The 57296-nt window shown below is 66.9% G+C and carries 49 protein-coding genes and 1 pseudogene (1 of these 50 running past the window's edge); 28 read left to right on the top strand and 22 right to left on the bottom strand.

The features are described 5' to 3' along the window. The 3 genes in view from OK351_RS16465 to OK351_RS16455 are tightly spaced (at most 49 nt apart) and all read right to left on the bottom strand, a layout consistent with a single transcriptional unit that may run on beyond the window. On the bottom strand, nt 1-1460 hold the 5' portion of the coding sequence (locus OK351_RS16465; RefSeq protein ID WP_265161208.1) for an FMN-binding glutamate synthase family protein. It extends 304 nt beyond the left edge of the window; 1460 of the gene's 1764 nt are visible here — the first part of the coding sequence; the start codon lies at nt 1458-1460; its stop codon lies off the left edge, out of view. A 49-nt stretch (nt 1461-1509) separates the two neighbouring features. Beyond that, nucleotides 1510-3291 carry an ATP-binding cassette domain-containing protein gene (locus tag OK351_RS16460; RefSeq protein WP_265161207.1) on the bottom strand — a complete coding sequence of 594 codons (1782 nt, stop codon included), beginning with the start codon at nt 3289-3291 and terminating at the stop codon, nt 1510-1512. Further along, complete coding sequence (locus tag OK351_RS16455; protein ID WP_265161205.1) at nt 3288-5003, bottom strand: ATP-binding cassette domain-containing protein; 1716 nt, start codon at nt 5001-5003, stop codon at nt 3288-3290. The genes OK351_RS16460 and OK351_RS16455 overlap by 4 nt, the downstream gene beginning before the upstream one ends. An 84-nt stretch (nt 5004-5087) precedes the next feature. Between OK351_RS16455 and OK351_RS16450 the strand changes: the two genes are divergently transcribed. Beyond that, nucleotides 5088-6086 (top strand): acyl-CoA thioesterase, encoded by a 999-nt coding sequence (locus tag OK351_RS16450; protein WP_265161203.1) that lies wholly within the window; start codon nt 5088-5090, stop codon nt 6084-6086. Further along, the gene (locus OK351_RS16445) at nt 6073-6693 is read left to right on the top strand and encodes a phosphoribosylanthranilate isomerase (protein ID WP_265161202.1); all 621 of its coding nucleotides are present in this window, start codon (nt 6073-6075) and stop codon (nt 6691-6693) included. Before OK351_RS16450 ends, OK351_RS16445 begins: the two co-directional genes overlap by 14 nt. Before the next feature lie 22 nt (nt 6694-6715). Here OK351_RS16445 and OK351_RS16440 read toward each other — a convergent pair whose 3' ends face one another. Next, nucleotides 6716-7267: an acyl-CoA thioesterase gene (locus OK351_RS16440; protein ID WP_265161201.1), complete on the bottom strand. Its 552-nt coding sequence runs from the start codon at nt 7265-7267 to the stop codon at nt 6716-6718. A gap of 137 nt (nt 7268-7404) precedes the next feature. Between OK351_RS16440 and OK351_RS16435 the strand changes: the two genes are divergently transcribed. The 6 genes from OK351_RS16435 (at nt 7405) to OK351_RS16410 (ending at nt 13938) form a co-directional block, all read left to right on the top strand. Next, a complete protein-coding gene (locus OK351_RS16435; RefSeq protein WP_265161199.1) occupies nt 7405-8772 on the top strand; it encodes a sensor histidine kinase in 1368 nt (455 codons plus the stop codon). After that, complete coding sequence (locus OK351_RS16430; protein WP_265161197.1) at nt 8769-9422, top strand: response regulator; 654 nt, start codon at nt 8769-8771, stop codon at nt 9420-9422. The genes OK351_RS16435 and OK351_RS16430 overlap by 4 nt, the downstream gene beginning before the upstream one ends. Nucleotides 9423-9509: 87 nt before the next feature. Continuing rightward, on the top strand, nt 9510-10391 hold the full coding sequence (locus tag OK351_RS16425) for an ABC transporter ATP-binding protein (protein ID WP_265161195.1): 882 nt from the start codon (nt 9510-9512) through the stop codon (nt 10389-10391). Next, on the top strand, nt 10388-11554 hold the full coding sequence (locus tag OK351_RS16420) for an ABC transporter permease (protein WP_265161193.1): 1167 nt from the start codon (nt 10388-10390) through the stop codon (nt 11552-11554). Before OK351_RS16425 ends, OK351_RS16420 begins: the two co-directional genes overlap by 4 nt. A gap of 132 nt (nt 11555-11686) precedes the next feature. Continuing rightward, on the top strand, nt 11687-12316 hold the full coding sequence (locus tag OK351_RS16415) for a hypothetical protein (protein WP_265161191.1): 630 nt from the start codon (nt 11687-11689) through the stop codon (nt 12314-12316). A 29-nt stretch (nt 12317-12345) separates the two neighbouring features. Next, nucleotides 12346-13938, top strand: a complete 1593-nt coding sequence (locus OK351_RS16410) for an HNH endonuclease signature motif containing protein (protein ID WP_265161189.1) — start codon at nt 12346-12348, stop codon at nt 13936-13938. Nucleotides 13939-13970: 32 nt separating this feature from the next. Here the strand turns inward: OK351_RS16410 and OK351_RS16405 are convergent, their stop codons facing one another. The 5 genes from OK351_RS16405 to OK351_RS16385 form a co-directional block, all read right to left on the bottom strand. Beyond that, on the bottom strand, nt 13971-15437 hold the full coding sequence (locus OK351_RS16405) for an amidase (protein WP_265161187.1): 1467 nt from the start codon (nt 15435-15437) through the stop codon (nt 13971-13973). Then, nucleotides 15437-16714, bottom strand: a complete 1278-nt coding sequence (locus OK351_RS16400; RefSeq protein ID WP_265161185.1) for a M20 family metallo-hydrolase — start codon at nt 16712-16714, stop codon at nt 15437-15439. The genes OK351_RS16405 and OK351_RS16400 overlap by 1 nt, the downstream gene beginning before the upstream one ends. A gap of 51 nt (nt 16715-16765) precedes the next feature. Continuing rightward, nucleotides 16766-18127 (bottom strand): MFS transporter, encoded by a 1362-nt coding sequence (locus OK351_RS16395; protein WP_265161182.1) that lies wholly within the window; start codon nt 18125-18127, stop codon nt 16766-16768. Nucleotides 18128-18269: 142 nt separating this feature from the next. Beyond that, complete coding sequence (locus OK351_RS16390; RefSeq protein ID WP_265161180.1) at nt 18270-19184, bottom strand: LysR family transcriptional regulator; 915 nt, start codon at nt 19182-19184, stop codon at nt 18270-18272. Nucleotides 19185-19335: 151 nt separating this feature from the next. Beyond that, entirely contained in the window at nt 19336-22857 is a 3522-nt protein-coding gene (locus tag OK351_RS16385) for a proline dehydrogenase family protein (protein ID WP_371931477.1), read from the bottom strand. 261 nt (nt 22858-23118) lie between these two features. On the opposite strand from OK351_RS16385, the gene OK351_RS16380 reads away from it, so the two are divergent. From OK351_RS16380 to OK351_RS16365, 4 genes are all read left to right on the top strand, one after another. Beyond that, nucleotides 23119-24081, top strand: a complete 963-nt coding sequence (locus OK351_RS16380) for a LysR family transcriptional regulator (RefSeq protein WP_265161249.1) — start codon at nt 23119-23121, stop codon at nt 24079-24081. Nucleotides 24082-24226: 145 nt separating this feature from the next. After that, entirely contained in the window at nt 24227-25732 is a 1506-nt protein-coding gene (putP, locus tag OK351_RS16375; RefSeq protein ID WP_265161178.1) for a sodium/proline symporter PutP, read from the top strand. A gap of 137 nt (nt 25733-25869) precedes the next feature. Next, nucleotides 25870-26310 (top strand): GrpB family protein, encoded by a 441-nt coding sequence (locus OK351_RS16370; RefSeq protein WP_265161176.1) that lies wholly within the window; start codon nt 25870-25872, stop codon nt 26308-26310. Nucleotides 26311-26445: 135 nt separating this feature from the next. Next, nucleotides 26446-27936, top strand: a complete 1491-nt coding sequence (locus tag OK351_RS16365; RefSeq protein WP_265161174.1) for an NAD-dependent epimerase/dehydratase family protein — start codon at nt 26446-26448, stop codon at nt 27934-27936. Here the strand turns inward: OK351_RS16365 and OK351_RS16360 are convergent. Further along, the gene (locus tag OK351_RS16360; RefSeq protein ID WP_265161171.1) at nt 27919-28884 is read right to left on the bottom strand and encodes an Lrp/AsnC family transcriptional regulator; all 966 of its coding nucleotides are present in this window, start codon (nt 28882-28884) and stop codon (nt 27919-27921) included. The genes OK351_RS16365 and OK351_RS16360 overlap by 18 nt on opposite strands. 253 nt (nt 28885-29137) lie before the next feature. On the opposite strand from OK351_RS16360, the gene OK351_RS16355 reads away from it, so the two are divergent. The 6 genes from OK351_RS16355 to OK351_RS16330 all read left to right on the top strand — a co-directional run bounded on the left by OK351_RS16355 (nt 29138) and on the right by OK351_RS16330 (nt 35637). After that, the gene (locus OK351_RS16355) at nt 29138-29875 is read left to right on the top strand and encodes a DUF5058 family protein (protein WP_371931481.1); all 738 of its coding nucleotides are present in this window, start codon (nt 29138-29140) and stop codon (nt 29873-29875) included. Nucleotides 29876-29894: 19 nt separating this feature from the next. Continuing rightward, nucleotides 29895-30623 carry a hypothetical protein gene (locus tag OK351_RS16350; RefSeq protein ID WP_265161167.1) on the top strand — a complete coding sequence of 243 codons (729 nt, stop codon included), beginning with the start codon at nt 29895-29897 and terminating at the stop codon, nt 30621-30623. A gap of 57 nt (nt 30624-30680) precedes the next feature. Beyond that, a complete protein-coding gene (locus OK351_RS16345; protein ID WP_265161165.1) occupies nt 30681-31886 on the top strand; it encodes an amidohydrolase in 1206 nt (401 codons plus the stop codon). 336 nt (nt 31887-32222) lie between these two features. Then, the gene (locus tag OK351_RS16340; protein WP_265161163.1) at nt 32223-33803 is read left to right on the top strand and encodes a biotin carboxylase; all 1581 of its coding nucleotides are present in this window, start codon (nt 32223-32225) and stop codon (nt 33801-33803) included. Between the two features lie 83 nt (nt 33804-33886). Then, entirely contained in the window at nt 33887-35089 is a 1203-nt protein-coding gene (locus OK351_RS16335; protein WP_265161160.1) for a serine hydrolase domain-containing protein, read from the top strand. A gap of 122 nt (nt 35090-35211) precedes the next feature. Further along, nucleotides 35212-35637 (top strand): DoxX family protein, encoded by a 426-nt coding sequence (locus OK351_RS16330; protein ID WP_265161158.1) that lies wholly within the window; start codon nt 35212-35214, stop codon nt 35635-35637. Here OK351_RS16330 and OK351_RS16325 read toward each other — a convergent pair. The 3 genes from OK351_RS16325 to OK351_RS16315 all read right to left on the bottom strand — a co-directional run bounded on the left by OK351_RS16325 (nt 35634) and on the right by OK351_RS16315 (nt 38137). Continuing rightward, nucleotides 35634-36485: a Cof-type HAD-IIB family hydrolase gene (locus OK351_RS16325; protein ID WP_265161156.1), complete on the bottom strand. Its 852-nt coding sequence runs from the start codon at nt 36483-36485 to the stop codon at nt 35634-35636. The genes OK351_RS16330 and OK351_RS16325 overlap by 4 nt on opposite strands. An 88-nt stretch (nt 36486-36573) precedes the next feature. Continuing rightward, the gene (locus tag OK351_RS16320; protein WP_265161154.1) at nt 36574-37296 is read right to left on the bottom strand and encodes a tyrosine-protein phosphatase; all 723 of its coding nucleotides are present in this window, start codon (nt 37294-37296) and stop codon (nt 36574-36576) included. Between the two features lie 61 nt (nt 37297-37357). Next, nucleotides 37358-38137, bottom strand: coding sequence for a nitrilase-related carbon-nitrogen hydrolase (locus OK351_RS16315; RefSeq protein ID WP_265161152.1), 780 nt, complete (start codon nt 38135-38137; stop codon nt 37358-37360). 160 nt (nt 38138-38297) lie between these two features. Between OK351_RS16315 and OK351_RS16310 the strand changes: the two genes are divergently transcribed. The 8 genes from OK351_RS16310 to OK351_RS16275 all read left to right on the top strand — a co-directional run bounded on the left by OK351_RS16310 (nt 38298) and on the right by OK351_RS16275 (nt 45849). Then, on the top strand, nt 38298-38861 hold the full coding sequence (locus OK351_RS16310; protein ID WP_265161150.1) for a GNAT family N-acetyltransferase: 564 nt from the start codon (nt 38298-38300) through the stop codon (nt 38859-38861). Continuing rightward, nucleotides 38858-40147 (top strand): sensor histidine kinase, encoded by a 1290-nt coding sequence (locus OK351_RS16305; RefSeq protein WP_265161148.1) that lies wholly within the window; start codon nt 38858-38860, stop codon nt 40145-40147. Before OK351_RS16310 ends, OK351_RS16305 begins: the two co-directional genes overlap by 4 nt. Before the next feature lie 5 nt (nt 40148-40152). Beyond that, nucleotides 40153-40770, top strand: a complete 618-nt coding sequence (locus OK351_RS16300) for a response regulator (protein WP_265161247.1) — start codon at nt 40153-40155, stop codon at nt 40768-40770. Between the two features lie 113 nt (nt 40771-40883). Then, a complete protein-coding gene (locus OK351_RS16295) occupies nt 40884-42983 on the top strand; it encodes an MMPL family transporter (RefSeq protein WP_265161146.1) in 2100 nt (699 codons plus the stop codon). A gap of 37 nt (nt 42984-43020) precedes the next feature. Further along, entirely contained in the window at nt 43021-43473 is a 453-nt protein-coding gene (locus tag OK351_RS16290; protein WP_265161143.1) for a DUF2871 domain-containing protein, read from the top strand. A 39-nt stretch (nt 43474-43512) separates the two neighbouring features. Further along, nucleotides 43513-44544: an alcohol dehydrogenase catalytic domain-containing protein gene (locus OK351_RS16285; protein WP_265161141.1), complete on the top strand. Its 1032-nt coding sequence runs from the start codon at nt 43513-43515 to the stop codon at nt 44542-44544. Between the two features lie 38 nt (nt 44545-44582). After that, entirely contained in the window at nt 44583-45401 is an 819-nt protein-coding gene (locus OK351_RS16280; protein WP_265161139.1) for a DUF4184 family protein, read from the top strand. 43 nt (nt 45402-45444) lie between these two features. Beyond that, entirely contained in the window at nt 45445-45849 is a 405-nt protein-coding gene (locus OK351_RS16275; RefSeq protein WP_265161137.1) for a CHY zinc finger protein, read from the top strand. A 2-nt stretch (nt 45850-45851) separates the two neighbouring features. Here OK351_RS16275 and OK351_RS16270 read toward each other — a convergent pair whose 3' ends face one another. Then, complete coding sequence (locus OK351_RS16270) at nt 45852-46361, bottom strand: universal stress protein (protein WP_265161135.1); 510 nt, start codon at nt 46359-46361, stop codon at nt 45852-45854. Nucleotides 46362-46557: 196 nt separating this feature from the next. Between OK351_RS16270 and OK351_RS16265 the strand changes: the two genes are divergently transcribed. Next, nucleotides 46558-47733, top strand: a complete 1176-nt coding sequence (locus OK351_RS16265) for an AAA family ATPase (protein ID WP_265161133.1) — start codon at nt 46558-46560, stop codon at nt 47731-47733. Here OK351_RS16265 and OK351_RS16260 read toward each other — a convergent pair. Continuing rightward, nucleotides 47730-49139: a mycothione reductase gene (locus tag OK351_RS16260; protein WP_265161131.1), complete on the bottom strand. Its 1410-nt coding sequence runs from the start codon at nt 49137-49139 to the stop codon at nt 47730-47732. The two genes, OK351_RS16265 and OK351_RS16260, sit on opposite strands and share 4 nt — an antisense overlap. A gap of 102 nt (nt 49140-49241) precedes the next feature. Here OK351_RS16260 and OK351_RS16255 point away from each other — a divergent pair, with 102 nt between their 5' ends. Then, the gene (locus tag OK351_RS16255) at nt 49242-49628 is read left to right on the top strand and encodes a hypothetical protein (protein WP_265161128.1); all 387 of its coding nucleotides are present in this window, start codon (nt 49242-49244) and stop codon (nt 49626-49628) included. 19 nt (nt 49629-49647) lie between these two features. Here the strand turns inward: OK351_RS16255 and OK351_RS16250 are convergent, their stop codons facing one another. From OK351_RS16250 to OK351_RS16220, 7 genes and pseudogenes are all read right to left on the bottom strand, one after another. Next, entirely contained in the window at nt 49648-50865 is a 1218-nt protein-coding gene (locus OK351_RS16250) for an NAD(P)/FAD-dependent oxidoreductase (RefSeq protein WP_265161126.1), read from the bottom strand. A 126-nt stretch (nt 50866-50991) separates the two neighbouring features. Continuing rightward, nucleotides 50992-51852, bottom strand: a complete 861-nt coding sequence (gene purU, locus OK351_RS16245) for a formyltetrahydrofolate deformylase (protein WP_265161124.1) — start codon at nt 51850-51852, stop codon at nt 50992-50994. Nucleotides 51853-52034: 182 nt separating this feature from the next. After that, the gene (gene soxG / locus OK351_RS16240; protein WP_265161122.1) at nt 52035-52652 is read right to left on the bottom strand and encodes a sarcosine oxidase subunit gamma family protein; all 618 of its coding nucleotides are present in this window, start codon (nt 52650-52652) and stop codon (nt 52035-52037) included. Beyond that, nucleotides 52645-55548: a sarcosine oxidase subunit alpha family protein gene (locus tag OK351_RS16235; protein ID WP_265161120.1), complete on the bottom strand. Its 2904-nt coding sequence runs from the start codon at nt 55546-55548 to the stop codon at nt 52645-52647. The genes soxG and OK351_RS16235 overlap by 8 nt, the downstream gene beginning before the upstream one ends. Continuing rightward, complete coding sequence (locus tag OK351_RS16230) at nt 55545-55844, bottom strand: sarcosine oxidase subunit delta (RefSeq protein ID WP_265161117.1); 300 nt, start codon at nt 55842-55844, stop codon at nt 55545-55547. Before OK351_RS16230 ends, OK351_RS16235 begins: the two co-directional genes overlap by 4 nt. Before the next feature lie 11 nt (nt 55845-55855). Next, a complete protein-coding gene (locus tag OK351_RS16225; protein ID WP_265161115.1) occupies nt 55856-57073 on the bottom strand; it encodes a sarcosine oxidase subunit beta family protein in 1218 nt (405 codons plus the stop codon). A 2-nt stretch (nt 57074-57075) separates the two neighbouring features. Then, nucleotides 57076-57296 (bottom strand): annotated as a pseudogene (locus OK351_RS16220) (serine hydroxymethyltransferase); the annotation flags it as partial.

The following is a 57296-nucleotide window of genomic DNA, read 5'->3' as shown; positions in this document are numbered from 1 at the left end:
CGGCGCAGCATCCGGGTGGTGAGCTGGTCCGGGCCCTCAAGCCCCATCGAGGCCATGATCTGGGCGGCCTCGGTCACCGTCAACCGGTGGTAGTTGTACACCCGGTTGCCCTTGTCCTCGACGTTCAGCGCCATGACCAGCCGCTTGTCCTGGGTGGCCACCCCCACGGGGCAGCGGTTGGTATGGCATTTCTGGGCCTGGATGCAACCGGTGGCCATCATCATCGGGCGGGCCGCGAAACAGAAGTCCGCCCCCTGGATCAGCCGTTTGACGATATCGCTGCCGGTGGCGATCTTGCCCGCGGCCCCGATCCGCACCTCGTCGCGCAGTCCGGTGCCCACCAACGCGTTGTGCACCAGCATCAGCCCGTCGGTCAACGGGGTACCGACATGGTCCTCGTACTCCAGTGGGGCGGCCCCGGTGCCGCCCTCGGCGCCGTCCACGGTGATGAAATCCACCAGGATGCCGGTGGCGATCATCGCCTTGCAGATCGCCAGCACATCGGTGCGCGAACCGACGCAGAACTTGATACCCACCGGTTTGCCGCCGCTGAGTTCACGCAACCGGGCCACGAAGTCCATCAGCTGCCGGGGTGTGGAGAATTCCGGGTGGCTGGCCGGGGAGATGCAGTCCTGGCCCAACGGCACCCCGCGGGCCTTGGCGATCTGCGCCGAGACCTTGGCGGCCGGCAGTACCCCGCCCAGTCCGGGCTTGGCTCCCTGGGACAGCTTGATGGTGATGCCCTTGACCGACTCGTGGGCGGCTTTCCGGGCGAAAGCCTCGGGGTTGAATCGCCCGTTCTCGGTGCGGCAACCGAAGTAGCCGGACCCGATTTCCCAGAACACATCCGCCCCGTAGCGCAGGTGGAAGTCGGTCAGCCCGCCTTCCCCGGTTTCGTGGATGAATTCGCCCATGGCCGCGCCCTTGTTCATCGCCAGCACGGCGTTCCTGGACAGCGCCCCGAAGCTCATCGAGGAGATGTTCAGCAACGAGACGCGGGCCGGGTGCCGGCACTGGCTGGAGCCGATCAGCACACTGTGCTGGTCCTGCGGCGGGGAGGTCGGCGCGGTGGAATGCAGCAGGTATTCGTAACCGGTGCGGTTCACGTCGCGTTCGGTGCCAAAGGCCTTGTGACTGTCGGCCCCCTTGGCCCGGGCGTAGATCAGCGAGCGGGTGTCCCGGTCGAAGGGCTTGCCGTCGGTATTGCGTTCGATGAAGTACTGCTGGATCTCGGGTCGGATGAACTCGAAGAAGAACCGGGTATGGCCCAGCACCGGGAAGTTGCGCAGAATCGCGTGCTTGGTCTGCACCACATCGTGGATCGCCAGGATCAGCAGCAGTGCGCAGACCGCCACCAGCACCCACCAGGCATGGCTGCCCAGTGCGATGGCGAAGATCGCGGCGAACACCGCCGCGGCACACAGCAGGATCAGGAACACCAGAACAAAAAACCGTGCCATGCCCCGAGCCTAGCCCCGCGGCGGGTGCCGGCGGTAGGGTCCGCCGGTATCAGCGACCGGATTCGGCGTCGATGCTCTCCAGCTCACGTCGGCGCATCAGGTGGAACAGCGAGCCCGAATCGGCCAGCAACTGCCGGGCGCTGCCGCGTTCGCGCACCTGCCCGTCCTCCAGGACCAGCACCGTCTCGAATTCCTCCAGCACCGCCAGCCGGTGGCTGATCATGACCAGTCCCATCCCTTGGGCCACCCGGCGTTGCAGGGCATCGAGCACTTGCGCCTCGGTATGCGTATCCAGGGCGCTGGTGGCCTCATCCAGCAGCAGGATCCTCGGCGAACGCAGCAAGGCCCGCACCAGCACCAGCCGCTGGCGCTGCCCGCCGGAGATGCGCGCACCGCGCTCCCCCAGCCGGGTGTCCAGCCCGGCACGCTGGGTCTTGAACCACGGACCCAGCCCGACTTCCTCCAGCGTGCTCACCAGCAGTGCATCGTCCAGGTCCTCCCGGCCCAGCGCCAGGTTCTCGCGCAGCGTGCCGCGGATCAGCGAATCGTCCTGGGCCACCAGCACCAGCCGCTCGCGCAACTGCTGCTGGGCCAGGTGCGCGGTGTCCACCGAATCCAGGGTGACCCGACCGGTGCAGGGCAGGGCGCGGACCAGGGCCGCGGCCACCGAGGACTTGCCCGAGCCCGAGGACCCGACCATGCCCACCCGGCTGCCCGGGGCCACGTGGAAGTCCAGGTGGCGCACCACGGTGTTCCGATCCCGCACCACCTGCAGGTCCCGGACCACCAGCCCGGTGTGCGAGGTGCCGGGCGGCAGCGGGTGCCGCGGTTCGGCAACCGGCGGGGGCATCTGGTGGTTCGCGTACAGCCGTTCGATGCTGTGCAGGGATTCCTGCAGCGAGCCGACGAACCCGTCCACCGCCCGCACCGCCTCGAAGGAGGGTACGGCGAGCACCAGCAGCACCAGCAGCGGGCCGGGCTCCACATTCCGGGCCCCTGCCAGCAGGATCAACAGCGCGCTGATCCACGGGACCAGGCCCACCAGGGCCGAGCGCAACCCCAGCGTCCAGGAGGCACGTCCGGCGCCCGGCGACGGGTGCGCATCGGGTTCCAGCCGGGCTGCCATGGCCCGCTGGGCGTCCAGGCTGAAGACCACCCCGGCCCCGGAGAGCGTGTCGGCGATCCGGGCACTGGTCAGCCGGCGGGCCGCCGTCTCCTCGGCCGCCGCGCGGCCGATCGTGCCCAACCCGAGCAGCGGCACCAGCGCTCCGAGCAGCAGGTAGCCGGCCAGCAGGATCAGCCCGCCAGCCAGCTGCACCGTCGCCATGGCCCACACCGCCACCAGGGTGCTCAGTACCAGCGCGGCGACGGCCGGGGGCAGGGTGTGCGCGAAGAACACCTCCACCCGGTCGATATCGCGCACCGCCCGTTGCAGCATCGCCCCGCTGTGTGCCCCGGCCGGAAACGGGGCCTGGCGTTCGTAGTCGGCATAGATCCGGGTGCGCAGCCGGGCCAACGCCAGGAAGGCCACCTTGTGGCCCGTGAACTGCTCGGCGTACCGCAGCCCGCCCTTGGCCAGGGCCAGCGCAACCAGCCATCCGGCGAGCGCCGGGTAGCCGAGCCCGGCTCCGGGCAGCGTCACCGGCAGCCCCGCGGCCTGCGCCAGCCCCAGGGCGGCCACATAGTAGATGCCCAACGCGGCCAGCCGGGTGCAACAGGCCAGCACGCTGGCCAGCAGCAGCGGGGCGACCAGGTCCCGGGTGCTGTGAAGGATCCAGCGCACTGCCGGTCGCAGGTTGCCTTGTATGCTGCCGGTTGACGGGCGGTTCACCGGTGGCCCCCGATGCGTTCGCTGCGCCGGGTGTAGGCGGCCATGGCGCGGGCCAGGTAGCCATCCTGGGCCAGCACCGCCTGGGTCCGTCCAGCCTGGATGACCTTGCCCGCCTCCATCACCACCACCCGGTCGTAATCAGCCAGCATCGACAGCCGGTGGGTCACGGTGATGGTGATGCGGCCCTGCCCGACGGTACCCAACAGCTGCAACACCTGTGCTTCGGTATGCACATCCAGTGCGCTGGTCGGCTCGTCCAGCAGCAGCACCGGCCGGTCGGCCAGCACCGCCCGGGCGATGGCCAGGCGTTGGCCCTGCCCGCCCGAGAGCCGGGCCCCGCCTTCTCCCAGCGGCAAATCAAGCCCCTGCTCCAGGGCCTCGAACCAGTCCCCCAGCCCCACCCGGTGCAACAGCCCGATCATCTCCTGGTCGGTGGCCTGGGGATCGGCCAGGGCCAGGTTCTCGCGCAGGCTCATCGCAAACAGGGTCGAGTTCTGCTCCACCACCGCGGTATTCCAGCGCAGGGTGGCGGTACCCAGTGCCTGCCGGGTGTCGTGGACCAGCCCGGCACTGGTTTCCAGCTGCCCGGACAGCAGCCGCAGCAATGTGCTCTTCCCGCTGCCCGAGGCGCCGATGACCGCGGTGCGCGAGCCCGCCGGGAAGCTGAGGTTGATCCCGCTGATCGCATCCGCACCGTCCTCGTAGCCGGCGGCCACCGATTCCAGGTGCAGGCCGGTGGCCCGCAGGTCCACCTTCAGCGCGGTCAGCATCCCCGGATGCGGTTCCTCGGTCAGCACCTGGGTGATCCGCTCCTGGGCGGTCCTGCCGGTCATCCCGATGTAGAAGAAGCTGCCAACATAGTTCACCGGGGCCAGCATCAGGAAGCTGAGCGCCAGCAGGGACAACCCGCCACCGACCCCCAGCACCCCGGTGTCCACCTTCCACCAGGCCAGTAGCGCTGCGGTGGAAAGCAGCAGCAGGGCGAAAGTGGCGTCGATGACCAGCAGCACCAGCTGGTTGCGGGCCAGCAGTTTCATCACCTGCACCCGCACGTTCTGCGCTGCGGCAGCCACCTTGGTTCCCATCCAGCCCGAGGCGTTGTTCAGCTTGAGCATGCCCAGGTTGCGCAGCGCGTCCATGAATACCGCGGCCAGGGTTCCCTGGGCGCGCCGGTAGGCACCGGAGGAGGAACGGAACAGCCGTTGGAAACCCAGTACGATCACCGGCACCAGCAGCAGCAGGATCCCCAGGATTGCGGCGGCGGAGGCGTCCAGGAACACCGCCACGAATCCGAGCACGATGAACGGGGTGATCACCGCGGCCAGCGCCGGACCGGTGAATCCGGCCCGGTAGCGCACCATCCGGTCCACCGCATCCATCGCGGTGTTCACCCGTTGGCCGTGCCCGCCGCGGGCCAGGGCCAGGGGGCCGATGGCCAGGTAGTGCTCCAGCAGCCGGGCACGCACCCCGGCCTGCATCCGCCCCGAGGCCCGCTGGATCACCACCGGGATCAGCACCAGCCCGGTCCCGGCGGCCAGCAACGCCAGGGCCACCTGCAGGTACCAGGCCGCAGCCGGGGGCCTGTCCGCAAGCACCGCGTCCAGCCCGGCACCCAAGAGCACCGCCAGCCAGGCGGTCGCGGCGCTGACGATTACCGCAAGCCCCACCACCGGTACGGTGGGCGAAGAACCGGGCACAATAACCTTACTCACCCCTCCATGGTAGGCCGGGTGGCCGCGGCCCGGGGCGATGTCATGCAATTGCGTGGGCACATACCGGTACTGGACACTGGTGCAATGGATAACGCACGCCCGCATGAGATCACGCTCCGGTTCCTGGCCGCCCCGATGGATGTGGGCCTGTCCGGCACCGTGGAGGCCGGCACGGTACTTGAATGGGTGGACAAGGCCGCCTACGCCGCCGCGGTGGGTTGGGCCTCCAGCTACTGCGTCACCGCGTATGTGGGCAACATCCACTTTGCCGCCCCGGTGCGTTCCGGGGACCTGGTGGAGGTCACCGCCGGCATCGTGTACACCGGCACCTCCTCCATGCACGTGTACACCGAGGTTTCCTTCCGCGACCTGCGCGGCACCGGGACCCGCACCTCCACCACCTGCCTGGTGATCTTCGTGGCCGTGGATGAGGCGGGCAAATCCCGCCCGGTGCCCGCCTTCACCCCGGCAACCGCCCTGCAGGCCGAACGCCGGGAGCAGGCGCTGGCCCGCATCGGCATCCGCGACGCGATCGTGGCGGAGATGAAGGGCCAGCAGTACACCGGCGACGGAACCGCCGAACGGATCATCCTGCGATTCCTGGCCGAGCCCAACGACGTGAACTGGGGCGGGAAGGTGCACGGCGGGATCGTGATGAAATGGATCGACCAGGCCGCTTCCCTGTGCGCCGCCCGGTACTGCGGGCTGGATGCGGTGGCGGTCTTCTCCGGCGGCATCCGCTTCTACCGCCCGCTGCTGATCGGGGACCTGGTGGAGGTCGAGGCGCGACTGGTCTACACCGGCACCAAGGGCATGCACATTGCGGTGCATGTGCGCTCGGGCGACCCCAAGACCCGGGACATGCAGCTGACCACCTATTGCCTGACGGTGATGGTGGCCCGCGACGAGACCGGCACGGCGGTGGCGGTTCCGCGCTGGGAACCGGTCAGCACCGAGGACCGGGCGTTATGGGATCATGCCCGGGCCCTGGTGGCGATCCGCGCCAATGCGCCGGGCGGCTACACCCCCACCCACCTGGCCGATGCCGGCTCCCCGGCCCCTACCGCCAATGAGGTCATCTAGATTGGGCAGCAGCGCCTTGGTGAAGATCTGCGGGTTGTCAACCGCCGCGGATGTGGACACCGCACTGGAACACGGTGCCGACGCGTTGGGTTTTGTGCTCACCGCCTCGCCGCGGGAAGTCACCCCGGCGCAGGCCGCCGGGCTGGTGGGCCCGGTACCCGATACGGTGGCCACCGTCGGGGTCTTCCGCTCCGAACCGGTGCAGCGGGCCATCGAACTGGCCGGCGCGGCCCGGCTGGGCTGGATCCAGCTGCATGGGGCCCGCACCCCGGAGGATATCGCCGCGGTGCAGGCCGCCGGGTTCAGGGCCATCCGCGCGGTGCGCATGGATGCGGCGGCCGCGGATTTCACCGATTGGGGTGAGGACCTGTTGCTGATCGACGCCGCGGTGCCCGGCAGCGGGGAAAGCTGGGACTATGCGGCCGTGCGCCCGCTGGCAGCGGGCCGTAGCTGGCTGGTGGCCGGCGGGCTCACCCACGCCAATGTGGCCCGCGCCCTGCAGCTGTCCGGGGCCACCGGGGCCGATGTCTCCTCCGGCGTCGAATCCTCCCGCGGGGTCAAGGACCGGACCCTGATCGCCCGGTTCATCGCGGCTGCCAAGGCCTAGAGCCGCCCGCAACCTGGCCGGGTCAGCCCAGCCAGCGGTGCGGCGCCGGTTTGCGGGCCCCGGGCAGGGAGCTGTTCTCCCGCCAGGTGGTGATCCATTCGGGCACCTGCCGGTCCGCCGGCAGACTCACCCCGGCGGCGGCCAGGATCTTCTCATTGGGCACCGGGCCGGACTTCGAGACCATCCGGGTGGCGATGTAGCCCCGGGCGTAGATCTCCCCGTCCACCACGATCCGCTGTTCGAAGTAGACGCACTTCTCGTCGAGGCCCAGCAGCCGGGTCTCCTGGCTGAAGCGGGTGCCGAGCTTCACCGATTTGCGGAAGGTGATCATCTCCGCCTGCACCACCGGGCTCCATTTGTTCTTCCGGATCGTTGCCCACACCCCGGAGCGGAACATCAGGTCGAAACGCCCCAGGTCGAAGATGGAGAAGTACATGCCGTTGTTGATGTGCCCGGCGAAGTCGATGTCTGTCAGCGTCGCGCGCATCGGCACGCTGCCCACATCCAGCATCGAGATCCGCGGGCGTTTGCGGCCGGCCAGCAGCAGGGCGAAGATACGAAAAATCATGTGCATACCGTCACATTACCGCTCGGTAACCACTTCTTCCAGCCACCTGCCACCTTTGGCGTAATCCGCCAGGCCCATCCGCGGGCGCAGCCCGGGCGGTAAGGTGCTGTGGTAGCAGCTGCCGACCGCCCAAGGATGCCACCATGTCCCGACTTGCCGATCTGGTGCACCGGCGTGTGCCCTCGCTTCCACCCAGCGACTGGGAACGCCCGGCCCCCGATGCGCAGGGCCTGCGGCGCGATGTGCTGGCCGCCCTGGCCTTCCTGGCACTGGCCCTGCTGATGCAGGAACTGGTCCAGTCGCTCACCGAAGCGGATACCGCGGTCTCCCGCCCGCTGGCCTACCTGGTCACCGCCTCGCTGGTGCTGCCGCTCATGCTGCGCCGGCGCTGGCCGATACTGATCATGCTCTTCTCCTCGGCCGCGTTCATGGTCGCCGGGGTGGGTGACACCGCCATCGTGGCCATGCAGCTATGCGCCCAGCTGGGCTACTTCCTGGCGCTCTACTCCGCGATCGCCTGGGCGCGTAACCGCCGGGCCCTGTGGACGGGGTTGGGTGTGGTGCTGCTGGCCATGGGCCTGTGGCTGGTGCTCTCCTTCTTCACCTCGGACCTGCTCAGCGCCACCGGACGCCAGCTGGTCCAGGACCCGGCCGGTGCGCTGGATCCGCTGACCGCGCTGCCGCTCTACACCTTCATGGTGAACCTGCTGTACTTCGGCGGCGCCATCTTCCTCGGCCTGACCAGCTGGTCCAACGCCTACGCCAACCAGCTGGTGGCCGCGCAGGCCGAACGGATCGCCGCCCAGGCCCAGGAACTGGCCGCTCGCGCGGTCAGCGAGGAACGGCTGCGCATCGCCCGGGAGCTGCACGACGTGATCGCCCACCACATCTCCTCGGTGGGTGTCCAGGCCTCCGCCGCGCGCATGGTCCAGGAGCGCGACCCGGCCAAGGCCGCCGAGCTGATGCGCGGCATCGAGGGCTCGGCCCGCAACGCCGTGGCCGAAACCCGGGCGCTGCTCGGAGTGCTACGCGAACCCCAGGGCGGCGGCGGGCAACAGGAGCTGCATGGCACCCGGCATCCGGAACCCTCGCTGGCCCAGCTGGACCGGCTCATCGCCCACCAGGCCGGGCTGGGGCTCAGCGTCCAGCTCACCCGGGCCGAACACCGCCCGGATTTCCTCACCACCCTGCCGCAGGGCCTGTCCCTGGCGCTGTACCGGATCAGTTCCGAGGCGCTGGCCAATGTACGCACCCATTCCACCGCCCGGAGTGCCCGGTTGACCCTGCGTTCGGGCACCGACGACGCCGGTACCTGGGTGGAGGTCGAGGTCACCGACGAGGGGCGGGCCCGCCCGGGCACCGGGGGATCCGGATTCGGGTTGCGCGGCATCCGCGAACGGGCCAAGCTGCATCACGGCGAGGTGGAGATCGGGCCACGCGCCGAACGCGGTTGGCGCACCCGCGCCCGGTTGCGCGTGACTTCCGAGCCTGCCACTAGGCTGGAAGCATGAACACCATCCGCGTCGTGATCGCCGACGACCAGCCGCTGATCGTTTCCAGCCTCAAACTTGTGCTGGAAACCGACCCGCTGATTCGCGTGGTGGGCACCGCGAACACCGGGTACGAGGCGATCAGCACGGTCACCGAACTGCGGCCCGAGGTGGTGCTGATGGACATCCAGATGCCCGAGCTGGACGGGATCGCGGCCACCGGACAGCTGGTGCGCGACACCGCCGCCAAGATCATCGTGCTGACCACTTTCAACCGCGACGACTACCTGTTCGACGCGCTGGACGCCGGGGCCAGCGGATTCCTGCTGAAGAACACCGAACCCGAAACGCTGATCCATGCGGTGCACCAGGTCGCGGCCGGGCACGGGCTGCTGGCCCCGGAGGTCACCCTCAAGCTCATCCGGCGCCGCACCGCCGGCCGACCGGCCGAACCGGGGCCGGAGAGCCAGCTGCTGCAGAGCCTGACCGAGCGGGAGCGGCAGGTGCTGGCCCTGCTGGCCACCGGGGGCAACAACCAGGAGATCGCCGCCCAGCTGGGGTTGAGCGAGGCAACGGTCAAGACCCACCTGTCCAACCTGCTGGCCAAAACCAACCTGCGCGACCGGGTGCAGGCGGTGCTTTTCGCCCACCGGGCCGGACTCATCCAATAGTTTCATCCTGAAGCGTGAGCCGCCCGGCCCGCCGGTTTCCTAGGCTGGAAGCCAAGGAAACGGCTACCACACCACAAGGAGCACAGCGTGCTGCAATTGGAGAGCATCACACGGTCCTTCGGGGACCGTCCGGTCCTGCGCGATGTCGGTTTCGACGTACCGCGCGGCGCGCTGACCGGATTCGTCGGCGCCAACGGGGCAGGCAAGACCACCACCATGCGTATCATCATGGGTCTGCTCACCGCCCATGGCGGCACCGTGCGGCTGGACGGCAAGGAGCTGGGCGCCACTACCCGCCCCGACTTCGGCTACATGCCCGAGGAACGCGGGCTCTACCCCCGCCAACCGGTCATCGACCAGCTCGTCTACCTGGGCTCGCTGCACGGGCTCAGCCGCCCGCTGGCCCGCCAACGCGCACTGGACCTGCTCGAACGCTTCGGCCTGGCCGACCGGTCCAAGGCCAAGCTCGAATCCCTGTCACTGGGCAACCAGCAACGCGTCCAGGTCAGCGCGGCCCTGCTGCACGATCCGGCGGTGCTGGTACTCGACGAGCCGTTTTCCGGGCTGGACCCGCTGGCGGTGGATGCGATGAGCTCGATCCTGCGCGACTACGCCACCCGCGGGGTGCCGATCCTGTTCTCCTCGCACCAACTGGACCTGCTCGAAACCCTGGTCGAGAACCTGGTGATCATCCAGGATGGCACGGTGGTGGCCAGCGGGCCGGCCGAGACGTTGCGCGAGAACCACGCGGACAAGCACCGGCTGGTGCTGGACGGCGATACCGGGTGGCTGCGCGAGGTACCCGGGGTGCAGGCGCTGGACATTTCCGGGCCCGAGGCACTGATCCGCTTCGACTCCCCGCACATCGCCCACCAGGTGCTCACCGAGTCGCTGCAGCGTGGCAGGGTCCTGGAGTTCTCCCTGCACCGCCCCACCCTGGCCGACATCTACCGGGAGGTTATCCGATGAACAGCACCCCAGCCTGGCTGACCGTCACCCTGCGCGAAGTCGAAACCAAGGTCCGCGACAAGGCCTTCATCATTTCCACCCTGATCACCGTGCTGCTGATCATCGGCTCCATCGTGGTCACTTCCTTCCTGGCCAACCGCACCGCCAACTATTCGGTGGCCGGCGGCGACGAGCTGTCCCTGGCCGTGCTCTACCAGGCCCAGCAGGACCAGCCCGATGACGTGGACCTGTCGGTGCAGAATATCGACGCCGGGCGGGCCCGAACCGACCTGGCCGACGGCAAGCTCACCGCGGTGCTCTCCGCCGGGGCCGACGGCGGGTTCGTCATCCAGGGCCGGGAGGAGGTCCCTGGAAAGCTGACCGGCCTGCTGGATGCCGCCGCGCAGCAGGTGCTCACCACCCGGATGCTGGAATCGGCCGGAATCAACCCCGAGCAGCTGCCCGGCACGGACCTGGTCTCGGTCGAACTGCTCGAGGGCGACGCCGAACGCAATTCGATGATCCAGGCCATGGCGTTCATCTTCTCCTTCCTGTTCTACATGGCCGCGCTGATCTTCGGCATGCCGATCGCGAACTCGGTGATCGAGGAGAAGCAGAACCGCGTGGTGGAGATCCTGGCCAGCGCCATCAGGTTGCGCGACCTGCTGGCCGGAAAGATCCTGGGCAACATCATCCTGGCCCTCGGCCAGCTGCTGGTCTTCCTGGGCGTGGGGCTGGGCGCCGCCTGGCTCTCCCCGGTGCAGATCCCGTTCCTGGGTGTGGTCTTCCAGGTGGCGACCTGGTTCGTCGTCTTCTTCCTGGCCGGTTTCCTGGTGCTCGCGGGTTTCTGGGCGGCCCTGGGCGCCCTGGCCGCACGCACCGAGGACCTGCAGCAGTCCTCCGGCCCGGTGGTCACCTTGCTGATCGCGATCCTGTTCGTGGGCATCTACGCCAAGGGCACGGTGCTGGTCATCGCCTCCTATGTCCCGATCGTTTCCTCGGTGGCCATGCCGATCCGCCTGTTGACCGGGACCGTGCCCTGGTGGGAGCCGGTGCTCTCGCTGCTCATCGTGCTCGGCTTCTGCTGGCTGGTGCTGGTCTTCGCCGAACGCATCTACCGCCGCGCGGTGATGCACACCGGTGGGGCACTGACCCTGCGCAAGGCGCTGAAACTCGAGGACTGACCCACCGCGGCCGGCTGGCCCGGGGTGTCACCCAGCGCGGGCACAGCCGGCCGGGTTAAGCTGGCGGACGATGAACCGGGGCCGCGTCAGCGCCGCCCCACCCCGCCCCCCGAGCACAGGAGACACCACCCAGTGAGCCCGCAGCCACAACGCCTGAACCTCTCCCCGCGAGCGATCCTGCTCTGGCTGGTCCTGCTCATCGGGTTGGTGGCCAACTCGGCGCTGGGGCTGGCCCACCTGATGCTGGCCGGCGGCAGCTTCCTGGTGGTCACGCTGTGGGCGGTGCGGGTACTGGTGCTGGCCTGCTGCTGGGCGCTGTTGCCGGGCACCGGCACCGCCAAGGGGTGGGGGCTGGGGTTGGTCCTGGCGGCACTGCTGCTCGATGCCCTGCTCAAGGCCCCGGTGCTGGGCGGCATCGAATACGGCGACTGGTTCCTGCTCCGCTCCCTGGACCTTACCGGCGCCTACTCCGGCTACCTGACCGCGTGCGGATTCCTGCTACCGCTACTGATGCTCACCGGCTGGTTCATCCTGCGTGGCCGCCGCGGCCCGGGCTGGATCGCCGGGCTGGCCATGGGACTGCTGATGTCGTTGGCCACCTTGCTGGCCAGCAACTCCGCCGAGGCCACCACGGTGCTGTTCGTGCTGCTCGGCGTCGGGCGGCTGGTGATCCCGGCCTGGACCGCAGCCATCGCCGACCAGCTGGCCAGCGTCCTGGCCCGCCGCGGGAACTTATCCACAGATTTCCCCGCCGGCCGCTGAACCGGGCGCGGCCCGGGCACACTGGGTGCATGTTAACCAGCACACCGGACACCGACCTGCGCGGGCTGCAGCAGCTGATCGAGGCGCTGCACCGCAACGGGACCCCGGTGCGCCCCGACGAGGACCCGGAACTCTGGCGGCAACTGGCTTCCGCCGCCGGGGCACTCTTCGCAGTCCTGGGCGATGCGCTGGCCGGTACCGATGACCCGCGGCTGGCCCTGGAACTGGCCGGCACCGCCCGGGGCCTGCAACACCAGGCCACCCGGATGGCCCTGACCGCCGCGGACCGGGTTGCCGCCACCAATGCGCATCAGCTGGACCCGGCCGAATACGAGCAGTTGCGCACCCGCGCCGCGGATCCCGCCCGGCCGGCCCGCCGTTGCAGCGGGCGCCCCAGCTTCAAGAACCCGGCCGAGCTGCTGGCCGCCTGGTTGCATATCCCCTTTCCGGAGGCCCGCCAGCAGGTGCTGGATGCCGGGGATCTGGTGGGGCGGCGCGACGCGGCCGGTTCCCCGCTCCCCCCGCGTTTTCCGCACCTGGCCACGCTCTTTGCCGACCCGGGGTACAACCCCGAGCAGGTCCGTGCCGCCAGCGGCCAGCTGGCCAAACACGAACCGGCGGATACCTCCTTCGACGGGATACCGTGCGCTCCCACCCTGCGCCACGCCGACGGGCGCACCGTGGAGGAACATGCCGCCGAGGTCCTGCGCCGGCGTCCCACCGCCCGCGAATCCGAACGGCTGGTCAAGACCCTGGTCAACGATGCGGCAGCGGATGCCGCAACCAGTACCCGTGCGGCGCTGCGGCTGGGCCTGCACCGGCTGCCGGTGCGCAACCCGCGTTGCCGTGAATACCTGCTGCGGGTGGGGCTGGCCGATGCCGAACGCCTTGAATCGGCCATCGCCCAAGCCAACAATCCGCGCACCGAAGCCGGACAGGCGGCCCGCAACACGTCCCCGGACGACGATGCCCCCGCCGAACCGGCCGAGCGCCCGGATTTCCTGCCCGATGACGTGGAGGACTCGGCCCGCTGGGATCCGGAACAGCCCGGGTTGGAGCCCACCCCGGCGGAACGGGCGCTCAGCGCCCTGATGGACCTCGTTGGCAGTATGCCCACCGACTCGGGGGCCCGCAAGAAAATCCGGCCACGACTGGTGGTCCACCTGCAGGTGGAGGACCTGAGGAAACTGGCCGAAGGGCACGCGCAAACCGCCCATGGCATCAACCTCCCGGCAGGGGAACTGCGCCATCTGCTCTGCGAAGCCGACATCATCTCCGCGGTGTTCAACGCCAAGGGGCAGCTGCTGGACTATGGCAGAGCGTATCGGCTGGTGCCACCGGCGATGCGCGAAATGGTGTTGGCCCGCGATCGCGGGTGCCTGGTGCCCGGCTGCTGCGCGCCGCCCGGACGGCTGCAGATCCACCACATCAAGCCGTGGTACCTGGGCGGTACCACCTCCATGGACAACCTCGGCCCGATGTGCGATTCGCACCATCATGCGGCGGACAACGGGGAGATCCAGGTGGTGGTGATCGACGGGCTGCCGTACGTGGTCATGCCCAAGCACATCGATCCCGAACAGAAACCGCGCCGCAACCGGTACTGGAACCCGGGGAACTAGCCTCCGGGCCCCATCGCCCGCCGACCGCTCTGCTATCGGGAAGCTGACCGGAGCTGGGGCATATCGGTGGCGCGGGCACTGAAGCCCAGCAGGGTTTCCAGGTGTGCTGCGGCGGAAAACACGGTCGTTTCATCCCGTGGCTGGCCCACGATCTGCATGCCGATCGGAACCCCCGCGTCGCCTACACCCACCGGGATGCTCAACACCGCACGCTGGTTGCAGATATTGAACGGACTGGTCATATGACCCTCCCAGTAGTGTTCCAGGGTTCGATCCCCTACCGTCAGCCCCTGCAGGTACTCCCCGTCGGCCTCAAGCCAATCCACCGCGTTCGTCGGGCACAACAGGATGTCGATGTCCTGCGTGCCCCGGTTCAGTTCGCGATTCATCCGTTCATCCATCTGCAGCGAGTCGATCAAGCTGTGCCGTTGCCCGGCCCGCAGCGCCTCCTGGATGAACTGGTCGGTGTACGCGGCACGTTCGGCCGTCGAATCGCCGATGACCTGCTGCATGGCGGGCGCCAGGATCTGGCCGAAATGCGCCATGAAGGTCTCGCGCACCTGGTCGGTGCTCCACGGTAGTTCCACTTCCTGCACCCGGGCCCCTGCTGCATGCAACCGGCTGACCACCGTTTCCAGGGCACGGGCGACCGGCCCGGTGACCGGAAAGTCACCTAACCGTGTGCTTACCCCGAATCGGATGCCGCGCAACTCCGGCAACTCCCGGGGTAGCGGGGACTGCCCATGATCTCCCCACGAGTTGGCATCCTCGCGATGTGCGCCGCTCATCACCGAGGCCAGTAGCGCGGTGTCGGCAACGGTACGGGCCATCGGGCCATCTCCGCGATACCAGTCCGCGGACAGGTACCCCGCTCCCGGAATACGCCCGTACGGGGCCTTGTATCCCACCGTTGCGGTGAAGGCTGCGGGGATTCGCGTTGACCCGGCAATATCCGAGGCCGTGGCCAAGGTGGTGAATCCAGCGGCTAGAGCCGCCCCGGAGCCGCCCGAGGAGCCGCCCGGGGACTTCTGCCGGTTCCACGGGTTCCGGGTGACACCCCAGATGGGTGAGTGGGTGACCGTGGCGCAGCTGAATTCGGGACTTGTAGTGCGTGTGTGGATGATCGCGCCGGCCGCCAGGAGCCTGTCCACCACCGGGTGGTTCGCCTGGGCCACAACGCCTTTCTGCGCCATTAGCCCCTGGCTGAGGCTTAACCCGGCCAGGCCGTGCTTTTCCTTGGTCGCCACCGTAATCCCCAACAGGGCCGGCAGCTCGGTGCCGTGCGCCCGGGCCCGGGCATAACGGTCGTCGGCGCTCCGTGCCTGCTTCCGGGCGGATTCCTGCAGGACCTCGGTGATCGCACCAATCCCTTCATGGCCCTGGTCATAGTCCTCGATTCGCTGCAGTTGGGCCTCCAGCACCTCGCTCGGGGCCAGTTCCCCATGGACGAAGGCTTCACGTTGCGCAACTGCATCCAGGTAGGCGATGTCCTGTTCCATCAGAGCACCAGGCTTTCCTCGTCACGGGTACCGGACTCGGCGACATCCGCTGTCAGCGCCCCGCACACCATCCGGTAACCGACCTCGCTCAGGGCGCGCAACCCGGTGAGCATGTCACGGTCCGTGCTGAACTCGCGTTCACAGTGGCTGACACCGTCGACCGACGGGATGAACATCATGACGGTGGGGGCGATGCGGTTCATGGCGACCGAATCATGGCCGGCCATAGTGCGGATCCGGCGTACGGAGACCCCCAGATCGGCCCCGACCTTTTCAACCAGTTCCAACCCGGCTTCGGGATAGTACTGGATGTCGCGCACATCAAAGTCGTTAACGAGGATGCGGATTTCATGTTCCTTGGCAATCTCCGCGATTTGCTCCAGCAATACCCGTCGGGCTTCGACCACGGTTTCCCGGTCCACGGCCCGCAAATCGGCCACCAGATGCACCCGTCGGGCCACCACGATCGGGGAATTGGGTTCCAGGGTCATCCGGCCCACCGAGGAGACGATGCTTTCCGGCTCGAATCCTGCCACCACGTCGTGGACCTTGAGGATCACCTTGCTGGCGGCCACCAGCGCATCGTGACGATCGGCCATCGCCGTCGCCCCGGTATGTGACTGCTCACCCAGGACCTCCACATCGAGCTTCTGGGTGTACCACGAGTAGTCCACCGCCCCCAGGTCGATGCCCTCGCGTTCAAGGATGCGGCCCTGTTCGATGTGTATCTCGGCGTATCCGGCCACCTCGGGCCCCGGATCGCTACCCAGATACCCGATGGCGTCCAGCGCCTGGGCCACACTGGTTCCTTCCAGATCCTGCACCTGCAGCATCCGGTCCCGTTCCATCAGGCCGGCGAATACCGAAGAGCCCATGATCGAGGGGGCAAAACGGCCGCCTTCCTCGTTGAACCAGTTCACCACGCCGATGTTGTACCGGGGCTGCACTCCGGTCTCGGTCAATTGGTGCCCGATCCGCTTGGCGGCATGGAGCCCGGCGATCACCCCGTAGGCTCCATCGAATCTTCCTCCCAGCGGCTGCGAATCCAGATGGGAGCCGAGCAGGATATATGGTGCACCGGGTACCAGCTCATTGAGCGCAAACATGTTGCCGATCGAATCGGTGCGCAGCTGCCACCCCTGCTCGCGGGTAAAGCGGGAGAACCAGTCGCGGCTGAGCTTGTCTTCGGCGGTTGCCGCCTGGCGATCCACACCATTGTTCTTGGTTGCGCCAAAGGTCGCGACGTGGTGGAAATCGGTGAGGAAGTCGTTATCCATGAGATGCCTTTCAAGCATTATGAGGGAAATCGGTCAAAGGGAGGCGTTGCCCTAGGGAAACCGGACCCGGTTCTGGGAACCCAGGATCGGGTGGGTCTCGGGGACCGGGGTGAAAACCAGCAGGCAGAAGACCACAGCGGCCGCCACGGCCATATAGACCCCCGGGATCATGGCGACACCGGTCGCGCTGACCAGCATGGTGCCGATGAACGGTGCGGTACCGCCGAACAGGGCGTAGGCAACGTTGTAGCTGATCGCAGAGGAGGTGAAGCGGGTCTTGGTCTGGAAGATTTCCACGAAGAAGGTGTAGCAGCCGCCACCATAGACGCACATCGGAACCACGAAGAGCAGCTGACCGGCGATGGCCAGTGGCAACGACCCACTGGTCACCAGCCAGAAGCACGGCATGCTGAGCAGCGCCAGCAGCGCCGAACCGGCAATCAGCATGGTCTTGCGCCCATAGCGGTCGCTGAGTTTGCCACCCAACGGCAACAGCAGTGCATAACAGGCCATCGCGACCGCATTGGCCAGCAGTGACTGTTCCCGGCTCAGGTTGCCTGACACCTCCACATAGGAGACGAAATACCCGGAAAGGAAATAGAACCCCATGGCGGTCAGCGCCATCACGAAGATCACCTGGACCATGCGCAGCTTGTTCTCGGCCAAGGCCTCTCGCAAGGGACTGTATTCCTTGTGCTCGTTCTTGCGCAGGACCTCCTTGAAGACCTCGGACTCCTCGGTCTTGGCCCGAATCCACAACCCGAAGAAGGCCATCGGCAAGGCCAGCAGGAACGGGATACGCCAGCCATAGGAGGAAAAGTCCTCGCTGCTCATCGTTGAAGAGAGCACCAGGATCAGTGTGCCGCCGAAGACCGATGGCAGAGCGGTGGCGGCCAAGGTGATATTCAACCAGAAACCGCGGCGGTCCAATGGTGCGTGCTCAAAGACGAACGCCGGAGCGCCCACCGATTCGCCTCCCGCGGAGAATCCCTGCGCCAGCCGGCAGAGCACCAGGAGCATCGGGGCGAGGGCGCCGATCTGCGCGTAGGTAGGCAACAGTCCGATGCCGAAGGTGGCGAGGCCGATGGTCATCAGGGTGATGAACAGGACCTTGCGCCGCCCGATCCGGTCACCCAGCGCACCGAAGAACACGCCTCCCAACGGGCGAATCAGGAATGCCACACCGAAGGTGGCGAAGGTCGCCAGCAATCCGGCCATGGTGCTCCCCGACGGGAAGAACAGCTGCGAGAGAGTGACAGCGGATAATCCGTACAGGGTGAAGTCGTAGAACTCAATGAATTGGCCGACACTGCCCCCGGCAAGTACCCGGCGCTGCATGCCGGTGGCTTTCGCCTTGCCCGCTGGTTGTTCCTGCCTGGTCTCTGGTTCGGAGGTGCTCTTGCTGATGGTCACGTGGTTGCCTTCTTTCGATGGCCGCCCTCACGTCTTGGGCGGGAAGCGGCCGATGCCGATGTGCTTCAGAACCAGCATGGCGTGAGCTGCACCACAGCGTCCAACGGAATTCTCCGCTCACAGTGATCGGTTTCTCCGATCATTAGCCATCGAGCCCGCTCAGTGCCCCGGCGGTAAATCGCGCAAAGGCCTGGGCTTTGCGCCCCATGGGCAGGTCACTGGGGTGCACCACGACTATGTCGATGGGTTGGACCGGATCGGCAATCGCGACACGTACCACCGGCAGGCCGGTGTAGGTCATGTCGTTGTCCAAACGCCGGTTCAGGATCGAGTAGCCCAACCCCATGGCCACATAGGACCGCACCGTTTCGTACCCGGAAACCCAGTATCTGGTGTTCGGTGTCAGCCCCAGCGAACTGAACAGGCGCAGAAAGTATTCGCGGGAGTACTCCTGGTCCAGCAGCACAAAGGGTTCGCCCTGCAATTGGGCCAGGTGCAGCGGCTTGCCGGAATCCGCCAGCGGATGATCCTGCGCGAGGATCACGTGGGCGCCGATGCGTTCCACCGGCTGCATCGAGAATTCGGCGCCGACACCGAGGTCGTACATCAGCGCGATTTCGCATTCCCCACGTTGCAGGGAGTCCAGCACTTCCCGTTGTGTCCCTTCGATGAAGGTCAGCGAGATGCCCGGATACGCTTCGGCGAACCCCTGCAGCAGCCGGGGTGCGACAAATGGCGCAATCGGCGCAAAAATCCCTACCCGCAAGCGGCCGGTGAGTCCCTGCGCCTCGCCGCTGACCCTCGAATGCAGCAGTTCGGCGTCTTCCAACAATGACCGGGCACCGGCCAGCAACCTCTTGCCGTCGTCGGTCAACCGCAGCCCACGGCTGGCAAGGCGCCGGAAAAGCACGACGGACAAGTCGTTTTCCAGCTGGCTCACCGCCGCGGACAGCGTGGACTGGGTGACGTTGAGCGACTGGGCCGCGGCCCGCATGTTCTCCAGGCGCGCCACTTCCATGAAGTACCGCAATTGGATCAGGGTAAAGGTTCGCGCCATGTCGCATATCCTATCGGTCCGCCCGCAGCCAGCTCCCCCGGCGTTAAACGCAGACGCACCCGATATGCCCCCTGCAGGGGGCATATCGGGTGCGCAGCCTATGTTCCAGCCCTCCGGCAGCCGGTTGTTCGCAGGACTGCCGGGCAGGAAGCTAGATCAGCTCGTTGCTCAACTGGTTGGGCGTACCGAAACGGTGCGCGGTGATCGACACGGCCTGCTCATGGACGAATGGCAGCAGCTCCACCCGTCCGGCACCGGTGACCGGCGAGGCGTAGATCGCCACATCCGGCTTGCCGTTGGTCGCCTCGGCCACCTCCGCAACCGAACCGCCGATCAGGCGGATCCGGGCCGAGGACTGCGGGCCGCGCTGGGCGGCCAGGCGGGCGGCACGGTTGGCGAATCCTGCGGCATCCTCCTGCACCACTGTCACCGAATGCTCCGCCAACAGGTTGCGTACCCCGCGTGGCAGTTCGGCCGCGCAGGAGAAGACCACCCGGGACCCGGCGGCGACACCGGCGGCGACCACACGCAGTCCCTCGGCGATGCCGTGGCCGCTGGTGGCGGCTTCATAACGGACGGTGACATCCACCGGCAGGTAGCGCAGGATGTTGCGTTCGGAGATCAGGCCCGAACGGTCCTTGGCCTGGTTGAACTCGGTGTTCCACCACAGCTTGTCGCTGCCCAGGGCCGCGGTGAGCCACTGCGCGTCGGTTTCAGAAAGCCCCGCGGTGTTCACCAGCCGCGTGTCGAAAGTGGACAGTGGCGCGGTGTCCCGTACCGGAGCGTCGTTCCAGGCGCCCATGCCGATCAGGTAGTTCGGGCCACCGGCCTTGGTACCTGCACCGATCGCCGACTTCTTCCAGCCGCCGAACGGCTGGCGTTGCACGATCGCCCCGGTGATCCCGCGGTTCACATAGATGTTGCCGGCCTGGATGTTCTGCAGCCAGTAATCCAGCTCGTCGGCATCCAGCGAGTGCAGGCCGCTGGTCAGCCCGTAGTCGATCTCGTTGACGATCGCGACCGCTTGTTCCAGGGTGTCGGCGGTCATCACGCCCAGGATCGGGCCGAAGTATTCGGTCAGGTGATATTCACTGCCGCGCTTGACCCCGTAGCGCACCCCCGGGGAGTACAGCTTGCCCGAGTCATCGAGCTGCTTCGGTTCCAGGGCCCAGCGTTCGCCAGCCCCCAACGTAGTCAACCCGCGGGCCAGCTTCTCGCCCGGTTCCCCGATCAACGGCCCCATCTGGGCCTCGGGGTTCCACGGGTAGCCCACGCGCAGCGACTTCACCGCGTCGATCAGCTGGCTGTTGAAGCGCCGCGACTCGGCCACGGATCCGACCAACACCACCAGCGAGGCGGCCGAGCACTTCTGCCCGGCGTGGCCGAAGGCGGAGGCCACCACATCGCGGGCCGCCAGATCGAGGTCGGCGTGCGGGGTGACGATGATGGCGTTCTTGCCGGAAGTCTCAGCCAGCAATGGCAGGTCCTTGCGGAAGGAGCGGAACAGTTCGGCGGTCTCGTAGCCGCCGGTGAGGATCAGCCGGTCCACGCGCTGGTCGGAGACCAGCTGTCGGCCCAGTTCACGCTCGCCGACAAAGACCAGCTGCAGCACGTCCTTGGGAACCCCGGCATCCCACAAGGCCTGGACCATGACCGCGCCGATGCGGGCGGCCTGCCCGGCGGGCTTGATGATGACGGCCGAGCCGGCGGCCAGGGCCGAGAGGGTGGACCCGGCCGGGATGGCCATCGGGAAGTTCCAGGGCGGGGTGACCGCGGTCAGCTTCGAGGGCACGAAGTCCGCGCCGTCCACCTGGTCCAGGGCGCGGCCCTGTTCGGCGTAGTAGTGAGCGAAGTCGATCGCCTCGGAGACTTCCACATCGCCCTGGTCGATGGTCTTGCCGCATTCGGAGCCCAGCACTTCGAGCATGGTGGCGCGGCGTTCCTCGAAAAGCAACCCGGCGGTGTGCAGGATCGTGGCGCGCTTGGCCGATCCCAGTTCCTGCCAGCCGGCCGCGGCATCCACGCCCATGGCGATGGCCTCATCCAGTTCGGCGGAGGAGGTGATGGTGTGCGAGGAGACCAGGTCCTTGCCCAGGGAGGAGTCCTGCATCTTCGCCAGGATCTCGCGGCCCCAGGCGCGGTTGGCGGCCAGGTCCGGATCGGTGTCCGGGGTGTTGAAGAACGTGGTGGATCCGTCGGCGAACCCGGCAACCGTCGCTTCCAGCCCGGGCACGGATACGTTCCGGTCCTGTACCCGGTGCGGGGCCGGTACCTGGTCGGTCAGCGCTTCGAGGGAGGCCAGGAAACGGTTGGTTTCGCGTTCGAACAGCTCCTGGTTCTTGTCCAGTTCGAAGACCGCGGACATGAAGTTCTCCTGGCTGGCGCCTTCCTCCAGTCGGCGGATCAGGTAGGCGATGGCCACATCGAACTCGTCCGGGTGCACCACCGGGGTGTAGAGCAGCAGCTCGCCCACATCGCGGCGCACCGCCTCGGCCTGGCCGGTGGCCATACCCAGCAGCATTTCGAATTCGATCCCCGATTCCACGCCGCGGGACTTGGCCAGCAGCCAGGACAGCGCGATGTCGAAGAGGTTGTGCCCGGCCACGCCGATGCGCACGTTCCGCACATGGTCCGGACGCAGCGCGTATTCCAGGACGGCCTTGTAGCTGGTGTCCGAATCCTGCTTGGTGTGCCAGGTCGCCAGGGGCCACCCGTGGATATCGGCTTCCATGGTTTCCATCGGCAGGTTCGCGCCCTTGACCACACGCACCTTGATCGGTGCTCCCCCGTCGGCCACGCGGGCGGCGGCGAATTCCTGCAACTGCATCATCGCGCCGAGGGCGTCGGGCAGGTAGGCCTGCAGCACGATGCCGGCCGGCAGGTCCTTGAACTCGTCCAGGGACAGCAGCTTGGTGAAGACCGCGATGGTCAACTCCAGGTCCTTGTACTCCTCCATGTCCAGGTTGATGAACTTCTTCTGTGGCCCCTGGTTGGCCATCGCATAGAGCGGGCGCAGCTTGGAGATGATGTTCTCCACGGCTTCATCGAACGCCCAATGGTTGTGCGGGGCGACGGTCGAGGAGACCTTGATCGAGACGTAGTCCACGTCATCGCGGGCCAGCAGCTTCTGCGTGCCGGCGATGCGCCGGGCCGCTTCACCCTCGCCGAGGATGTACTCGCCGAGCAGGTTCACGTTCAGGTTCACGCCCTCGCGCTTGACCTTGGAGATCGCGCCACCCAGTTTCGAGTCGCTGGCATCGATGATCAGGTGCCCGACCATTTCACGCAGCACCCGGCGAGCGATCGGCACCACGACACCGGGCAGAACCGGGGCCATCACACCGCCCAGGGCCACGGCCTTGCGCATGTACCACGGCAGGAAGCCGGGCACCTTCGGGGCCAGGGTCTTCAGGTTCTGCGCGGCGACCTTCAGGTCCTCGGGCCGGATGACCCCGTCGACGAAGCCGACGGTGAAGTCCAGCCCATGCGGGTCCTTGAGCACACCGGCCAGCCGGGCGGCGGAGGCGTCGGTGGGGTGTTTGGCCGCTTCGGTCAGCCAGCGGCGGACCAGGGCGATGACCTCTTGGGCCAGGTCGGCGGGCTGGACGAGCGGGGTCCCGTCGGCGGCCAAGGCCGGCGGGACGTGGGATGGGGTATGACTCGTGACTGACACGTTGCGCCTTTCCACAATGCTGGATGAGTTCAGGAGCACCAACGCATCTTTCGTTCTGGGTCCAACCGGAGTCTTCAGGTGCCAGAATCCGACGGCTTACTTCGAAAAAGCTGTGTGCACTACCGAGTATGACCCCAATTTCAGTTCAGTAAAAGTGAACAAAAGTGAATTGTTACATTCGCTTTTGCCGATGTATCGTATTCGATACCAATGCGCCGGTTCTGCCTGGCCGTTTTCCGTTCCGAGATAGGGCCCAAGACCATGCTTGAACTGCGACGACTGCGGCTTCTGCGCGAACTGAGTATCCGCGGGACCATCGCCGATGTGGCGTTCGCCCTGAGCTACTCCCCCTCCTCCGTCTCGCAGCAGCTGAGCCTGCTGGAAACCGAGGCCGGGGTCAAGCTTCTGCAACGCAACGGGCGCACCCTGGCCCTGACCCCGCAGGCCCAGGTACTGGTGGCGCACACCGAGGAACTGCTCGACTCCATGGAGCGGGCCGAGGCGGACCTGAAAGCCACCATGCCCACGGTCTCCGGCACCGTGCGGCTGGCCGCTTTCCAGACCGCGATGCTGGCGATCATGCCCGGGGTGCTGCGACGCTTGCGTGGCGAGATGCCCCACCTGCGGGTGGAGATGAGCCAACAGGAACCCGAACGCGCATTGCATGAAACCGGGTTGCGCAACTTCGACCTGGTGGTGGCCGAGCAGTACCCGGGCCATGCCGCGAAGCACTTCGAGAACCTGGACCGCCGGACGCTCACCTACGATGCGATCCGGCTCGCCCTCCCGGCCACCGACCCCACCGACGTCTCCGAATTCGACCGGGTGAACCGGATCGAGGATGCCGCGTTCCTGCCCTGGGTCATGGAGCCGGTGGGAGCGGCCAGCCGCCATTGGGCCGAGCAGGCCTGCCGGCTGGCCGGTTTCGAACCCGATGTGCGCTACGAGACCGCGGATCTGCAGGCCCATGTGCAATTGGTGGAATCGGGCAATGCCGTGGCCCTGCTGCCGGATCTGGTGTGGGCCCAGCGGCGGCGCGGCCTGCGTATCGCGGATCTGCCCGGCGCCCCGGTGCGCACGGTGTTCACGGCCATGCGGCACTCCTCGGAACGCAACCCGGCCATCGCCGCGGTGCGCGAGTGCCTGCATGAGCAGGCCAAGTTGTTGCCTTCGCCACATACCGCCGAACAGAACGCCGCTATCGTGACCTCAGCCACAGACTAGGTCACGAAATGGTAACGGCCTGCTTTTCCATGCGCGACAAATGACGGAAATGGTGCCATAGTGGTGACTCGCACCACCAGCACAGTGCGCCTCATTAGATCATGAGGGATCGACCCCGCACACTCGCGCTACCAACGAGGAAATCATGTCCGACCATACGTTCCAGATGATCGCGATAGCCTTCTATATGTGTGTCATGCTCGGTATCGGCTACTTCGCCTACCGGCGCACGAGCAATATTGACGACTACATGCTCGCCGACCGCGGGCTCAAGCCATGGGTGGCGGCGCTGTCCGCCGGCGCTTCCGACATGTCCGGCTGGCTGCTCATGGGCCTGCCCGGTGCCATCTACATCACCGGTCTGCACGAGGCCTGGATCGCCATCGGCCTGGTCATCGGTGCGTGGCTGAACTGGAAGTTCGTTGCCCCGCGCCTGCGCTCCTACACCGCGATCTCGCAGAATGCGATCACGATCCCGAGCTTCTTCGAGAAACGGCTCAAGGACCGCAAGCACCTGCTGCGCATCGCCTCGGCCCTGATCATCCTGGTGTTCTTCACCTTCTACGTTTCCTCGGGCATGGTGGCCGCCGGCAAGTTCTTCCAGGCTTCCTTCGAATGGCCCTACCTGAATGGCATGCTTTTTGTTGCCGGCATCACCCTGCTCTACACCCTGTTCGGAGGGTTCCTCGGCGCCTCGCTGACCGATGTCGCCCAGGGCCTGCTGATGTTCGCGGCGCTGATCGCCGTGCCAGTGGTCGCAGTCATCCAGATCGGCGATTTCGCCACCCTGGGCAGCAAGATCACCGATGTGAACCCGCAGGCCTTCAACCTGTTCTCCTCCTTCGACGACACCCACTGGGTGCTGGCTGTCGTGGCGATCATCTCGACCGCGGCCTGGGGACTGGGCTACTTCGGCCAGCCGCACATCATCGTGCGTTTCATGGCCCTGCGCAGCCCGGCCGAGGCCACCGTGGCCCGCCGCATCGGCATCAGCTGGATGATCCTGACCGCGGCCGGTGCCATCGGCACCGCCCTGATCGGTGTCGCCTACTTCGCCGACGAACCGCTGAGCACCGCGAACAGCGAAACCGTGTTCCTGCTGCTCTCGCAGATCTTCTTCCACCCGCTGGTTGCCGGTCTGGTGCTGGCAGCGGTGCTGGCGGCCATCATGTCCACCATGTCCTCGCAGATGATCGTGTGCTCCTCTGCCCTGGTTGAGGACCTGTACAACATCATGGGCCGCAAGAGCAGCCCGAAGACCCTGGTGGTCCTGGGCCGCACCGGCGTGCTGGTCATCGCGATCGTGGCGGCAATCCTGGCGCTGAACCCGGAGTCCTCGATCCTCGAGCTGGTCGCCTTCGCCTGGGCCGGATTCGGTGGAGCCTTCGGCCCGATCATCCTGCTCAGCCTGTACTGGCGCAAGCTGACCGCGGTCGGCGCGTTCGCCGGCATGGTGACCGGTGCGGTAACCGTCTTCATCTGGGGCAACGTCAGCGTGCTGAGCGGTGCCATGTACGAGATCGTCCCGGGCTTCCTGCTCAACCTGCTGGTGGCCTGGCTGGTCTCGCGTTCGACCTACACCGAGAACGCCGAAATCACCGACGAGTTCACCAAGATGGAGATCGAGGTCAACGCGCGCAGCGCGGTCTGATCCCGCTCCACCCGGTTCCGTTGCCCGGTCCGGCCCTGTCATGGGCGGGACCGGGCTCGGCCTTTTAACGCCGTTTCCCGGCCCGGGAATGCGACCGGAGACCTCCTTGGAGATACCCGTGGAATCGGTTCATGGACATGTCGGCAGGGAACCCGGAGCGGTCCCGGGTGCGAGCCGAAGTTGCCTACCCGCCCGCACCAGCGCTGCTGGCCTGCCTCGAGTCGGGGGATCTGGGTTTGCGGCGTGGAACCGTTCGCCTCGTCCCTGACTCGCCTCGTTGGGTGCAGGTCTTCACCCGGCTGGCCGAAATCCCGCCTTCCACGGCTCCGCGCCCCGTGGCCATCGAGCACATCGGCTCAACGTCGGTTTCCGGGTTGCCCGCCAAGCCGACCCTGGACATCGCGATCGGGCTGATGCATCCTGCCGACGCTCCTACGGTGCACGATTGGCTGCTCCGCCAGGGATTTCCTACCGCAGTGCGCGAGGCCTGCAGTCGGCTCGAACACCTCCTCGCGGTCCGGAATCCGGATGACTCCCGGGCGTATTCGGTCGGGAAGGGCGCGTTCATCCGCCGTTGATATCGATTGCGCAGCCCGTGATCGGGTCCCGGTCGGAGCGCAATGCCGCCAACGGGCCGGCGGCGCTTCCCGGCGGGCACATTTCTGCTACCGCCCCGGTGCCGCTACTGGGCATCAACCACCCACCGGCCTACGATGGATATACGGCCGTGGACCAGTCAACAGCTGCTCTGCGGTACCGCACTCGATCTGGAAGGACTGATTACCCTGGCAGCGTTGAAGCAGAACCTCACCCACTGGCAGCGCACCGAATCGCATTTCCTGGCCGCCGAACCCGACGCCCTGTTTGCCGTGGTCGGCAACCTGAAGCAGACCGGGACCTGGATGAAGAGCTTCGACGGTTTCATGGTGCACGACGACCAACGCGGGGTGGGTTCCGCGGTGGACCTGTTGCCCCCGGGCCGGGTTTTCGGCACCCTGCACCGCGAAACGGCCCCGTCAGGTTCCATCACGCGGCGCAACCAGCCCCAACGGCTGGTCGAGTTCACCCAACCCCAGCCCGGCGGTTCCATGGCACTGCGCTGGATCGTCGAAGCCGTCGAGGGCGGGGCGAGGCTGCACTTCACCGTGGAACTGAACGGGCCGGGCACCACCGCCTTCAAGCACACCGTGGCCAATCCGCTCTTCGACGACTTCGCCATCGGCTGTGCACGCCTGTACCGGCTCATCCCGCATGTGGCCCGCCACCGGGTGCAACGCCATGTCGTGGTGGCCGGCGGCCGCGGTTTCCTGGGTAGGCGGCTGGTGGCCGACCTGGTCTGCCGCGGCAATTCGGTGGTGGTCCTCACCCGCAGCCAGGAAGCCGATTTCCCGGCCGCCCAATACCACTGGGACGGCAAGCACCAGGGCCCGTGGAAGTCCGCGTTCCTGCGTGAGAACTACCCGGTGAGCCTGGTCAACCTGGCCGGGGAGCTGGTGGACAAGCGCAATACGGATGCCAACATCGATTCGCTGACCGCCTCCCGTGTGGATTCCACCCGCGCGCTGGCCGATGCAGTCGCAACCCTGGGCCTCACCCTGGAGACCTGGGTCCAGTCCAGCACCACGGCCGTCTTCGGCGATGCCGGCGAGCGCAGGATCACCGAATCCAGCCCGCTGCCCACCGGCGAGGACGCCCTGCCGGAAATGACCGGTGTGGCCAGCGCCTGGGAGGAGGCCTTCGCCCAGGCCCCGGTCAAGGCCGAGCACAACTACGTGCTGCGCACCTCCCTGGTGTTCGCCGACCAGGCGCCCCTGCTCAAGAGCCTGATGTTGCTGGTACGCACCGGATTGGGCGGACCGGTGGGCAGCGGCCAGCAGTGGGTGAGCTGGATTTCCCTGCCCGATTGGCTGAATCTGGTGCGCGGCATGCTGGGCGTTGACGGTGTCCGCCCGGCGGACGGGATCGTGCACGCCGCCGCGCCTAACCCGGTGCGCAACGCCCAGATGATGCAACTGCTACGGCAGAAGTATTCGATGCCAGGCCTTGGTTCCCCGGCCGCGCTGGTCCAGTTCGGCGCCACCGTACTGGGATCCAACCCGCGGGTGGCGTTGACCGGCCGGCATGTGACCAGCGAAGTGCTCGATGAGTCCGGTTTCGTCTTTGAGAATCCCACATTCGAGTCGATGCTAGCTGATATCGAATAGCCTGCCACCGCGTTTGCGGGCCCGGACCACCATCGCGGTGCGGATCCGGGTCTGCCCCTCCCCCCACATCGGCGCGGTGATGAACCGGTACAGGTCCATCTGCGTCGGCAAGGTCAAGTCGATGAGCAACTGGTAGTCCCCTGCCAGTGCAGCCGCATAGCGCACCTGCGGGAGTTCGGCGAGCTTGGTGCCCAGTCCGTCGATCAGGTGGGGCGAGGTTTCCACCCACAATTGCGCCTCGACCGGCAGCCCCATCAGCCCCGGTTCAACCAGGGTGCGGATCGTGGCCTGCGCCGTTGACAGGATCGCCTCCAGCCGCCGCGAAGCCGAGGTTTCACTGATGCCCACCTGGCGGGAGATGGACTCGATCGTGGCCCGGCCGTCCCTTTTCAGGATGTCGATAATCTGCACGTCCTGCCCGCCCAGGTCCGGATCCGGGTTCCAGCTGATCCGATCCGTCCCATAGGGGCCAGCCATGGCGCCCTCCTCCGCTACGGTGAGCACTCCGGCACGCCACCCGCGTATGGTTTTGAAGTACTTCAGCACCGGGTATGTGGCGTACTGCGAGATTCCCGGGGTGGCTGGCAACTGCAGGGTCAGGATGTCGGCGGTGTCGCCGTCGTAGTGCACTTCGGTGACCACATCGGCGATGCCGGTGGTCAGGTAGCTGTAGGTAGTGTCTTCGCGTTGGGCCAGCGATTCAACGCTGAGTCGGGCGGCCCCAGGTAGACACGAAAAGGTGCCTACCACCGATCCGAGCTGGTTGCGTATGGCAGCCACCGTGACGTGGCCTGTGGAGAGCAGTTCGTTGCCGTAGCGGGCAACGGTGCGTTCGGGTTCCCCAAGCACCGTAGCGATCTTGCGCCAGGTGGCACGGCCGTCGACTTGCAGCGCCCCCACAATTCTCTGCTGGAGTTCGTTCAACACTGGTTCCCGTTTGCCCGTCATTGCCGTAGTCCTTCCCACAGGTACTCGAAGTTTATAGGAGAATACCTGCATCAGATCCCACGTCTACTGTCGTTTTCCCGGAATATTCGATTCAGTACCTTGATAATTTGGCGGATATCGCCAGAATGTTGTCCATTCTCTCCGTTTCTTGTCATGCTCGCTGATATCGCCGACCATTGAGTGACGAGAGCTACATCACATGGTCTCCGCGCTGATTCCGCGGAGCTCACCCGAAGGAGACCCCATGAACACCATGCCAGTGCTGGCACTCGGAGATCCGATGTCCACCGATATCTGGGCCGTGGCCAACAACCCGGTGCTCTGGATTTGCGCCCTTGGGGTCTTCACCGTGATCTTCGTGCAGACAGTGCTCTACATGCGCGCAGCCAGGGCCGCCGCACCACATGTAGAGATGCCCAAACGGGAACTGACCGAGTCGTTCCGAGCCGGGGCCGTGGCCTCCATCGGCCCGTCTCTGGCCGTAGTGCTGGTCGCCATCGCCCTGCTGGCGTTGTTCGGGACCCCGGCGGTGCTCCTCCGTATCGGGCTGGTCGGATCGGCCCAGGCCGAAACGGCGTCGGCGCAAATCGCGGCCAGCACCATGGGCGCGGACCTCGGCGGCTCGCTGTACACGCAGCAAGTCTTCGCCGTCGCCTTCATCACCATGAGCCTCTCCGGGGGGATGTGGATGCTGACCACGTTGCTGCTCACCCCGGTGCTGAAGAAGGGCGGCAAGTCGCTGGCCAAGAAGAACCCTGCTGTCATGGCACTGATTCCCACGGCTGCGTTGATCGCCGCGTTCTCCTCACTGTCCATTGCCGAACTCCCCAAATCCAATGTGCACGCCATGTTGATCTTCATTTCCGCGGGATTGATGGGACTGTTCCTACTGCTCGCCAAACTGCTCAACGCCAAGTGGTTGCGCGAATGGGCGCTGGGCTTCTCCATCGTCATTTCGCTGACTGCCGCCTACTTCCTGCACACCGCCTAAAAACCCAGGAGCACCCGCTATGGCTTCCACAACCCCGGTCCCCGCATCCAATGCCAACGCCTCGATGGCACGCTTCGAGGCCCAAACTACCCGTTACGGTTCAATCACCATGAGTATCGGGCTGCTGCTGTCATTGGCAGGCCCGGCCTACATCTTCTTCTTTTCCGACCTGCAGATCACCGCCGGCATGGTTTGGCTCTCGCTGGTGGCTGTGGCCGCGACCTTCGGCGTACTATGGTTTGTCGAACCGCTGACCTACTTCCCGATCCTTGGCTCAGCGGCCATGTACCAGGCCTTCATGATCGGGAATATCTCCAACAAGCTGCTACCAGCGGCGATCGTCGCCCAGTCGACCATCGGGGCCAAGGCCGGCACCAAGCGCGGGGATTTAGCCGCCGTGATGGCCATCTGCGGTGCCGCCACCGTCCATCTGACCAGTCTGCTGATTTTTGTGGGCCTGCTGGGCACCTGGTTGGTCACCCGGATTCCCACCGAGGTCATTGAGGTGGCCCGACTATACATCCTGCCCTCGCTGATGGGCGCGGTACTCGTCCAGGCCATCGTGTCAATGAAGCAATTGCGCCCGACCCTGGTGGCCATCGGCCTGGCACTATGCATGCAGTTCCTGATCCTGCCGAATTTCCAGTCGGTGTCGATGTTCTCCACTGCACTGGTGGTCATTTTCTCCATCCTGGTCAGCTGGCTGGTCCGTGATCGCAAGAAGTTCCGTACCAACGGTGGCCAATAGCCCTGCGACGATACCCCGCAACCCACACAAACCGCCCCGACCAAGGAGAATCCCACCATGCTCAGCACGCACTTGACCCCGGAAGACACCGGCCGGATGCACGACATGTACCGTCATCTGCACGCCAACCCGGAATTATCGATGCAGGAAGAGCACACAGCACGCTATATCGAAACGCAACTGGAGCAGCTGGGGATCGAGCATTTCCGCTGCGGCGGCACCGGAGTGGTTGGCGTGGTATGCAACGGCACCGGCCCCGTCGTGGGATTTCGCGCGGACACCGATGGACTGCCGATCAAGGAGGACACAGGCGCCACCTATGCTTCCACGGCCACCGGGATTCTGGACGACGGGACCGTGGTTCCGCTTATGCACGGGTGCGGGCATGACACTCATGTCACCGCAGCCCTTACGGCAGCCAAACTACTGTTGCGACAGCAACAAGCATGGTCGGGAACCGTAGTCTTCATCTTCCAGCCTGGCGAGGAAACCGCCGCCGGGGCCAAGGCGATGGTCAGCGACGGCCTGTGGGACAAGGCACCACGTCCCGAAGTGATTCTGGGACAGCACGTGTTCCCGTTCCCCGCAGGGCAGGTCGCGGTGACCAGCGGCAACGCCATGGCGTTGGCCGATTCACTGAAAGTCACCCTGTACGGCCGGCAAGCCCACGGATCACAGCCACAGGATGCTATTGACCCGATCGTGCTCGGCGCCCACATTATCACCCGATTGCAGACCATCACCTCTCGGGAACTGGCGCCTCTGAGCCCCGCTGTCGTCACCTGCGCAACCTTCCATGGGGGTCTGAAGGAGAACATCATCCCCGACCGTGCGGAATTCACACTGAATATCCGCACTCTGACCCGCGAGGTGCGCGAACAGGTCCTGGCTGCGGTCGAGCGCATCGTTACTGCCGAAGCCCAAGCTTCCAACGCCCCTGCCCCACTGATTGAACACCTCTACGATTTCCCCCGTCTGTACAACGACCCGGAACACACCGATCGGGTGACCGCGGCCCTGCAGGCCGAGCTGGGCGAGGAACAGGTGCACTTCCACGAACCCAAGATGGGCTCGGAGGATGTGGGCTGGCTCGGGGACAGCATCGGGGTGCCGACCGTGTACTGGTTCTTCGGCGGGTTCGACCCGGCCGATACCTCTCCCCCGGTGAACCATTCTCCGCATTTCCTGCCCCTGGAAGAACCAACATTAAGTACCGGCGTACGCGCCGCGCTGGCATCCATAGGGCATTACGTGGCAAGGTAGTCCATAACGAGATGCACATCACATCTATCGCCGTGTCGAGCCCGGGTATCCGGGGTCGGCACGGCGGTCTTGTCCCTATTCCAGGGTGTGGCGTGCGCTCGGTCGTCGACACCGCTGCGGGAGTTAATCTCGCGTTCATAAGGAGGGTCCATGCGCCTTACTTGGCTCATGTCATATAGAGGTGACATAAATTGATTTTCAACATGCGTTGACGCACGCTCTATGTGTAGTGTCTTACGAATCACACTTCATCGAATACAGCACGACCAGGAAATTGTGGGGGACCGGATCATGGGCAAGGATGTTGCCGCACCAGATGTAAGTCGCAACCAGCGAATGCCAAAACCGAGCGATATCGCCCGATGGCGGGCCACCCCTCCCGGAGAAGACGCTCCGACGGCAAATGTGGGGACCGATGCCGCGTACACTCCCCTTGAACTGCCCTCTGAAGACCATGCACGGGTTGTGAACTTCACCCGCCCGCTGAAGAACATGAGCGAGGTCCGCCATTTCTTCCGCACCAATGAGACACCGATCTACTTCGTGGGTGCGACCCCCTTCAACCTGCTGGGGCTCGATCGCTGGGTGCGCAAATTCAGTTTCATCAGCTACTACGACGGCTGGGACGGTGGCCATCCCCGGGTCTTCTCCCCGAGCGAAAAGCCGTATGCCGAGTTCGAGAGCGGCGAGGCCATCAACAACTGGCTGCTGCAGAACCCCGAGGTGCGTGAACACATCGATGCGCGCCGTACCCCCAACGGACCCCGCCCAAAGATCGCCATGGTCTTCTTCGATGAGGAAACCGAGCAGATTTGCGAGGAGCTGGGCTACGACCTGATACTGCCCTCGGCCGACCTGCGCACCCACCTGGATTCCAAGATCGTGACCACCGAACTGGGTAACGCCGCCGGTGCCCCGTCGGTCCCCAACGTCCTGGGGTTCGCCACCAGCTACGACGAACTGCTCGAATTGGCCCGCTCCAACAAGCTGGGCACCGACCTGGTGGTCCAGACCCCCTACGGCGATTCGGGCAAGACCACGTTCTTCATCGCCGATGAAGCCGACTGGCACAAACACGCCAAGGACATGATCGGCGAACAGCTCAAGGTCATGAAACGGATCAACAATGTGCCGGTGGCCGTCGAGGCGGTACTGACCCGCTGCGGCACGGTCGTCGGCCCGTTCCTGACCGAACTGGCCGGATACAAGGAACTCACCCCGTACAAGGGCGGCTGGTGCGGCAACGAGATGCACCCGGATGTACTCAGCGCCTCGCAGCGAACCCGGGCCATCGAGCTGGTACGCCGTGTCGGTGAAGGCCTGGAATCCAAGGGCTACCGCGGCTTCTTCGAGGTCGATGTCCTGGTTGATACCGACACCGACGAGGTCTACCTCGGCGAATTGAACCCACGCATCTCCGGGGCCAGCGCCATCACCAACGTGACCGCCGGCGCCTACGCCGATGTTCCGTTGTTCCTGTTCCACCTGTTGGAGTTCCTGGATGTCGATTTCGATCTGGATGTCGATGAAATCAACGAACGCTGGGAGGCACTGAGCGGCGCGGATATCTGGAGTCACATGATCATCAAGGAAACCGATGATGTTGTGGAGTACCTCACGCACGCCCCACGCACCGGACAGTACGTCCTGGATTCCAGTGGCAAGCTGCAGTTCGTCCGCTCCGCCTTGGACTGGCACCAGCTGCAGCATCACAAGGAGGCCTTCTTCCTGCGCATCTACGGTGCCGAGGATTACCGCTGGAAAGGTGCTGACTTGGGGGTACTGGTCACCAAGGCGAAGTTGCAGTACGAGGGACGCAAGAAGACCCGGCTGAGTATCGATGCCAAGCACTTCATCTCCTCGGTGCGCTCGCTGTACAAGGGAATTCCCGTACCGCCCACGACTACCACGGAGTAATCGGCATATCGTCGTTCTTCACCTGGCGGTGGTATCCTCCGATGGATTGATACTCACCGCCGGGGAAGGACAATGGAAGCTTCATGACAACTGCCAGGCCGAAAGAACCGATTACGGTCGAGAATTGGCAGCACCAGGAGAACCTGCACTGGAGCTTCCAGAACCTGAGCGAGATCCTGCCGACTTCACCGGTCAGCCGCGGCGGGGAACCCACCGCCAAACTCCACATGATGGAAATGGATCTGGGCAGCATCGAGCTGATCCAGAAGGACGAGAACGAGCCCTCGCTGACCGTGCGCAGTGTCATCCAGGCCACCAACACGGACGGCTGGCTGGTCATGCACCGCGGCAAGGTGCTGGTGGAGGAATACTTCGACTCGATGACCTCGGTGACCGACCACCTGCTGATGAGTGTCAGCAAGACCCTGGTGGGCACCGTCGCCGGCATCCTGCACGAGCAGGGCAAGCTTGACCTGCACAAGCCGGTCACCGCCTACGTGCCGGAACTGGCCGCCAGCGGCTATGCCGGGGCCACCACCCGCCACCTGCTGGATATGCGTTCCGGGATCAGGTTCTCCGAGGAGTACATGGACCCGCAGGCCGAGGTGCGTCTGCTGGAACAGGCCATCGGCTGGGCGGAACGTGAACCGGGGAACACCAACCCGGCGAAGGGCATGTACGAGTACCTGTGTACCCTGCAGGCCAAGCGCGAACACGGCGGAGCGTTCGAGTACCGATCCTGCGAAACCGACGTGTTGGGGTGGGTCTGCGAGGCCGCCGGCGGCAAGAGGATGCAGGAATTGCTCTCCGAACTGGTCTGGTCCAGGATCGGCGCGCAACAGGACCTGGTGATGGGCACCGACCAGTTCGATGTGGGGATGTTCGATGGCGGGTTCAACGCCACGCTACGCGACCTGGCCCGCTTCGGTTGGATCTACGTGAACGGCGGTGTGGCGCTGAACGGCAAGAAGATCATCGACGAGGCGTGGATCACCGACACCTTTACCGGGGACCCCGATTCCCGCCAGGCCTTCGAGGATTCCCCGGGGGACAACCGGATGCCCGGGGGCATGTACCGCAACCAGATCTGGTTCCCGTACCCCGGATCCGATGTGGCCCTGGCCCTGGGTATCCACGGCCAGATGATCTACATGAACCCTAATACCAATACCGTGGGCGTCAAGCTCTCCAGTTGGCCCTACCCGCAGGACCCGGGGCGGCTGTTCCCCACCATCCGGGCCTTCGACGCGATTGCGAACCACCTGGCGCACACCCAACCGGCCTGATCCGTGGTTTCAAGCCCCCGGCACACCATGCCGGGGGCTTTGCCGTCCCTGCCGCCGACGGTGATCGCCGGCACCTGGCGGTATTGTGGGTGCAGACCACCGGCAGCGAAGGGATCACGCCCATGAACCGTTCCACCCAGGCCACGCTGGCCGCCATCTCGGGCACCGCCCTGCGGGTGACGGTGGGTGCGCTGTTCATGGTGCATGGATGGTGGAAGCTCACCGACGGGGTGCCGGCCACCACCGCCTGGCTGGATTCCCTGGGCGTCGGTTATGCCAGCCTGGCCGCCCCGCTGCTGATCGGTGCAGAACTGCTCGGCGGTGCGGCGCTGGTATTGGGGCTGGCCACCCGTTTCGTCTGCCTGGTACTGCTGGCCGAGCTGGGCATCGCCTGGTACCTGGTACACCGCGGCCATGGCCTGTTCGTCGCCGATGGCGGCTGGGAGCTGGTGCTGGTATTGGCCGTGGTGCTGGCCGGCTTCGCGCTGACCGGCAGCGGCGGCACGGGACTGGACCGGTTGTTCTCCGGCCGGCACCGGCACCGCTAGCGCAGCAGGTGCCCGGCCAGCGTGTCGGCCCCGTCGAGCCAGGCCCGCAGCACCTGCAGCACCCCGTGTTCGGTATTCGGCGGTGCGGTGAAGTGTGCGGCCTGCCGGATCAGCGGGTGCGCATTGGCCATCGCGAAGGAGTGGCTGGCCATGCCCAGCATCTCCAGGTCGTTGTGGTAGTCGCCGAAGACCACGGTCTGCTCGGGCCCGATGCCCAACTGGCGTTGCAGGTCCCCGACCGCCACACCCTTGTGCACTCCCAGGTTCATCACATCCACCCAGTTCTCCCCCGAGATCACCACCTGTAGCTGGCCGGCCACCGGTTGCAGCACCCGGGCCACCTCGGTGGACCGTTGCGGGCAGTAGATGGCGAGTTTGATCGTCTCGTCCTGCACCGCAAGCAGGTCCTCGACGGTCTGGATACGGGCGTAGTACGGTTCCACGGCGCGGGCGAGCTGGTCCCCGGGCTGCTGCAGGTAACCCATCCGGCGGCCGCAGCGCACCACGCCGAAGTCCAGACCGGACCCCGCGGTGCGCAACAGGCCGATGACCCGGTCCGCCAACGGCGCGGCGATGACATTGGAGTACAGTTCCCGGTCCCCGCGCATCACCACGGTCCCGTTCTCGGCGATGATGGTCAACGGCCGGGCCAACCCGGCGAACTGCTCGGCCAGCCGTGCATGCTGGCGCCCGCTGGCCGGGGCGAAGGTGATCGAACGCTCGTGCAGCTGGTCGATAAGCGGCCAGGCGGCGTCCGGGATCCGCCCGTCGCCATCCAGGAAGGTGCCGTCCATATCCACGGCGACCAGCTTGATATCCGCGGTCGGGTCAATCACGTCGAAGGGCACTGCGCTCCTCACAGGGCCGGATTTCGCTGACCGGCCGGGTCGGTTGATGGGGATGGTTCCGGTGGTTCCGATGGTTCGATGCCTGCCCTCAGGCCAGCAGGCGACTACCGAGCTGTTCCAGCCCGGCACGTTCCAGGCCGTGGGCGAGCAGGTAGTCGGCCACGCTGCCGTGCCGGCGTTCGATTTCGCCCAGGGCCCGGTCCAGTCCCGGCACGCTGGTCCCGACCATCAGCTCGAGCATTTTCTCGGTCACCGGGATCCCGGCGGCGCTGATCTGGGTACGCATGGCCTGCAACCAGGACCCCTGCAGGTTCGCGGTGGAGGCCGCATAGTCCTCGAAGACGGCATCGCGGTCGGCCCCGACCGCGAGCAGCAGCAGGGCGATGGCCACTCCCGTGCGGTCCTTGCCGGCGGTGCAGTGCACCAAGGTGGCACCCTCGTTGGTTGCCACCTCCTCGGCCACCTGGGCCCAGACCGTCGGGTGATCCAGCACCAGCGGCAGGTAGAGAGATTCCAGGTCCGGCATGGTGGACCCTACCGCGAAGGCGCCCTCCATCAGGGGCAACCTGGTGCGCGTGGCCCGGCCGGACACCTCGGGGAAGCCCAGGACGCGGCGGGCCTCGTACTCGCTGCGCAAATCGAAAATGCGGCTGATGCCACTGTGTTCCACCCAGCCGGTGATCTGTTCATCCACCGTCACCGGGGCGGCGCAGCGGTACAGCACCGCGGGGCGGATACTCGAGCTTCCGGCGCTCATCCCGCCCACTGTCCGGCAGTTGGCCAGGGTGGTCGGGTACGGGATTCCGGTCATGGGCGCTCCTTCAACAACAAGCCTGTCTCCACGCTACCAACCCGGGCGCGTTGTTCGGCAATCAGCGGTACACCTCGGGCCGCAATCGCGCCAAATAGGGCACGGCCTTGCGAATGGCCTGCTGGCGTTGGCGGTCCACATCGGCCACGATCAGTTGCGGCTGGTGCCCGGCCACCTGGATATTCTGCCCGTCCGGTCCCACGATGGTGGAGGTGCCGGTCATCTGGATCCCGCCCTGCACCGAGCAGTGGTTGGCCCACAGCAGGTAGAGGCCGTTTTCCATGGCCCGGGCGGGCAGCAGCTTCAACGCCAGGGGTGCGGCGCCGGCTTCGGCGGCGGCCGGCACCAGCAGGATCTTGGCCCCGGCCAGCGCCGCGGCCCGCACGTTCTCGGGGAACTGGGCGTCGTACCCGCTGGACAGCGCCAGCATCGAGTGCTGGTACTCGAAGGCCGCAGGCGGTTCATCGGCCGCGGTGAAGACCTCGCGCTCGGCGGCGGTGGCCAGGTGCACCCGCGCATAGTGGGCCAGCCGTTCACCCTGCGCATCCACGAAGTAGCTGCCGATCAGCAGCTGGCGCTCCCGGTGTTCGGGAAGCGAGTAGGCCAGCGCCACCCCGTAGCTGGCAGCCAGGGACTCGATGGCCTCGTGCAATCCCCGGATCGCGGCGGCGGTGAAGGACTTGGCCAGCACCCGCGCATCGGCCCCGGTCACGTACAGTTCCGGGCTGAGCAGGATGTCCACCCGGTTGCTGGCCGCCACCGCCACGGCTTCCTCCAGCCGGGCCAGGTTGGTTTGCCAATCCCCCGGCTGCGCATCATGTTGCAGAACCGCTAACCGCATGCCGCCTCGTTTCCCCTCCCCGGCCGGTGCTCCGCGTGCCCGCCGGTAGCTCAAGCCTAAACCCGGCCGGGCCCCGCGGTCATGTTCCGGTCCGCGGCCACCGTGCGCATGACGGTGCCGGGCAAGACAGCCGGGGCGCTGGCAGTCTAAAGTCGAAACCATGAACGACGCGATCTTCCCCGTGTACACCCGGCGCCTGGAATTGCGCTTCCATGTCGCCGAGGACGCCGCCGACCTGTTGCGGGTGTACTCGCAGGAACCGGTGGCCCGCTACCTGCTCGAGGAGCGCTGGGATGAGGAGTACACCCAGGAACAGTTGGCCAAGCGGCTCCTGCGCACCACGCTGGATGCCGAACCCCACGCCCTGTCCCTGGTGGTCGCCGACGCCTCCGGACGGTACGTGGGCGACCTGGCGTTGTGGCTGACCGATGTGGAACACCGCCAGGCGGAGATCGGCTGGGTCCGGGACCCGCAATGCGCGGGACTGGGATACCTGGATGAAGCGGCCAGCGAGCTGCTGCGGCTGGCCTTCGGCCCGTTGCGGGTGCACCGGGTGGCGGCGCAAATGGATGCGCGCAATACCGCCAGCGCCGCCCTGGCCGAAAGGCTGGGTTTCCGCCGCGAGGGGCACCTGATCCAGGACCTGTTCAGCAAGGGCGAATACACCGACACCTTCATCTACGGGATGCTCGCCCGGGACCTGCCCGCCAAGGACCCGGCATGAGCCCTGCCGCCTCCGCCCCGGCTGCCCGAAGCCCGGAAGCGGCACATCCCCCGATCCGGCGAGAGAAGCTGATCTCCGCGAGGCTGCTGCAGTTGGGGCAGCACGGGATCACCCTGGTGCTGCTGGTTTTCGCCGTGCTGCGTGCCCTGGTGGTCGACCCCGGTCACGGTGTCCTGGTGCTGGGCGTCGGGATCCTGCTGGCCGGCTGGTACGTGCTGGGGTTGCCGCTAATGATTCGGGGCGGTGCCCCGCGCCGGGTGCTGGGCTGGCTTGCGGTGCTGCTGGCCCTGTGGGTTGCGGCCTTGGTGGTCAGTGCCGAGTTCATGTGGCTGGCCTTCAGCCTGTGGCTGCTGGTCGGACACCTGCTGGGATTGGGCCTGTCGGTGCTGCTCAGCGTACTGATCTACGCGCTGGCCATCGTGCTCCCCTTCGTGGTATACGGGAACATCAGCTATGCCGGGGTGCTCGGACCGCTGGTGGGTGGTTCCTTCGCCTGGGGTATTTCACGCGGCTACCTGCAGCTGCTGCACGATGTCCAGGAACGCAATACCCTCGTCGCCTCGCTGCGCCAGGCGCATCGGGAAATGGCGGCGCTGCAGGAGGAGCTGGCCCGTTCGCAGCATGAGGCCGGGATGCTGGCCGAGCGGACCCGGGTGGCCCGCGATATCCACGACACCATCGCCCAGCAGCTGGCGGCGATCTCGCTGCATGCCCGGGCCGCGGGAGGTACGCACAGCGGCCCGGATTCCGATTCCCGCCAGGATGCCCGGGCGCTGGAACAGGTCGGGGAACTAGCCGGGCAGGCGCTGAGCGACCTGCGGCGGATCATCGCCGCCCTGGCCCCGGCGGAGCTGGAGGACCAAGCCCTGGCCGGGGCGTTGGGCCGGATGCTGCAACGTCTTGAGCGGCAGTCCGGGATCCGCACCGAGTTGCGGGCCGCCGCCGGGTTGCCGGTGCTGGGCAGCACCGTACAGGTGGCGCTGCTGCGCACCGCCCAGTCCGCACTGGCCAATGTGCAGCAGCACTCCCGGGCCGGGAGGCTGGTGCTTTCGCTGCAGGATGCCGGTGATACGGTACGTATGGACATCGTCGATGACGGGGTGGGATTCGATACCGCCAGCTGGCAGGCGGGACTCGGCCACCGGGAAACCGACGGCGGTTTCGGGTTGCAGGCCATGGGCCAGCGGCTGCGTGAACTCGGTGGCGGCCTGGAGGTGGAATCCTCCCCCGGAGCCGGCACCGCGTTGTCCGCCTACCTTCCGTTGTCCGCCCAGAAAGGCCGGTGACCCCGATGATTTCCGTCATGCTGGTTGACGACCACCCGATCGTGCGTACCGGGTTGCGTGCGGTGTTCACCCACTGTCCGGACATCCAGGTGGTGGCCGAGGCCGGCACCGGGGAAGAGGCGCTGCAGCTCGCCGCGGCGGACCCGGTGGATGTGGTGTTGTGCGATCTGCGGCTGGGCGAGGGCATGAACGGGGTGGCGACCACCAAGGCCCTGCGGGCCCTGCCGCAGCCCCCGCAGGTGCTGATCCTGACCACCTTCGATGCCGATGCGCAGATCCTGGCCTGTGTGGAAGCCGGGGCCAGCGGTTACCTGCTCAAGGACGTCGCGGCGCACACCATCCTGGACTCGGTACGCCAGGCCGCGGCCGGGCGGATGGTGCTGGCCCCGGAAATGACCCAACGGGTGCTGGCCGGGTTGCGCGCCCCGAAGGTCTCGCTCACCACCCGGGAACGCGAGGTGCTGGGGCTGCTGGCCACCGGTGCCGGCAACCGGCAGATCGCCCGGGAACTGTTTGTCAGCGAGGCGACGGTGAAAAGCCACCTGGTGCACGTGTTCGAGAAGCTCCAGGTTTCCTCCCGCACCCAGGCGGTGGCCGCGGCCCGTGAACGGGGCCTGGTCTGAGCCTTCCGGCCCGGGTAGGGCACCTGTCGCGATAGCGCATCCATCAAACGGTTGAGAAGAGGTTCGACCGGATCCACGATCCGCGCGCGAGCCCGGCCGGGTTGACTGGAAGCATGAGATCTTCCGTCCTGACCACACTGGCCGGCACCCTCACCTCGCGCCGCGGCGCGCGGGGCTGGGTGCTGGGATTCCTGCTACTGATCACCCTGGCCTTCGGGCTGCTCTCCTCCCTGCCGGCCGCGTCCCACAGTCCCGACCCGTTGCCCGAGGACAGCGAATCCGCCCAGGTCGCCGCCCTGCTGGAGGGTTTCGAGGGCTCCGGGCGCTCCACCGCGGTGGCTGTGGCCAGCCGTACCGACCACCAGGAGCTGACCGCGGCCGATACCGGGCTGCTGGCCGAGGCGGGTGCCGTTGCCGGCGCCGTCGGCCCGGTGCAGGCCGGCGAGCCGATCCTCAGCGAGGACCGGGAAGCGGCCCTGATCACCCTGAGCTGGGACAGCGTGGATCCGCTGGCGGACCGCGATCAGGTGCGCATGCTGCGCGCGGAGCTGTCGCAGCTGGCCGGTGACGGGCTGGTATTGCAGGTCACCGGTGGGGCCGCCTTCGGCGCGGATGTGGCCGATGCCTTCGCCGGGGCCGACTTCACCCTGTTGGCGGTGACCGTCGGCATCGTGGCGGTGCTGCTGATCCTCACCTACCGCTCCCCGATCCTGTGGCTGATCCCGCTGCTGGTGGTGGCCGTGGCCGACCGGGCCGCCAGCCTGGTCACCGGGGCGCTGGCCGGGGTGTGGGAGCTTCATTTTGATACCGGGGTGCTCTCGGTACTGGTCTTCGGCGCCGGGACGAACTATGCGCTGCTGCTGATTTCCCGGTACCGCGACGAACTGCGCCGTAGCCCCGACCACCGGCAGGCGATGGCCACCGCCTGGCGGGCCAGCTTCCTGGCGATTGCCACCTCCAACCTGACCGTGGTGCTGGCCCTGGCCACCCTGGTGCTGGCGGTCATGGATGATACCCGCGGGCTGGGCATCGCCTGCGCCATCGGGCTGCTGGTTGCCGCGTTCTTCGCCCTGTTCCTGCTGCCGGCGGTACTCGTGTTGTGCGGGCGCAAGGTCTTCTGGCCGCTGGTGCCCACCAGCGGTGGCCCGGCGGCGCGGCCCGGGCCGTGGGCCCGGATCGCCACGGGGGTCACCTCCCGCCCGGCGATGAGCCTGGGCGTGGTCGGCGCCATCCTGCTGATCTTCGCCACCGTGCTGACCAGCACCTCGCTGGGTGTCAAGCCGTCCGAGCAGTTCCGCGGCACCATGGAATCGGCGCAGGGAGGCGAACTGCTGGCCGGGCATTTCCCGATCGGCGAGGTGTACCCCGCCACGGTGCTCAGCCGTTCCGGGGCCGCCGAACAGGTCGCCGAGGCGGCGGCCGCGGTGCCGGGCATCGAACGGGTGAGCGTGCTCGGCACCAGCGCCGACGGGTCCTGGCAGCGGCTGATGGTGGCCGGCAGCGCCGAACTGGGCTCCGCCGCGGGCCGGGCCGAAACCGTTGCCCTGCGCGAGGCCGTCTCCGCGGTACCGGCTGCCGAGGCGCTGGTTGGCGGGCAGGGGGCACAGGCGTACGACACCCATCGCGGGCATCTGGGCGACTTCGTGCTCATCGCCCCGCTGGTGCTGGGCATCTGCTTTGTCATGTTGCTGCTGCTCACCCGCTCGTGGCTCACCGCCGGGCTGCTGGCGCTGGTGAACCTGCTCAGCTCGGCCGCCGCCCTGGGCCTCGGGGCGTTGATCGGCTCGCTGGTCTTCGACACCCGGGCCCTGGATGTGCAGGTGCCGCTGCTGGCCTTCCTGTTCCTGGTGGCCCTCGGGGTGGACTACACGATCTTCCTGGCCCACCGGATCCGGCAGGAAGCCGCCGGGCAGCCGATGCGCCAGGCGGTCGTCAACGCGGTGAACGCCACCGGTGCGGTGATCACCAGCGCCGGGCTGGTGCTGGCCGGGGTGTTCGCCGCACTGGCCACGCTGCCGCTGCTGGTGCTGGGCCAGCTCGGGCTGATCGTCGGGCTGGGGGTGCTGCTCGATACCTTCCTGGTGCGCACCGTGCTGGTTCCGGCGCTGTTCACCCTGTTGGCCCGACGCGGCATCCCGGCATGGAGCCGCCCGCGGCCCGAGGCGGACGACGAAACCGGGCACCGGCAGCCGGCCGGCATCGCCACCCGCTGACAAACCAACAACCCAACCAACCAAGGAAGTGTTTTCCATGCGCAAGATCCTCAACTGGGCCTTCGGCTACATGCTTGTCGGCGTCGCCTCGGGCCTGTTCTACCGCGAGTTCACCAAGCTCAACGATTTCCCGGCCGGGGAATTCACCCAACTGGGCCTGGCCCACACCCACCTGCTGACCCTGGGGTTCATCGTGCTGCTGGTGGTGCTGCTGCTGGAACGGGCCTTCGAGCTCAGCGCACGGCGCCGGCTGTTCGCCTGGTTCTTCGGCATCTACAATGCCGGGGTGATCCTGACCAGCACCATGCTCATCGTGCATGGGATGCTCACCGTGCGGGGTGTGGAGTCCTCCGCGATGATCGCCGGGTTCGCCGGTCTGGGGCATATGCTGCTCTCGGCCGGGATGGTGCTGCTCTTTGTGCTGCTGCGCTCCCGGGTACCGGCCTCCCGGAAGGCCGAGCCGGTGACAGGCCGGAGCGTGACCGGCTAGGCTGAGGGGCGAGAACCGCCAACAACACAGGGGATGTCCATGCGCGCCAACTTTCTCTTCGGCCCCGGCCAGGTGGCCCTGCGCCAGGTGGCCGACCCGGTGCTCGCCGCGCCCACCGATGCCATTGTGCGGATCACCGCCAGTTGCATCTGCGGCTCGGATTTGCACCCCTACCGGGACGATGCCCAGCATCCGGCCGGCAGGCCGATCGGGCACGAGTTCATCGGGGTCATCGAGCAGGTCGGCGACGCGGTGCGTACCGTGGCCGAAGGGGATTTCGTGATTGCGCCGTTCACGGTCTCCTGCGGGGTATGCCAGTTCTGTGCCGAGGGGCTGAGCACCTCCTGCCTGGATGCCGGCTACTGGGGTGCCGACGGATCCGCGGCGCAGGCCGAGGCGATCCGGGTGCCCAGCGCCGACGGGACCCTGGTCAGGGTTCCCGGTCCGGTGGACGAGGCGCTCTACCCGAGCCTGCTGACCCTTTCCGACGTGTACGCCACCGGCTACCATGCCGCGGTGAGCGCCGGGGTGGGTCCCGGGGACACGGTGAGCGTGATCGGTGACGGGGCGGTGGGACTGCTGGCGGTGCTCTCGGCCAGGCTGCTGGGCGCCTCGCAGGTGATCCTGATGGGCCGGCACCATCACCGCACCGAACTCGGGCGCCGGTTCGGGGCCACCGACGTGGTCGCCGAACGCGGTGCGGAAGGGATCAGCAGGGTGCGGGAACTGTCCGGCGGGCACGGCACCTCCAAGGTGCTCGAAGCCGTCGGATTACTGCCTGCCTATGAGCAGGCGCTGGGCATCGTGCGTGATGGCGGGGTGATCTCCCGGGTGGGCGTACCGCAGTACACGACCGGGCCGGTGGGCCGTGAGCTCTTTGGCCGCAACCTGACCCTGACCGGCGGGGTCGCCCCGGTGCGCAAGTACATCCCCGAACTGCTGCCCGGGGTGCTGGCCGGCACGGTGAACCCGGGGCTGGTCTTCGACCGGGTGCTGCCGTTGGAGGAGATCGCCGAGGGCTACGGGCTCATGGATCGGCGCGAGGCGATCAAGGTGATGATCCGCGGCTGAGACCGCACTGCCCCGCCACACCGTCGCAAAGGAACCACGTGCCGTTCACCCTGTCCCATCCTGCCGCAGTGCTTCCGCTGCTGCATCGGCCCTTCGTGCCACTGGCGTTGGTTGCCGGCGCCGTTGCCCCGGATCTGCCCTACTTCGTCAACCTGCCGGTGACGGCCCACACCTGGTACGAGCCGCTGCTGAACGCCACGTTCACGCACTCGCTGAAGGGGATACTGCTCGCCGGGGTGCCCAGCGTCGTGTTGCTGGTGTTGCTGTGCCGGTTTCTCGCCCCGCCGGTGAGGGACCTGCTGCCGGTGACCGTGGACTACACCGGTGGCGGGGCCAGGGCGCCACGAGGCCGGCTGTCCTCCGCCTTCTGGTTCCTCCTCTCGGCGTTGATCGGGCTGGCCACCCATGTGCTGTGGGACGGGATCACGCACGGCAACAGCCGGATGGTGGCCGCGTTGCCGCTGCTTCAGACGGAACTGGTCAGCGGGCTGACGGCCAATCGTTTCCTGCAGCATGCCAGTACCGTGCTGGGTGCGCTGGCCCTGGTGCTGTGGTGTGTGCTGACGGTGCGCTCGGGCAAACTGTCGCTGTCCCGGGCCAGTGTTCCACCGGCCCGGGCCACCCGCCGGCTGGCCATCACGCTCGGCATCGTGCTGGTCAGCACGATGCCCGCACTGTCCTCGGTGCTGATCATGAGGGCAGCGCAGGGCCCGCTTGGCCTGGAACTGGCGTTGACCGAATTCCTCAAATCCGTCATCCCCACGGCCATGCTGGCCCTCACGGTGTATTCGCTGTGTTGGTACCTGCTCCGCTGGGCGAGGAAACCCGGGGCGCCTGCCCAGGCAGTGCGGGATTAGGCCTCGACCCCTGCGTGGAGATGTCCCGCAAAGGGCCGCTAGCATGGGCGGCAACGGGCCCGTAGGGCAGGGCGCGGATCAATGGCACGGGAGGATGCGGTTGGACGGGGAGCCGGAGGTTTTCGGGGTCGGCATGGACGCCCAGACCCGGTGCAGGCACTACCACCAGGCGGTGGACATCATCGCCATCAAGCATTATTGCTGCGCGCGCTACTACCCGTGCCACCACTGCCATGAGGAGCTGGCCGACCACCCGGTGATGGTATGGCCGGGCCGGCTCTTCGACGAACCGGCGGTGCTGTGCGGGATTTGCCGGTGCGAACTGGGCATCGGCCAGTACCTTGGCACCGATCGCTGTCCCCGGTGCGACGCCCGGTTCAATCCGGGTTGCAAGCTACACCGGGGGCTGTACTTCTCGACCGCCGGGTCCGGGGACCCGGAAGGCTAGTCCTACCAGGGCAGACGGCCGGTCTGGCTGGGGTCCTGCGGGACAACCAGCACCGGCCGTGACTGGCGGTGAGCCAGATGGACCGCGACCGAGCCGTCGACCAGCTGCTCGATCCTGCCACGGATCCCCGGACGCCGGGTACCCACCACGATCATCGTGGCGTCCAGTTCCTCGGCCACCCGGGCCAGGGCCTTGCCCGGGTCCCCTTCCACCTCGCGGGCTTCCCAGGACACCCCGGCTGCGGAGAACACCTCGGTCAGGTGCTTGTCCAGGGCTTCGGGGAATCGGTTGTCCGGCTCGTTGCCATCGTCGAATCCGACCTGTCCGGTGGGCCGGTCCAATGGCTCGGGCAGGCGCTGGGTAATCAGCCGGCCGGATTGCACATTCAGGCATACCACCGTGGCGCCCAGCTGGGCGGCCAGGGCCGCGGCGGTGGAAACGACCACCGGCGACTGGTCCTCGTCGACCCCGACAAGGAGGGTGGGTACTGGACCGTCGGGATTCCGGGTCATGGGTTCTCCCCAATTCTCACGTGGCCGCCGCCGGGAGTGATTCCGACGTCGGCGCCTCGGGCCAGAACATCTGCGGGCGGGGCCCCAGCGCCATGGCCTCGGCGAGGTTTCCGCCGATAAATCTAGTATGACATGGCGTTCGGTGGTTTTCCGCGGAAGACCGGAAGTGTCCGTGGGTGCCGATAGTCTGGGGAGCATGCTTCAGACCTTGGCAATCAGCGGTTACCGTTCGGTGCGCGACCTGGTACTTCCCCTGGCCCCCTTGACCGTGGTCACCGGGGCGAATGCGGTAGGCAAATCGAATGTCTACCGGGCCCTGAAACTGATCAGCGAACTGGGCCACGACGGGGCGATCGCCTCGCTGGCGCGGGAAGGCGGGCTGGCCTCGGCCACCTGGGCCGGCCCCGAAGCCGGCAGCCGGCCGCGCGGAGCGGAGCCGGCCCGTGCCGCCCAGGGCACCCGGCGTAGGCAGGCGGTGGCCCTGAAGCTCGGGTTCGCCACCGACGGGTACGGCTACACCGTGGATCTGGGGATGCCGCCACCGGATATGGATCCGCGCGATCCGACCATGTTCGGTCAGGACCCGATCATCAAGACCGAATCGGTATTCTTCGGGCCGGTGCTGCGTCCGGGCACCCTGGCGGTGAAACGCAACGGCCCGCTGGTGCAGGTGCGCGATTCGGCGCAGCTGCACGATGCGCGGATCCGCTTGGCTGATTGGGAGTCGGTGCTGTCCCTGGTTGACTCCAGCACCGCCCCGGAAGTGGGGCAGCTACGCCGCGAATTACAGGGCTGGCGGTTCTACGACGCGTTGCGGACCGACGCGCAGGCCCCGGCCCGGCAGGAGCAGGTGGGAACCCGCACCCCGGTGCTGGCCTCGGATGGGGCGGATGTGGCCGCCGCGATCCGCACCATCGTCGAGCAATCCGATCCGGCCCCGTTCCGGCAGGCCATCGCCCGCGCCTTCGACGGGTCCGAGGTGCGAATCACCGGCAGCGAGGCCGGACGTTTCAGCCTGCAACTGAAACAGCCGGGGCTGCTCCGGGCGCTGTCCGCCGCCGAATTATCGGATGGGACCCTGCGCTATCTCCTGCTGGCCACGGCCCTGCTTTCCCCGCGTCCGGCCCCGCTGCTGGTGCTGAACGAACCGGAGAACTCCCTGCACCCGCAGCTACTTGAACCGCTCGGGGAGCTGATCGCCCAGGCCAGCGGGCGCTCGCAGATCGTGGTGGTCTCCCATTCCTCCCACCTGGTGGCGGCCCTTGAAGCCCACGGGGCGTTGCGCCATGAACTGGTCAAGGAGTCCGGGGAAACCGTGCTGCAGGACCAGGGAGTGTTCGACCGCCCGGCCTGGGCCTGGCCCAGGCGCTAGAGATCGGCGTCCGCGGGAACCGGCACGTCCAGTCCGAGCAACGCGTTCTCGGTGACTTCCATCAGGGCCGGGTGGATCCAGTACTGGCCGCGCGCGGCGGTGTAGGCGTCGACGCCCAGGTTCATGGCCATGACCACCGGCTGGATCAGGTTCGAGGACTGGTAGCCCATGGCGTGGGCCCCCAAAATGCTGCCATCGCGCTTGTCGGCAATGACCTTGAACAGCCCGCTGCGGTCCTCCAGCGCCCAACCGTAGGCGGTATCCCCCACCTGCTGGGTCTTGGACGTCACGTTGTGCGCGCCGATGCGTTCGATGGCCTCGGCTTCGGTGAGCCCCACCTGGGCCAGTTCGGGGTGGGTGAAGACCGCCGCGGGTACCGCGCGCCGCGAATTGGCGCGCAGGTGCCGGGGGTGTTCCAGGTTGTGCGCCACCACCCGGGCCTCGTAGTTGGCCACGTGCTTGAGCTGGTTTGCGGTGCAGATATCCCCCAGCGCGTAGAGCCCGGCCACCGGCTGTCCTCCGCGTAGCACCCGCTGGTAGTCATCGACCACCAGCCTCCCGTCGTCGTGCAGATCCAGCCCGGCTTCCTCGGCCCCGATGAGGTCCGTATTCGGGGTGCGGCCGGTGGCCAGCAGCACCACATCGGCCGTGTGACTGCCGTGGGCGCTGTGCACCACCAGGCTGCCATCGGGGTTGGCGGTGATCGCGGTGGGTTCGGTGTTGTAGGCCACGTTCCAGTGCCTGGGCGCCTCGGTGTTGAAAGCCTCGCGGATCTCGGTGTCCAGGTGGCGCATCAGCCGGTCCTTGCGCACCAGCTGGGTGGTGTGCGAGCCCAGTCCGGAGAAGATGGCCGCGAATTCGCAGGCGATATAGCCGCCACCGACGATCACGATGCGCCCGGGCAGTTCCTCCAGCCGCATCACGGTGTCCGAGGTGTGCACCCCGGGCAGCCCGGTGCCCTCGATATCCGGGATGGCCGGCCGCGAGCCGGCGGCGATGACCAGCTGGGCGGCGTTGACCTCGGTGCCGTCCGGGGCCCGGAAACCGTGGGTGCCGTGCAGCTGCACCTGGGCGGAGATGACCTTCACGTTTTCGTTGTTGTTGCGGTAGTCGTAGCCGGCGTCGGCGATCGGGTCGATGCGGGAGAAGACCCGATCCCGGATGGCCGACCAGTCCGCGTCCCCGGTGGGCAGGTCCACATTGACCCGGGCGGCGTCAACGGTGGTCCGCGCCATTTCGGCGGAGCGGACAAACATCTTGGTGGGGATGCAGCCCACGTTCAGGCAGGTTCCGCCGAAAACGGACTTCTCCGCGATGGCCACCTGCTTGCCTTCCCAGTGGTCGGTGAGCAATGAGTTGCCCGAGCCGGTGCCGATGATTGCCAGATCAACATGGTGCTGTGTCATGGGTTCATCGTAGGCAGCCCCGAGGTGAAGTAACCAGCCATGATGCCACCGTGTCGGTGGCCGGGCTGTTGCCCGATGGCAGGCCACTGTAGGCTCGGTTCCATGGTCTGGGCGGTGGTTTTCACGGTGGTGCTGGGTATGTTGGCGCTCTTCCAGCTGGGCCTGGTCTTCGGTGCCCCGTGGGGGCGCTTCACCATGGGCGGGTACCACCCGGGCCGGCTGCCGACCGGGTTGCGCGTGGTCGCCGGGGTATCGGTGCTGCTCTACGGTCTCATGGCCCTACTGGCCCTACTGGCCCTGCGCTGTGCCGGGCTGGTCATGGTTCCAGAGGGCGGTGTAGCCCGGTTAGGCATGTGGGTGGTATTCGGGTTCCTGCTGCTGGGGGTCGGCATGAACGCCATCTCCCGTTCGAAACCCGAACGCTACGTGATGACCCCGGTGTCCCTGGTGCTGGCGGTCCTGGCGCTGCTGGTTGTGCTCGGGGTCTGAGCCGCGCATCTCGTGGTGGTTACCGGTCGGCCAGTTGGTCCAGCGGGATCGAGGTGTCGGCCAGCCGGTCAGGGGCCACCTGACGACCCAGCAGCGCGCGCAGGCTGTCGTTCACATCCCAGATGTTCACGTTCATCGCCGCGCTGATCCTGCCCTCACGCAGCCAGAACATGATGAATTGACCCTCCTGCCGGTTCCCGCGCACCACCTCGGTGTCCCCGTCCAGCCGGTGGCCGACAAATTCCATGCCCAGGTCGAACTGGTCGGTGAAGAAGTAGGGGTACCAGTCGTATTCCGCGTCACCGCCGGTGAGGGTGCTGGCGGCCAGCTTGGCCTGGCGGATGGCGTTATCCCAGTGCTCGACCCGCAGCTGGCGGCGTAGCCGGGTATTGAAGGACCGGGCGATATCCCCGATGGCCAGGATCCGCCCGTCGCTGGTGCGCAACGAGGCGTCGGTGACCACCCCGTCATCGGTCTCCAGCCCGGCGTCGCGGGCGAGCTCCAGGTTCGGGCTGGCGCCGATGGCCAGCAGCACCGTGTCGGCGCTGATTTGCCGGTCTCCGGCGTGCAGGATGAGCTCGCGGCCGCGGGCCTCGATCCGGTTCACCCGGGTGTCCAGTACCAGGCGGACCCCGGCGTCACGATGCAGACCGGTGAGGTAGCTGCCGAACCCCTCGCCCAGCGCGGCGGCCAGGGGCGTGGTGGACGGGGAGACGACGGTGACCTCGGCATGGCGTTGGCGGGCCGAGGCGGCCGCCTCCATGCCGATCCACCCGGAGCCGATGATCGCCACCCGGGTACCTTCCAGCAGGACCTGGCGCAGGGTGCGGGCATCGTCCACGGTGCGCAGCACATGCACCCCGGGCAGCTCGCTGCCTGGCAGTCCCTGCCCGGTATTGGCCCGTGAACCGGTGGCCAGCACCAGTTGGCCGTACTCCAGGATCCGGCCGTCGGTGCACTGCACGGTGCGCCCGGCCCGGTCGATCGACTCCGCGGCCACCCCCAGGTGCAGCTGCACCTCATGGGTGCGGTACCAGTCATCGTCCGCCACGGTGAAGTCCGCCAGTCCGCTGTTGCCCTGCAGGAAGTCCTTGGACAGCGGCGGACGCTCATAGGGCAGGTGCTTCTCGTCCGAGACCAGGGTTAGTTCCCCGGTGTAGCCGTGTTCACGCAGGGCGGTGACACAGGTGGCGGCGGCCAGTCCCCCGCCGATGACAAGGATCGGTTCGCTGTGCATGGTTCCTGCCTCCCCGGGCCCGTCGCATCGGGCGCCTCGATGTGCTCCGCGTGTTCCCGATTTTCCCCCGGGAACCGGGCGCTGGCAAGGGCACGGGGAGTCGACGCGGCGGTGGGGTGGTTCTTCCTAGCGCAGCACCACGGTGCGGTTGCCGTAGAGGAACACCCGTCCCTCGCAGTGCCAGCGCACCGCATTGGACAGCGCCTTGCACTCCGAATCCCGGCCCGCGGCAACCAGGTCCGCCGGGGTGTAGGTGTGGTCCACATCCACCACCTGCTGGGCGATGATCGGGCCCTCGTCCAGCTCCGAATTCACGTAGTGGGCGGTGGCACCCACGGTCTTGACCCCGCGTTCCCAGGCCTGGTGGTAGGGCTTGGCCCCCTTGAACGAGGGCAGGAAGGAATGGTGGATGTTGATGGTCTTGCCGGTCAGCTCGGTGGCCAGGTGGTCCGAGAGCACCTGCATGTAGCGGGCCAGCACCACCAGTTCGGCCCCGGTGTCCTCGATCAGTTCCAGCAGCGCCGCCTCGGCCTGCGGCTTGGTCTCCTTCGAGATCGGGATGTGGTGGAAACCGATGCCGTACCATTCCACCAGTGAGCGGTGGTCCGGGTGGTTGGAGGCCACCGCGACAACCTCGATCGGCAGGTCCCCGCTGTGCATCCGGAAGAGCAGGTCGTTCAGGCAGTGCTCGAACTTCGAGACCATGATCAGCACCTTGGTCTTCTGCCCGCGCTCACGCAGCTGCCAGTCCATCTGCCATTGATCGGCGACGGCCTGGAAATCGGTGCGCAGCATCTGCAGCAGGCCCGGCGCGTCCTCGCCGGCGAAATCCACGCGCATGAACAGGCGTTCGGCGCTCATGTCATCGTACTGTTTCAGTTCCACGATGGTGCGTCCGTGCTGGACCAGGAATCCGGTCACGGCGTGGACGATGCCGGCGCCTTCCGGGCACTGCAGGGTCAGGACGTGTCGGACCTGTTCACTCATGGGGTGTCCTTTCAAGGGTGGTTGACTTGGGGTGGGTGTGGCCAGCGACGGCGGATATCGGGACGGTGGCCTGGTCCCACGGTACGCCCCGCGTCCAACGCTTCCGCCCACACCGATGATGGTGCGGGCGGGAGCGTTGGACGGAAACGGGCGTGCGGCGAATCGGCCGCCGCGGGTCCCGGCTAGACGACGGGCTCCGAGGCGAATTCGAGCATTGCGTCGATCAGCCAATGCACGGTGTGCTCGGTGAACGAGGCCCGCGGCAGGATCCGCCAGCCGTGCTCACCGGTGCGCCACAGTAGCACCGGGATGTTCGCCAGCGTCGTGGTGATCGCCTGGTTGACGCCGAAGACCCGCGGATGCAGGTCCGCCGGGCAGCTCTTGCGCAGCACCAGCGGCGCGGCGGGACCCTCCAGTTCCAGCACGCTGCGGTTGGCGGACAGATCCACCACCTGCCCCGGTTCCTCGGCCAGCGCAGCGGCCAGCTTGCCGGTCAGGGTGCTGTCTTCGGGTGCGGTGAGCAGGAACTCGTCCGGTCCCAGCCAGAGCACCGCGGTGCCGTCGACCCCGCCGGTGACCTCGCCGACGGCGGCCGGCAGGCCCACCGAGGTGGCCTGCGCCAGGGCGCGGTGCCCGGCGCTGCCGGGAACGGCCCGGATCCCGATCTGCGTGGTGAAGGCGATTTCGCGCAGGGCCACGGCGCGTTCGCCGATAACGGTCGCCGCGGCCATCGCCTCGGCGAGGTGTCCGGCCGGCGAACGGCGCAGGCCGGTGTTTTCGAGCAGGGTGTGATTAGCCATCTCGACGGCTCCCTTCCGGGTCAAAGAGGACGGTTTCCGATACCACGACGTCGACCAGCTGGCCGCCCACCGGGGTCTTGAGCACTTCACCGATGCGGTTGCGCCCGTTCTTGATCAGTGCCAGGCCGAAGGTGCGCCCCAGGGCCGGCGAATTGTACGAGCTGGTGACCCAGCCGTCCATCGGGGTGATCCCGTTTTCGCTCCGTGCGTCCGCGGCGACCAACGCCGCGCCCTCGGGAAGGCGCAGGGTCTTGTCCACCGGCAGTACCGAGACCAGCTGCTTGCGGTCCTCGCGCTGGTTGTCGGCCCGCGAGTAGGAGCGCTTGCCCACGAAGTCCTTGAGCTTGGAGACCACCCATTCCATGCCCGCATCCTGCGGGGTCACCGTGCCGTCGGTGTCCTGCCCGACGATGATGAATCCCTTTTCGGCGCGTAGCACGTGCATGGTTTCGGTGCCGTACGGGGTGATGTTGAATTCTTCGCCGGCCGCGTACACGTCCTCCCAGACCCGCAGTCCGTGCCAGGTCGGCACGGCGATCTCGAAGGCCAGTTCCCCGGAGAAGGAGATCCGCGACAGGCGCGCCTCGATCCCGCTGGCCAGGGTGACATCCCGGAAGGCCATGAACTTGAACGCCTCGTTGGATACGTCCAGGCCGGGTGCCAGCTTCGCGATGACATCGCGTGAGCGCGGGCCGACCACGGCCACCGTGGCCAACTGTTCGGTCACCGAGGTGCAGGTGACATCCAGTTCCGGCCATTCGGTCTGCAGCCATTCCTCCAGCCAGTCCAGCACGTCGGCCGCACCGCCGGTGGTGGTGTGCATCAGGAAGCTGTCCTCGGCCAGGCGCAGCGTGACCCCGTCGTCGAAGACCATGCCGTCGGCCTTGCACATCACGCCGTAGCGGCCCATGCCGACCTTCAGCTTGGTGTAGCCGTTGGTGTACATGCGGTTGAGGAACTCTGCCGCGTCCGCCCCGCGGATCTCGATCTTGCCCAGGGTGGTGGCGTCCAGCATGCCCACCGACTCGCGCACCGCCTTGCATTCGCGGTAGACCGCCGCGTCCATGTCCTCACCCGGCTGCGGGAAGTACCAGGCGCGCTTCCATTGCCCGACATCCTCGAATGTTGCGCCCTTGGCCACATGCCAGGGGTGCATCGGGGTGATCCGTGCCGGATCCAGCAGCTGTCCGCGGGTGCGTCCGGCCAGGGCGGCGAAGGCCACCGGGGTGTACGGGGCTCGGAAGGTGGTGGTGCCGATCTCGGCCGGGTTCTCGATGCCCAGCACCGCGGCGATCACACCGATCGCTGCCACACCCGAGGTCTTGCCCTGGTCGTTGGCGGTGGAGATCGAGGTGTAGCGCTTGATATGCTCCACCGACCTCATGCCCGCCCCGGTGGCACGCAGCACATCGGCCACGGTCTGGTCGCGTTGCAGGTCAACGAAGTGGTTGGTGTAGTTCGCCGCATCGTCCCCACGCAGGGACGGGATCAGCCACACCGGGCGGGTCTCGCCCAGCGCCACCTCCGGGGCCTGCGGCACCTGGGCGATATGCCGGAAACCGGCGGCACTGGCGGCCGCGGCGCCGGTGGCGGCACCGGTGGACAGCGCGCTGGCGGTGTCGAAACGCCCGGTGATCGCCCCGGCCAGGTGCTGGTTGGCCACCGCGTCGCCCGGGACGAAGGCGTGGATGGTGGTGTCCCAGTCCAGTTTGCCCTGCCGCTGCGAGTGCAGGTGCACCACCGGGTTGAAGCCGCCGGCCACGGCCAGCACATCGGCCTCGAATTGCCGGCTGTCCCCCAGGTTGCCGTCCGCATCCAGTGCGGCAACGGTCACGGCGGACAGTTCCCCGGCTTCGTTAGCTTCGGTATCAACCACCACCGAACCGGTGATGACCTGAACCCCGGAACCGACGGCTTCGGCCGCGGCCGCGGAGGCGGTGGCACGGGCGTCGACCACTGCGACAACCCCGCCGCTGGCGGCCAATTCGGCCACCAGCGGGTAGGCCGAGTCATTGGTGGTGGCCACGACGATGTTCGTCCCGGCACGTACCCCGTAGCGGTTCAGGTAGCTGCGCACCGCGCCGGCGAGCATGATGCCCGGGCGGTCGTTGTTCTCGAACACCATCGGGCGTTCGTGTGCGCCGGTGGCCAGCACCACCTGCTTCGCGCGGATATGCCAGATGCGTTCGCGGGAGACACCGTGGCCGGCCGGGCCATCCAGGTGCACGGTGCGGCGTTGCACTGCAACGATGTAGTTCGCATCGTAGGAACCCAGCACGGTCGTGCGCTGCAGATGGGTGGCGTCCTCGGCGGCAGCCAGCTCGGCGCCGACCTCCTCGATCCAGTCGGCGGCGGGCTTGCCGTCGATCTGTTCCGTGGGCGCATCACGCAGGGTACCGCCGGCTTCGGCACGCTCATCCAGCAGCATCACACGGGCACCGGAGCGGGTGGCCTCGCGGGCCGCGGCCAGGCCGGCCGGTCCGGCTCCGACCACCAGCACGTCGGTGTGCACATGCACGTGGTCGTAGTAGGCCGGGTCGGTGGTGGGATCCAGCACGCCCAGCCCGCGCAGCAAGGTGGCATTCAGGTTCGCGGTCACCGGCACGGTGGTGGCCGCAAGCATCGACTCGTTGATGTCCTGCTCGTGGCGGGCGGCCACGGTGACCAGGGCGTTGGGCTCTTCCACCCCTGCGGAGAAGATGCCGCGGGGGCGGCCCAGGTACATCGAGTTGCCGCAGGAGCGCAGCCCGGCGCCGAGCATCGCACTGGCCACGGTATCCCCGCGGTAGGCGGTCAGCTGCCGGCCGTCGACGGTCAGTATCAGGGCCTCGTCACGGTTGATGCGCTCGGCGGTGGCCTGGGCGGCGTCCAGGCGGTAGGACTTGTTGCGGCTCATTTGGAACCTCCCTGGGTGTTCTCGAGCACCGGGCGTTCTTCCCCGGCGCGGTAGACGGCCTTGAATTCGTAGCTGACGGTGTCACGCAGGGCGTTGAACCACTTGCGGCACCCACCGGCGTGGACCCAGCGTTCGGCGAAGATGCCCTTCGAGTTCTCGCGGTAGAACAGGTAGCGGGCCCATTCCTTGTCGCTCAGCTCGTGCGGGTCGGCCGGGTAGGCCACGTGGGCCTGGCCGCCGTACTTGAATTCGGTTTCGTTTCTTGGCCCGCAGTTCGGGCATTCAATCAGCATCATGATGGCTGCTCCTAGTGGGCCACGGCTGCGGCGCCGTGTTCGTCGATGAGGTGTCCGGTTTCGAAGCGATCCAGGCTGAACGGTGCGTTCAGCTCGTGGGGTTCGTCATTGGCGATGGTGTGGGCCAGCGTATAGCCGGCGCCCGGGGTGCCCTTGAACCCTCCGGTGCCCCACCCGCAGTTGACGTACAGGTTCTGGATCGGGGTCTTGGAGATGATCGGCGAGGCGTCCATGGTGGTATCCACGATGCCGCCCCAGGTGCGCAGCACGTGGGCCCTGGCGAAGATCGGGAAGAGTTCCACCGCGGCGGCCATCTGCTCCTCGATCACGTGGAAGGCACCGCGCTGGCCGTAGCCGTTGTAGGTGTCGATCCCCGCTCCCATGACCAGTTCGCCCTTGTGGGCCTGGGAAACGTAGACGTGGATGTGGTTGGACATGACCACCGTCGGGTGCACCGGTTCGAACAATTCCGAAACCAGGGCCTGCAGCGGGTGGGATTGGATGGGCAGTTCGAAGCCTGCCATCTCGGCCAGCACCGAGGAATGTCCGGCCCCGGCCAGCGCGACCTTGCCGGCATGGATGGTGCCGCGGGTGGTCTTGACCCCGGTGACCTTCTCCCCGTCCTTCAGGAACCCGATGACCTCGCAGTTCTGGATGATGTCCACGCCCATCTCGTTCGCCTTGCGGGCGAAGGCCCAGGCCACGTGGTCGTGCTTGGCGATGCCGGCACGCGGCTGGTAGGTGGCACCCATGACCGGGTAGCGGATGTCGTCGCCGACGTTGATGATCGGGCAGACTTCCTTGACCTGTTCCGGGGTCAGCCACTCGGCGTCAACGCCGTTGAGCTTGTTCGCCTCGACCCGTCGGACCGATTCGCGCACGTCCCCCAGGGTGTGGGCCAGGTTCAGCACACCGCGCTGGGAGAACAGGAAATCGTAGTCCAGTTCCTCGGGCAGCTGCTCCCACAGCTTCAGGGACTTCTCGTAGATACCCGAGGACTCGTCCCAGAGGTAGTTCGAGCGGATGATGGTGGTATTTCGCGCCATGTTCCCGCCGGCCAGCCAGCCCTTTTCCAACACGGCGATATTGGTCATGCCGTGGTTCTTGGCCAGGAAGTAGGCCGTGGCCAGGCCGTGGCCTCCACCGCCGACGATCACGGCATCGTAGGAGGACTTCGGGTCGGGATTCGCCCAGAGGAATTCCGGGTGCTCCGGTAGCAAGTCAGCCATGATTATTCTCCAATCTTCTTCAAATTCGGGTACAGCGGGTGGGCCTGTGCCAGGTCCAGCACCCGTTGCTTCAACTCGGGAAGTTTTTCCTTGTCACCGTCCGAGCCGGCAATCAACGCCTGCGCAATCACCTCAGCCACCTCGGCAAACGCCTCCACCGAGAAACCACGCGTCGCCAACGCCGGAGTACCAATACGCAACCCACTGGTCACCATCGGCGGAC

Origin of the sequence: Glutamicibacter sp. MNS18 (genome assembly GCF_026107515.2) — a bacterium.
GTDB lineage: Bacteria > Actinomycetota > Actinomycetes > Actinomycetales > Micrococcaceae > Glutamicibacter.
This window is presented reverse-complemented; position numbering and strand designations above follow the sequence as displayed.

Excerpts from the sequence above, each read along its gene's own strand:
- OK351_RS16450 (WP_265161203.1), top strand. The coding sequence starts at position 5,088 with ATGGATAACGCACGCCCGCATGAGATCACGCTCCGGTTCCTGGCCGCC.
- OK351_RS16445 (WP_265161202.1), top strand. The coding sequence starts at position 6,073 with ATGAGGTCATCTAGATTGGGCAGCAGCGCCTTGGTGAAGATCTGCGGG.
- OK351_RS16440 (WP_265161201.1), bottom strand. The coding sequence starts at position 7,267 with ATGCACATGATTTTTCGTATCTTCGCCCTGCTGCTGGCCGGCCGCAAA.
- OK351_RS16435 (WP_265161199.1), top strand. The coding sequence starts at position 7,405 with ATGTCCCGACTTGCCGATCTGGTGCACCGGCGTGTGCCCTCGCTTCCA.
- OK351_RS16430 (WP_265161197.1), top strand. The coding sequence starts at position 8,769 with ATGAACACCATCCGCGTCGTGATCGCCGACGACCAGCCGCTGATCGTT.
- OK351_RS16420 (WP_265161193.1), top strand. The coding sequence starts at position 10,388 with ATGAACAGCACCCCAGCCTGGCTGACCGTCACCCTGCGCGAAGTCGAA.
- OK351_RS16410 (WP_265161189.1), top strand. The coding sequence starts at position 12,346 with ATGTTAACCAGCACACCGGACACCGACCTGCGCGGGCTGCAGCAGCTG.
- OK351_RS16405 (WP_265161187.1), bottom strand. The coding sequence starts at position 15,437 with ATGGAACAGGACATCGCCTACCTGGATGCAGTTGCGCAACGTGAAGCC.
- OK351_RS16400 (WP_265161185.1), bottom strand. The coding sequence starts at position 16,714 with ATGGATAACGACTTCCTCACCGATTTCCACCACGTCGCGACCTTTGGC.
- OK351_RS16390 (WP_265161180.1), bottom strand. The coding sequence starts at position 19,184 with ATGGCGCGAACCTTTACCCTGATCCAATTGCGGTACTTCATGGAAGTG.
- OK351_RS16380 (WP_265161249.1), top strand. The coding sequence starts at position 23,119 with ATGCTTGAACTGCGACGACTGCGGCTTCTGCGCGAACTGAGTATCCGC.
- putP (WP_265161178.1), top strand. The coding sequence starts at position 24,227 with ATGTCCGACCATACGTTCCAGATGATCGCGATAGCCTTCTATATGTGT.
- OK351_RS16370 (WP_265161176.1), top strand. The coding sequence starts at position 25,870 with ATGTCGGCAGGGAACCCGGAGCGGTCCCGGGTGCGAGCCGAAGTTGCC.
- OK351_RS16365 (WP_265161174.1), top strand. The coding sequence starts at position 26,446 with ATGGATATACGGCCGTGGACCAGTCAACAGCTGCTCTGCGGTACCGCA.
- OK351_RS16360 (WP_265161171.1), bottom strand. The coding sequence starts at position 28,884 with ATGACGGGCAAACGGGAACCAGTGTTGAACGAACTCCAGCAGAGAATT.
- OK351_RS16355 (WP_371931481.1), top strand. The coding sequence starts at position 29,138 with ATGCCAGTGCTGGCACTCGGAGATCCGATGTCCACCGATATCTGGGCC.
- OK351_RS16350 (WP_265161167.1), top strand. The coding sequence starts at position 29,895 with ATGGCTTCCACAACCCCGGTCCCCGCATCCAATGCCAACGCCTCGATG.
- OK351_RS16345 (WP_265161165.1), top strand. The coding sequence starts at position 30,681 with ATGCTCAGCACGCACTTGACCCCGGAAGACACCGGCCGGATGCACGAC.
- OK351_RS16340 (WP_265161163.1), top strand. The coding sequence starts at position 32,223 with ATGCCAAAACCGAGCGATATCGCCCGATGGCGGGCCACCCCTCCCGGA.
- OK351_RS16335 (WP_265161160.1), top strand. The coding sequence starts at position 33,887 with ATGACAACTGCCAGGCCGAAAGAACCGATTACGGTCGAGAATTGGCAG.
- OK351_RS16330 (WP_265161158.1), top strand. The coding sequence starts at position 35,212 with ATGAACCGTTCCACCCAGGCCACGCTGGCCGCCATCTCGGGCACCGCC.
- OK351_RS16320 (WP_265161154.1), bottom strand. The coding sequence starts at position 37,296 with ATGACCGGAATCCCGTACCCGACCACCCTGGCCAACTGCCGGACAGTG.
- OK351_RS16315 (WP_265161152.1), bottom strand. The coding sequence starts at position 38,137 with ATGCGGTTAGCGGTTCTGCAACATGATGCGCAGCCGGGGGATTGGCAA.
- OK351_RS16310 (WP_265161150.1), top strand. The coding sequence starts at position 38,298 with ATGAACGACGCGATCTTCCCCGTGTACACCCGGCGCCTGGAATTGCGC.
- OK351_RS16305 (WP_265161148.1), top strand. The coding sequence starts at position 38,858 with ATGAGCCCTGCCGCCTCCGCCCCGGCTGCCCGAAGCCCGGAAGCGGCA.
- OK351_RS16300 (WP_265161247.1), top strand. The coding sequence starts at position 40,153 with ATGATTTCCGTCATGCTGGTTGACGACCACCCGATCGTGCGTACCGGG.
- OK351_RS16295 (WP_265161146.1), top strand. The coding sequence starts at position 40,884 with ATGAGATCTTCCGTCCTGACCACACTGGCCGGCACCCTCACCTCGCGC.
- OK351_RS16290 (WP_265161143.1), top strand. The coding sequence starts at position 43,021 with ATGCGCAAGATCCTCAACTGGGCCTTCGGCTACATGCTTGTCGGCGTC.
- OK351_RS16285 (WP_265161141.1), top strand. The coding sequence starts at position 43,513 with ATGCGCGCCAACTTTCTCTTCGGCCCCGGCCAGGTGGCCCTGCGCCAG.
- OK351_RS16275 (WP_265161137.1), top strand. The coding sequence starts at position 45,445 with ATGGGCGGCAACGGGCCCGTAGGGCAGGGCGCGGATCAATGGCACGGG.
- OK351_RS16270 (WP_265161135.1), bottom strand. The coding sequence starts at position 46,361 with ATGACCCGGAATCCCGACGGTCCAGTACCCACCCTCCTTGTCGGGGTC.
- OK351_RS16265 (WP_265161133.1), top strand. The coding sequence starts at position 46,558 with ATGCTTCAGACCTTGGCAATCAGCGGTTACCGTTCGGTGCGCGACCTG.
- OK351_RS16260 (WP_265161131.1), bottom strand. The coding sequence starts at position 49,139 with ATGACACAGCACCATGTTGATCTGGCAATCATCGGCACCGGCTCGGGC.
- OK351_RS16255 (WP_265161128.1), top strand. The coding sequence starts at position 49,242 with ATGGTCTGGGCGGTGGTTTTCACGGTGGTGCTGGGTATGTTGGCGCTC.
- OK351_RS16250 (WP_265161126.1), bottom strand. The coding sequence starts at position 50,865 with ATGCACAGCGAACCGATCCTTGTCATCGGCGGGGGACTGGCCGCCGCC.
- purU (WP_265161124.1), bottom strand. The coding sequence starts at position 51,852 with ATGAGTGAACAGGTCCGACACGTCCTGACCCTGCAGTGCCCGGAAGGC.
- soxG (WP_265161122.1), bottom strand. The coding sequence starts at position 52,652 with ATGGCTAATCACACCCTGCTCGAAAACACCGGCCTGCGCCGTTCGCCG.
- OK351_RS16235 (WP_265161120.1), bottom strand. The coding sequence starts at position 55,548 with ATGAGCCGCAACAAGTCCTACCGCCTGGACGCCGCCCAGGCCACCGCC.
- OK351_RS16230 (WP_265161117.1), bottom strand. The coding sequence starts at position 55,844 with ATGATGCTGATTGAATGCCCGAACTGCGGGCCAAGAAACGAAACCGAA.
- OK351_RS16225 (WP_265161115.1), bottom strand. The coding sequence starts at position 57,073 with ATGGCTGACTTGCTACCGGAGCACCCGGAATTCCTCTGGGCGAATCCC.